The 56,571-nt window shown below is 71.0% G+C and carries 50 protein-coding genes, 1 tRNA gene and 1 pseudogene (1 of these 52 only partly in view); 30 read left to right on the forward strand and 22 right to left on the reverse strand.

The window, feature by feature from the left end:
• Positions 1–45: 45 nt before the first annotated feature.
• Together EAO72_RS18535 and EAO72_RS18540 are read left to right on the forward strand one after the other, a co-directional pair.
• Complete coding sequence (locus tag EAO72_RS18535; RefSeq protein WP_148018453.1) at positions 46–483, forward strand: roadblock/LC7 domain-containing protein; 438 nt, start codon at positions 46–48, stop codon at positions 481–483.
• A 23-nt stretch (positions 484–506) separates the two neighbouring features.
• Positions 507–929, forward strand: a complete 423-nt coding sequence (locus EAO72_RS18540; RefSeq protein ID WP_148018454.1) for a DUF742 domain-containing protein — start codon at positions 507–509, stop codon at positions 927–929.
• Between the two features lie 19 nt (positions 930–948).
• Here the strand turns inward: EAO72_RS18540 and EAO72_RS18545 are convergent, their stop codons facing one another.
• The gene (locus EAO72_RS18545; protein ID WP_148018455.1) at positions 949–1,458 is read right to left on the reverse strand and encodes a MarR family winged helix-turn-helix transcriptional regulator; all 510 of its coding nucleotides are present in this window, start codon (positions 1,456–1,458) and stop codon (positions 949–951) included.
• A gap of 79 nt (positions 1,459–1,537) precedes the next feature.
• Between EAO72_RS18545 and EAO72_RS18550 the strand changes: the two genes are divergently transcribed.
• On the forward strand, positions 1,538–3,652 hold the full coding sequence (locus EAO72_RS18550) for an MMPL family transporter (protein ID WP_187285124.1): 2,115 nt from the start codon (positions 1,538–1,540) through the stop codon (positions 3,650–3,652).
• Positions 3,653–3,731: 79 nt separating this feature from the next.
• Here EAO72_RS18550 and EAO72_RS18555 read toward each other — a convergent pair whose 3' ends face one another.
• Positions 3,732–4,307: a TerD family protein gene (locus tag EAO72_RS18555; RefSeq protein WP_148018456.1), complete on the reverse strand. Its 576-nt coding sequence runs from the start codon at positions 4,305–4,307 to the stop codon at positions 3,732–3,734.
• Positions 4,308–4,701: 394 nt separating this feature from the next.
• Between EAO72_RS18555 and EAO72_RS18560 the strand changes: the two genes are divergently transcribed.
• Positions 4,702–6,192, forward strand: coding sequence for an LCP family protein (locus EAO72_RS18560; RefSeq protein WP_187285125.1), 1,491 nt, complete (start codon positions 4,702–4,704; stop codon positions 6,190–6,192).
• Between the two features lie 90 nt (positions 6,193–6,282).
• Here the strand turns inward: EAO72_RS18560 and EAO72_RS42045 are convergent, their stop codons facing one another.
• Positions 6,283–7,335: an Lrp/AsnC family transcriptional regulator gene (locus EAO72_RS42045; protein ID WP_187285126.1), complete on the reverse strand. Its 1,053-nt coding sequence runs from the start codon at positions 7,333–7,335 to the stop codon at positions 6,283–6,285.
• A gap of 108 nt (positions 7,336–7,443) precedes the next feature.
• Between EAO72_RS42045 and EAO72_RS42050 the strand changes: the two genes are divergently transcribed.
• From EAO72_RS42050 to EAO72_RS18590, 6 genes are all read left to right on the forward strand, one after another.
• A complete protein-coding gene (locus EAO72_RS42050) occupies positions 7,444–9,369 on the forward strand; it encodes a hypothetical protein (protein ID WP_187285127.1) in 1,926 nt (641 codons plus the stop codon).
• A gap of 207 nt (positions 9,370–9,576) precedes the next feature.
• Positions 9,577–10,200, forward strand: coding sequence for a GTP-binding protein (locus tag EAO72_RS18570; RefSeq protein ID WP_148018457.1), 624 nt, complete (start codon positions 9,577–9,579; stop codon positions 10,198–10,200).
• Positions 10,201–10,319: 119 nt separating this feature from the next.
• Positions 10,320–10,733 (forward strand): roadblock/LC7 domain-containing protein, encoded by a 414-nt coding sequence (locus EAO72_RS18575; RefSeq protein WP_148018458.1) that lies wholly within the window; start codon positions 10,320–10,322, stop codon positions 10,731–10,733.
• 116 nt (positions 10,734–10,849) lie between these two features.
• Positions 10,850–12,010 (forward strand): DUF6397 family protein, encoded by a 1,161-nt coding sequence (locus tag EAO72_RS42540; RefSeq protein ID WP_222724114.1) that lies wholly within the window; start codon positions 10,850–10,852, stop codon positions 12,008–12,010.
• Positions 11,985–12,473: a GNAT family N-acetyltransferase gene (locus tag EAO72_RS18585; RefSeq protein WP_148018459.1), complete on the forward strand. Its 489-nt coding sequence runs from the start codon at positions 11,985–11,987 to the stop codon at positions 12,471–12,473. The genes EAO72_RS42540 and EAO72_RS18585 overlap by 26 nt, the downstream gene beginning before the upstream one ends.
• 246 nt (positions 12,474–12,719) lie before the next feature.
• Positions 12,720–13,343, forward strand: coding sequence for an LAETG motif-containing sortase-dependent surface protein (locus EAO72_RS18590; RefSeq protein ID WP_187285128.1), 624 nt, complete (start codon positions 12,720–12,722; stop codon positions 13,341–13,343).
• A gap of 224 nt (positions 13,344–13,567) precedes the next feature.
• Here EAO72_RS18590 and EAO72_RS18595 read toward each other — a convergent pair whose 3' ends face one another.
• On the reverse strand, positions 13,568–15,760 hold the full coding sequence (locus tag EAO72_RS18595) for a SpoIIE family protein phosphatase (RefSeq protein WP_148018460.1): 2,193 nt from the start codon (positions 15,758–15,760) through the stop codon (positions 13,568–13,570).
• A 225-nt stretch (positions 15,761–15,985) separates the two neighbouring features.
• Between EAO72_RS18595 and EAO72_RS18600 the strand changes: the two genes are divergently transcribed.
• Positions 15,986–17,059, forward strand: coding sequence for an enoyl-CoA hydratase/isomerase family protein (locus tag EAO72_RS18600; RefSeq protein ID WP_148018461.1), 1,074 nt, complete (start codon positions 15,986–15,988; stop codon positions 17,057–17,059).
• Between the two features lie 103 nt (positions 17,060–17,162).
• On the opposite strand, the gene EAO72_RS18605 is transcribed toward EAO72_RS18600, so the two are convergent.
• The 6 genes from EAO72_RS18605 to EAO72_RS18630 all read right to left on the reverse strand — a co-directional run bounded on the left by EAO72_RS18605 (position 17,163) and on the right by EAO72_RS18630 (position 24,542).
• Positions 17,163–18,692, reverse strand: coding sequence for a rhamnulokinase (locus tag EAO72_RS18605; protein ID WP_148018462.1), 1,530 nt, complete (start codon positions 18,690–18,692; stop codon positions 17,163–17,165).
• Between the two features lie 16 nt (positions 18,693–18,708).
• The gene (locus EAO72_RS18610) at positions 18,709–20,754 is read right to left on the reverse strand and encodes a bifunctional aldolase/short-chain dehydrogenase (RefSeq protein WP_148018463.1); all 2,046 of its coding nucleotides are present in this window, start codon (positions 20,752–20,754) and stop codon (positions 18,709–18,711) included.
• 63 nt (positions 20,755–20,817) lie between these two features.
• On the reverse strand, positions 20,818–21,984 hold the full coding sequence (gene rhaI, locus EAO72_RS18615; RefSeq protein WP_148018464.1) for an L-rhamnose isomerase: 1,167 nt from the start codon (positions 21,982–21,984) through the stop codon (positions 20,818–20,820).
• Positions 21,985–22,283: 299 nt separating this feature from the next.
• The gene (locus EAO72_RS18620; RefSeq protein ID WP_148018465.1) at positions 22,284–22,511 is read right to left on the reverse strand and encodes a hypothetical protein; all 228 of its coding nucleotides are present in this window, start codon (positions 22,509–22,511) and stop codon (positions 22,284–22,286) included.
• A 43-nt stretch (positions 22,512–22,554) separates the two neighbouring features.
• A complete protein-coding gene (locus EAO72_RS18625; protein ID WP_261991572.1) occupies positions 22,555–23,112 on the reverse strand; it encodes a hypothetical protein in 558 nt (185 codons plus the stop codon).
• Positions 23,113–23,171: 59 nt separating this feature from the next.
• Entirely contained in the window at positions 23,172–24,542 is a 1,371-nt protein-coding gene (locus tag EAO72_RS18630; protein ID WP_148021892.1) for an FAD-binding oxidoreductase, read from the reverse strand.
• A 173-nt stretch (positions 24,543–24,715) separates the two neighbouring features.
• Between EAO72_RS18630 and EAO72_RS18635 the strand changes: the two genes are divergently transcribed.
• Positions 24,716–25,579 carry a pentapeptide repeat-containing protein gene (locus tag EAO72_RS18635; protein WP_148018466.1) on the forward strand — a complete coding sequence of 288 codons (864 nt, stop codon included), beginning with the start codon at positions 24,716–24,718 and terminating at the stop codon, positions 25,577–25,579.
• Positions 25,580–25,594: 15 nt separating this feature from the next.
• Here EAO72_RS18635 and EAO72_RS18640 read toward each other — a convergent pair whose 3' ends face one another.
• Positions 25,595–26,119, reverse strand: coding sequence for an SRPBCC family protein (locus EAO72_RS18640; RefSeq protein WP_148018467.1), 525 nt, complete (start codon positions 26,117–26,119; stop codon positions 25,595–25,597).
• Positions 26,120–26,343: 224 nt separating this feature from the next.
• Here EAO72_RS18640 and EAO72_RS18645 point away from each other — a divergent pair, with 224 nt between their 5' ends.
• On the forward strand, positions 26,344–27,714 hold the full coding sequence (locus EAO72_RS18645) for a radical SAM protein (RefSeq protein WP_148018468.1): 1,371 nt from the start codon (positions 26,344–26,346) through the stop codon (positions 27,712–27,714).
• A 327-nt stretch (positions 27,715–28,041) separates the two neighbouring features.
• On the opposite strand, the gene EAO72_RS18650 is transcribed toward EAO72_RS18645, so the two are convergent.
• A complete protein-coding gene (locus EAO72_RS18650; protein ID WP_261991783.1) occupies positions 28,042–28,827 on the reverse strand; it encodes an NADPH-dependent F420 reductase in 786 nt (261 codons plus the stop codon).
• A 71-nt stretch (positions 28,828–28,898) separates the two neighbouring features.
• Between EAO72_RS18650 and EAO72_RS18655 the strand changes: the two genes are divergently transcribed.
• The 10 genes from EAO72_RS18655 (at position 28,899) to EAO72_RS18700 (ending at position 40,792) form a co-directional block, all read left to right on the forward strand.
• Positions 28,899–29,450, forward strand: coding sequence for a GH25 family lysozyme (locus tag EAO72_RS18655; RefSeq protein ID WP_148018470.1), 552 nt, complete (start codon positions 28,899–28,901; stop codon positions 29,448–29,450).
• Positions 29,451–29,539: 89 nt separating this feature from the next.
• Positions 29,540–30,010 carry a MarR family winged helix-turn-helix transcriptional regulator gene (locus EAO72_RS18660; RefSeq protein WP_410090435.1) on the forward strand — a complete coding sequence of 157 codons (471 nt, stop codon included), beginning with the start codon at positions 29,540–29,542 and terminating at the stop codon, positions 30,008–30,010.
• Positions 30,011–30,045: 35 nt separating this feature from the next.
• The gene (locus EAO72_RS18665; RefSeq protein WP_148018472.1) at positions 30,046–30,315 is read left to right on the forward strand and encodes a hypothetical protein; all 270 of its coding nucleotides are present in this window, start codon (positions 30,046–30,048) and stop codon (positions 30,313–30,315) included.
• A gap of 355 nt (positions 30,316–30,670) precedes the next feature.
• On the forward strand, positions 30,671–31,804 hold the full coding sequence (gene chvE / locus EAO72_RS18670; protein ID WP_148018473.1) for a multiple monosaccharide ABC transporter substrate-binding protein: 1,134 nt from the start codon (positions 30,671–30,673) through the stop codon (positions 31,802–31,804).
• The gene (gene mmsA / locus EAO72_RS18675; RefSeq protein WP_148018474.1) at positions 31,801–33,372 is read left to right on the forward strand and encodes a multiple monosaccharide ABC transporter ATP-binding protein; all 1,572 of its coding nucleotides are present in this window, start codon (positions 31,801–31,803) and stop codon (positions 33,370–33,372) included. Before chvE ends, mmsA begins: the two co-directional genes overlap by 4 nt.
• Before the next feature lie 5 nt (positions 33,373–33,377).
• Positions 33,378–34,613: a multiple monosaccharide ABC transporter permease gene (gene mmsB / locus EAO72_RS18680; protein WP_148018475.1), complete on the forward strand. Its 1,236-nt coding sequence runs from the start codon at positions 33,378–33,380 to the stop codon at positions 34,611–34,613.
• A 25-nt stretch (positions 34,614–34,638) separates the two neighbouring features.
• Complete coding sequence (locus EAO72_RS18685; RefSeq protein ID WP_148018476.1) at positions 34,639–35,808, forward strand: aldose epimerase family protein; 1,170 nt, start codon at positions 34,639–34,641, stop codon at positions 35,806–35,808.
• A gap of 110 nt (positions 35,809–35,918) precedes the next feature.
• Complete coding sequence (locus EAO72_RS18690) at positions 35,919–37,451, forward strand: carboxylesterase/lipase family protein (RefSeq protein WP_148018477.1); 1,533 nt, start codon at positions 35,919–35,921, stop codon at positions 37,449–37,451.
• A gap of 159 nt (positions 37,452–37,610) precedes the next feature.
• Entirely contained in the window at positions 37,611–38,777 is a 1,167-nt protein-coding gene (locus EAO72_RS18695) for a S1 family peptidase (protein ID WP_148018478.1), read from the forward strand.
• Positions 38,778–39,301: 524 nt separating this feature from the next.
• Entirely contained in the window at positions 39,302–40,792 is a 1,491-nt protein-coding gene (locus EAO72_RS18700) for a UDP-N-acetylmuramoyl-L-alanyl-D-glutamate--2,6-diaminopimelate ligase (protein ID WP_148018479.1), read from the forward strand.
• Positions 40,793–40,841: 49 nt separating this feature from the next.
• On the opposite strand, the gene EAO72_RS18705 is transcribed toward EAO72_RS18700, so the two are convergent.
• Positions 40,842–41,291, reverse strand: coding sequence for a GNAT family N-acetyltransferase (locus EAO72_RS18705; protein ID WP_148018480.1), 450 nt, complete (start codon positions 41,289–41,291; stop codon positions 40,842–40,844).
• 164 nt (positions 41,292–41,455) lie between these two features.
• On the opposite strand from EAO72_RS18705, the gene EAO72_RS18710 reads away from it, so the two are divergent.
• Complete coding sequence (locus tag EAO72_RS18710; RefSeq protein ID WP_148018481.1) at positions 41,456–41,740, forward strand: DUF2087 domain-containing protein; 285 nt, start codon at positions 41,456–41,458, stop codon at positions 41,738–41,740.
• A 44-nt stretch (positions 41,741–41,784) separates the two neighbouring features.
• Here EAO72_RS18710 and EAO72_RS18715 read toward each other — a convergent pair whose 3' ends face one another.
• The 3 genes from EAO72_RS18715 to EAO72_RS18725 all read right to left on the reverse strand — a co-directional run bounded on the left by EAO72_RS18715 (position 41,785) and on the right by EAO72_RS18725 (position 44,355).
• Positions 41,785–42,300: a DUF6630 family protein gene (locus tag EAO72_RS18715; protein WP_148018482.1), complete on the reverse strand. Its 516-nt coding sequence runs from the start codon at positions 42,298–42,300 to the stop codon at positions 41,785–41,787.
• Between the two features lie 163 nt (positions 42,301–42,463).
• Complete coding sequence (locus EAO72_RS18720; RefSeq protein WP_148018483.1) at positions 42,464–43,342, reverse strand: sigma-70 family RNA polymerase sigma factor; 879 nt, start codon at positions 43,340–43,342, stop codon at positions 42,464–42,466.
• 83 nt (positions 43,343–43,425) lie between these two features.
• Positions 43,426–44,355 carry an LLM class F420-dependent oxidoreductase gene (locus EAO72_RS18725; protein ID WP_148018484.1) on the reverse strand — a complete coding sequence of 310 codons (930 nt, stop codon included), beginning with the start codon at positions 44,353–44,355 and terminating at the stop codon, positions 43,426–43,428.
• A 177-nt stretch (positions 44,356–44,532) separates the two neighbouring features.
• Between EAO72_RS18725 and EAO72_RS18730 the strand changes: the two genes are divergently transcribed.
• A tRNA-Met gene (locus EAO72_RS18730) sits at positions 44,533–44,606 on the forward strand.
• Between the two features lie 46 nt (positions 44,607–44,652).
• On the opposite strand, the gene EAO72_RS18735 is transcribed toward EAO72_RS18730, so the two are convergent.
• The gene (locus tag EAO72_RS18735; protein WP_148018485.1) at positions 44,653–45,369 is read right to left on the reverse strand and encodes a class I SAM-dependent methyltransferase; all 717 of its coding nucleotides are present in this window, start codon (positions 45,367–45,369) and stop codon (positions 44,653–44,655) included.
• 86 nt (positions 45,370–45,455) lie between these two features.
• On the reverse strand, positions 45,456–46,298 hold the full coding sequence (locus EAO72_RS18740; RefSeq protein ID WP_148018486.1) for an aldo/keto reductase: 843 nt from the start codon (positions 46,296–46,298) through the stop codon (positions 45,456–45,458).
• A gap of 68 nt (positions 46,299–46,366) precedes the next feature.
• Between EAO72_RS18740 and EAO72_RS18745 the strand changes: the two genes are divergently transcribed.
• Positions 46,367–47,041: a helix-turn-helix domain-containing protein gene (locus EAO72_RS18745; protein WP_187285129.1), complete on the forward strand. Its 675-nt coding sequence runs from the start codon at positions 46,367–46,369 to the stop codon at positions 47,039–47,041.
• A 97-nt stretch (positions 47,042–47,138) separates the two neighbouring features.
• On the opposite strand, the gene EAO72_RS18750 is transcribed toward EAO72_RS18745, so the two are convergent.
• Together EAO72_RS18750 and EAO72_RS18755 are read right to left on the reverse strand one after the other, a co-directional pair.
• Positions 47,139–47,612: a carboxymuconolactone decarboxylase family protein gene (locus EAO72_RS18750; RefSeq protein WP_148018488.1), complete on the reverse strand. Its 474-nt coding sequence runs from the start codon at positions 47,610–47,612 to the stop codon at positions 47,139–47,141.
• Between the two features lie 96 nt (positions 47,613–47,708).
• A pseudogene (locus EAO72_RS18755) lies at positions 47,709–48,476 on the reverse strand (hypothetical protein); the annotation flags it as partial.
• Positions 48,477–48,731: 255 nt separating this feature from the next.
• Here EAO72_RS18755 and EAO72_RS18760 point away from each other — a divergent pair.
• Positions 48,732–49,973 (forward strand): alpha/beta fold hydrolase, encoded by a 1,242-nt coding sequence (locus tag EAO72_RS18760; protein ID WP_261991573.1) that lies wholly within the window; start codon positions 48,732–48,734, stop codon positions 49,971–49,973.
• Between the two features lie 30 nt (positions 49,974–50,003).
• On the opposite strand, the gene EAO72_RS18765 is transcribed toward EAO72_RS18760, so the two are convergent.
• Positions 50,004–50,576 (reverse strand): GNAT family N-acetyltransferase, encoded by a 573-nt coding sequence (locus tag EAO72_RS18765; protein WP_148018491.1) that lies wholly within the window; start codon positions 50,574–50,576, stop codon positions 50,004–50,006.
• 221 nt (positions 50,577–50,797) lie between these two features.
• Here EAO72_RS18765 and EAO72_RS18770 point away from each other — a divergent pair, with 221 nt between their 5' ends.
• The 3 genes from EAO72_RS18770 to EAO72_RS18780 all read left to right on the forward strand — a co-directional run bounded on the left by EAO72_RS18770 (position 50,798) and on the right by EAO72_RS18780 (position 54,248).
• Positions 50,798–51,238 (forward strand): GNAT family N-acetyltransferase, encoded by a 441-nt coding sequence (locus EAO72_RS18770; RefSeq protein WP_148018492.1) that lies wholly within the window; start codon positions 50,798–50,800, stop codon positions 51,236–51,238.
• A gap of 110 nt (positions 51,239–51,348) precedes the next feature.
• Positions 51,349–52,410, forward strand: a complete 1,062-nt coding sequence (locus EAO72_RS18775) for an ATP-binding protein (RefSeq protein ID WP_148018493.1) — start codon at positions 51,349–51,351, stop codon at positions 52,408–52,410.
• Positions 52,407–54,248 carry a vWA domain-containing protein gene (locus tag EAO72_RS18780; protein WP_148018494.1) on the forward strand — a complete coding sequence of 614 codons (1,842 nt, stop codon included), beginning with the start codon at positions 52,407–52,409 and terminating at the stop codon, positions 54,246–54,248. Before EAO72_RS18775 ends, EAO72_RS18780 begins: the two co-directional genes overlap by 4 nt.
• Before the next feature lie 77 nt (positions 54,249–54,325).
• On the opposite strand, the gene EAO72_RS18785 is transcribed toward EAO72_RS18780, so the two are convergent.
• Positions 54,326–56,571, reverse strand: the 3' portion of a protein-coding gene (locus EAO72_RS18785) for a pyruvate carboxylase (RefSeq protein WP_148018495.1). Its footprint extends 1,129 nt past the window's final position; 2,246 of the gene's 3,375 nt are visible here — the last part of the coding sequence; its start codon lies beyond the right edge, outside the window; its stop codon occupies positions 54,326–54,328.

The following is a 56,571-nucleotide window of genomic DNA, read 5'->3' on the forward strand; positions in this document are numbered from 1 at the left end:
GCCCGGACCCGGCTCGGTCCGCCCGCCCAGCGAAGGAGACCCCGCATGATCGCGAACGAGAGGACCGGGGTACCCCGCCGATCCGGTGAACTCGACTGGCTGCTGGACGATCTGGTGACCCGCGTCGGCGAGGTCCGGCACGCGGTCGTGCTTTCGGGGGACGGACTCGCCGTCGGGGCGTCGAGCGCGCTCAGCCGTGAGGACGCAGAGCACCTGGCAGCGGTCGCCTCCGGGTTCCACAGCCTCGCCAAGGGTGCGGGACGGCATTTCCGGGCGGGGGGCGTGCGCCAGACGATGGTCGAGATGGACGAGGGATTCCTCTTCGTCGCCGCCGCGGGGGAGGGGTCGTGCCTCGCCGTGCTGAGCACGGCGTTCGCCGATATCGGCCTGGTCGCCTACGAGATGGCCCGCCTCGTCAAACGGGTCGGTGAGCACCTGCGTACCCCGGCACGCTTCGCCGAGCATCCGTCGGCAGCCGGCTGAAGGGGGCGGGGAGCGCAGTGTCCATGACCGACGGAGGCCCACAGGCCCCCGACCCGTACGAACTGCCGGGCAGCCAGTGGTACGACGCCGACGCGGGACCCCTCGTCCGGCCTTACGCCATGACCGGCGGGCGGACCGAGCCGGGTCCGGGCGGCGCGCGCTTCGACCTGATCGCGCTCGTCACCCTGGACGACACCGTGACCGGGAGCTCCGAGGACGTGCTGCTCGGGCCGGAGCACCGGACGCTGCTGGCCCTCTGCCGGACCGAGACGCAGTCGGTCGCCGAACTCTCCGCCGACGCCGACCTGCCCGTCGGCGTGGTGCGCGTGCTGCTCGGCGACCTGCTCGAATCGGGCTACGTCACGGTCAGCCGCCCGGTACCACCCGCTCAGCTGCCCGATGAACGGATCCTCCGCGAGGTGATCAACGGCCTGCGCGCCCTCTGAGGGGCCGGCTGCCGCCCCGCTACGGCCCGCTCCCGCTTCCCCTCAGGTGCGTGAGCTCGTCGTTCATGGCTTCCAGGAAGCGGACGACGACCTGGAGTTCGGCTTCGTCGAACTGGCGCCGGGCCGCATCGGTGGCGGCCGCCAGCGGTCTGAAGAAGTCGCGGGCGACCAGTTTCGCCGCCGGCGCGTAGTGCAGACGTACCACCCGCCGGTCGCCGCCGTCGCGGACGCGGTGAACGTGCCCCGCACGCTCCAGCCGGTCGAGACACGCCGTCACCGCACCCGAGGTGAGATCGAGCTGCTCACGCAGTCTCCCCGGGGTCATGGCCGAGCCGTCCTCGCCGTGCTCGGCGTCGAGGATGGCGATGAGGGCCTGCACATCTGTGGGATGGAGGCCCTGGGCCTGGGCGAACTGATGGGTGACGCGGTTGAGCTCGCTCGTCATCCCGCGCAGCAGCACAGCGAACGACTGAAGCCCCGTGAAGCCGTCGCTCGTGCCTCTGTCCGGGCCTCCGTCTGCTGTACGCATACCCCCACCGTAATATCTCTCATTGATTGAGATAATGAATGGCCGAGAGATATCACGTGTATCGACCCATGGGGAAGCAATGAAGCCCGCACCGCGGCACCGCATCGTCCGATGGCTGGTGCCCGTAGCCCTGCTCGTCGTCTGGCTCGGCATCGGAGGAACGCTCGGCCCGTACGCCGGGAAGCTCGGCGAGGTCGCGACGAACGACCAGGCCGCCTTCCTGCCGCGCAGTGCCGAGTCGACCAAGGTGTCCGAGGCGCAGAAGGCGTTCCAGAAGTCCGGGACCGTACCCGCGATCGTCGTGTGGACCGGCCGGACGGGCCGGATCCCGGGCGGTGCGCAGGAAGACGCCACGCGCGCACTCGCCTCCCTGGCCGGGGAGCCCGGTGTGGTCGGCACGCCATCGGGCGCACAGCCGTCCGAGGACGGCCAGGCGCTCTCCGGCGTCGTGCAACTGCGCTCGGACCTCGGTGACGCGCTGCCGGACACCCTGGACCGCGTACGCGCCGCGGCCGGCTCCGTGCCCGGCACCCGGGCGGAGATCGCCGGGCCCGCGGCCAGCCAGGCCGACCTCAAGGACGCGTTCGCGGGAATCGACGGCCTGCTCCTGGGCGTGGCACTGGCCGCTGTGCTGGTGATCCTGCTGCTGGTCTACCGCAGCGTGCTGCTGCCGTTCCTGATCATCTTCAGCGCCGTACTCGCCCTGGGTCTCGCCTGCGCCGTCGTGTACGCCCTCGCGGACCACGGCGTCGTCCGTGTGGACGGCCAGGTCCAGGGCATCCTGTCCATCCTGGTGATCGGGGCGGCCACCGACTACGCCCTGCTCCTGACCGCACGCTTCCGGGAGGAACTCTCCCGGCACGGCGACCGGACGGCCGCCGCGCTCGCCGCGCTCCGGCGGTCCTTCGGAGCGATCACCGCCAGCGCCGCCACGGTGGCACTGGGTCTGCTCGCGCTGCTGCTCAGTGATCTGACGAACAACCGGGCCCTGGGGCCGGTGGGCGCCATCGGCATCGTCTGCGCGGTGCTGAGCACGCTGACGTTCCTTCCCGCGGTACTGGTCCTGTGCGGCCGGGCCGCCTACTGGCCGGCCAGGCCCCGTCCCGCCGGCCAGGAGCCGGGCGGGCACGGCATCTGGCGCCGGATCGCCGGCCGCGTCGACCGGTCCCCGCGCAAGGTGTGGGTCTCCACCACCCTGGTCCTCGTCGCCTGCGCGGCGTTCGCACCCACGCTCACGTCGAAGGGCGTGCCTCTGGACGAGATCTTCGTGAACGACGCCCCGTCCGTCTCGGCACAGGCCACGCTGGGCAAGCACTTCCCCGGAGGCTCCGGAAACCCCGCGGTGATCGTCGCGGCAGCCGGCCGGGCCGACAAGGTGACCGCCGCCGCTGCCGGCACCCCCGGCGTCGCCTCCGCGGCACCCGTCACCGAGTCCGGACGCCCGGGCGACGGGCCGCCCCTCGTGGTCGACGGCCGGGTACGCATCGACGCGACCCTGGACGACGCGGCCGACAGCGACGCGGCGAAGGCGACGGTCCAGCGTCTGCGTGACGCCGTGCACGGCGTCCCGGGAGCCGACGCGGTCGTCGGCGGCTACACGGCGCAGCAGTACGACACCCAGCAGACGGCCGAGCGCGACCGCGGCGTCATCGTGCCGGTGGTCCTCGTGATCATTCTGCTGATCCTGATGGGGCTGCTGCGGTCGGTGCTGGTCCCCGTTCTGCTGGTGGCCACCGTAGGGCTCAACTTCCTCGCGACCCTCGGGGTCTCCTCGCTGGTCTTCGAGCACGTCCTGGGTTTCAGCGGCACCGACGCGTCCGTGCCGCTGTACGGGTTCGTGTTCCTGGTGGCCCTCGGCGTCGACTACAACATCTTCCTGATGTCACGGGTCCGGGAGGAGGCCCTGGAGCACGGGGCCCGGCAGGGAGTGCTGCGAGGCCTGGTGAGCACGGGCGGGGTGATCACCTCCGCCGGAGTGGTGCTGGCCGCCACCTTCGCGGCGCTCATCGTCATTCCGCTGGCGTTCCTCGCCCAGATCGCGTTCATCGTGGCCTTCGGAGTGCTGCTGGACACCCTGGTGGTGCGTTCGCTGCTGGCCCCGGCGCTGGTCGTGGACATCGGTCCCAAGGCCTGGTGGCCGAGCAGGATCAGCCGGATCCCGGCCGGACCGGGGCAGGGGAGCGAGGAAGGGTGACGTGACCGGGCCCGGTGCCCGACCCGGATGTCCGGGTCGGGCACCGGGCCCGGTCGCACGGGTTTCGCCGTGCGGGCGGTCAGACGTTGACGCCGTAGTCCGTCGCGATGCCGGCCAGCCCGGAGGCGTAACCCTGGCCGACCGCACGGAACTTCCACTCCGCACCGTGCCGGTACAGCTCACCGAACACCATCGCCGTCTCGGTCGAGGCGTCCTCGCTCAGGTCGTAGCGGGCGAGCTCCACCCCGTTGGCGCGGTTCACCACCCGGATGAAGGCGTTGCGCACCTGGCCGAAACTCTGCCCCCGGCTCTGGGCGTCATGGATGGAGACCGGAAAGACTATCTTGGCGACATTCGCCGGGACGCCGGCCAGGTCCACGTTGATGGACTCGTCGTCGCCCTCGCCCTCACCCGTGAGGTTGTCACCGGTGTGCTGGACGGAACCGTCCGGGCTGTTGAGGTTGTTGTAGAAGACGAAGTGCTGGTCCGACAGGACCTTGCCGGCGTCCGAGCACAGCAGCGCGCTGGCGTCGAGGTCGTGATCGGCGCCCGTCGTCGTCCGCACGTCCCAGCCCAGGCCCACCGTCACCGCGGTCAGGCCGGGCGCCTCCTTCGACAGGGAGACGTTGCCGCCCTTGGCCAGGGTCACACCCATGAACTTCCTCCAATGATCCGGTGATCCGTTGATCAGTGTTCCGTCGGCCGCCACCGAAGAGGACGACGGCCCTTCCCCTATGGTTCCCTGGACGCGCGGGCCGTGAAGCGGCGGGGTGGTCCCGCAGGCACAGCGGACCCGCGGCGGCGCGCCCTGTCCTCACGACCGTGGACCCACTCTTCAGGATCGGCGGGGATTTGCCCAGGGCACAGGCGGTACCGGGCGTCTTCCGGTCAATGTTTCCGGCAACCGGTCGTGGACAGGGGATCGGACCGAGGATGGACGGGGCCGGTGATCCACGAGGCCACCGCAACCTGCCGAACAGCGCAACCGTGCAACCGTGCGAGGCCGATGCCGGTCCTTACGTACGGCAGCCGGACGAACGGGGTGATCGATGACAGGCAGTCACAAGGGGGCCGTGGGCCGGGGAGGCCGGCTGCGGCGGACGGCGGTGATCGGGCTGTCCTTCCTCGTCCTGCTGGTCGCCGGAGCCGGCTGGGGCTATCTCAAACTGACCGGCAGCATCGACACGTTCAGTTCCGACGGCATCTCCGGCGACCGGCCGCCCGACACGTCCGCGGGACAGAACGTCCTCGTCATCGGATCCGACACGCGAGCGGGCGACAACAGCGGACTGGGCGGCGGCACGGGCGACGTCGGCCGCTCCGACACCGCGTTCCTGCTGCACGTCTACGCCGACCACAAGCACGCCGTCGCCGTCTCCATCCCCCGCGACTCACTGGTCGACATCCCGTCCTGCAAGAAGCCCGGCGGCGCGTGGACGGCCCCGCAGCAGCACGTCATGTTCAACGCGGCCTTCTCGGTGGGGGAGACCGCCGAGGGCAATCCGGCCTGCACCCAGAACACCGTCGAGCACCTCACCGGTCTGCGCGTCGACCACACCGTCGTCGTCGACTTCGCCGGATTCTCCGCACTGACGTCGGCCGTCGGCGGCGTGCCCGTCTGCCTTCCGCAGGACATCTACCAGCGGGATCTGAACCCCAAGCGCCCCACCCGGGGCGAGCGGGTCTTCGCCAAGGGCCCCCAAGAGGTCTCGGGACAGCGCGCGCTCGACTACGTACGGATCCGGCACGGCATCGGTGACGGCTCCGATATAGGCAGGATCCAGCGACAGCAGGCGTTCGTGGGCTCCCTCATCAAGCAGGTCAAGTCCCGCGGCCTGAACCCGGCCACCTTGCTGCCCCTGGCGAACGCGGCGACCGATGCGATGACCGTCGACCCGGGCCTCGGCTCGGCCGACAAACTGCTGAGGTTCGCCCTGTCGATGAAGAACATCGACCTGCGCAACACCAAGTTCCTCACGGTTCCCTGGCGCTACGAGGGGGCCCGCGTCGCCATCGTGGAAGCGGAGGCCGACGCGCTGTGGGCGACGCTCAAGGCCGACCGTACGATCGACGGCCAGGACGCGGCGGGCACGAGCCGTGACAAGGGGCCGGCGCCCGCACCGGCCACCGCCTCCGCCACGCCCGTCTCCGGCACGGGCATCGACGTGGCCGTCTACAACGGCACCACGGTGACCGGACTCGCGGCCCGGGCGGCCGAGTTCCTGCGTACGCACGGCTTCACCGTCACCGGCACCGCCACGGCGAACTCCCAGGACCAGGAGCGGACCGTCGTCACCTACGGGCCCGGCGAGAAGCCCGGGGCCGAGACCACGGCCCGGTTCCTCGGCGGAGCCCGGGTCGAGGAGTCCGGTGAGGCAGGCATCCAGGTGATCGTCGGCCGTGACTACGCCGACGACCCCTCGCCGGCCCTGGCGTCACCGGCACCCGCGTCACCCGCCCCCGGCTCCTTGCCGTCCGACGTCACGGACAGATCCCGTTCCGCCGCGGACGACGTGTGCAGCGACCTCTCGTACGGCTGAGACCGCGGGCGCGCCCGGCGCGTGGGCGACCGGGCGCGCGGCTCGAAGACGCCCGGCCACGTCTCCTGCTCACCACCCCCGCCGCGGTCGTCATGAGCGTGCCGGCAGCGGAACCGGGCGCGTCCAGATGTCCGGTGGGACCGTGCCGATCCGGCGGCCGTCGGAGCCCAGCACCTGGGCGGCGAACTTATGGCACCGCAGGACGACGATCGCGTCCGCGATCCTGAGCCCCGGCACCCGCCGCGTCAGGGTGGCCGCACAGGCCGGCAGGTCATCGAGCGAGCGCAGCGTGAGGGCGATGACGAGGTTGTGCGGACCGGTGACCGACATGAACTCGACCGTCTCCCGCAGGTGGACGATGGGCTGAGCCGTCGCGAGGTCTGGCGTCGGAGAGTCCGCCCACATCACGACCGAGACGGGCCAGCCCGAGTAGAGCGGCGCCGGCCGGCAGGTGTGGGTGAGGGTCCCACTGCTCTCCAGCCGGATGAGCCGGCGTCGCGTCGCGGACTCGCTCCGGCCCTGCCGCCGGGCCAGCTCGGCCACGGAGAGCCGCGAATCACCCGCCATGGCCAGGACCAGCCGCCGGTCCTCCGGCCTGAGGGAGGGGGCCGCGCTCGCGCCCGGTTCACGCGGGCGGCCGGGCAGGTCGATCAGACGATGGGCCTGTGTGGGCGTCAGCCGGTCCAGCCGCCACCGGGCCCCGGTGCGATGGACCGCGGTGACGAGATGGGTCCGGGTTCCCGTCACGCCGGGAAGGCGCAGTAACCGGGTGGAGATGTGCTCGTCGAGCATCGACAGATCCGGGAAGGCGACGAACAGGAGCAGGGCGCGGGCCCCGGTCACCTCGAACACCGACAGCACATGCGGATCCTCGGTGAGCAGGGCGGACCGCATCTCGTTCCGCTCGCCGGTGCAGAGGACCTCGATCCAGGCCATGCAGGGAGGCGTCTCTCCCGTGTGGAGTGCCAGCGCCCCGCACCAGCCCGTTCCTGCGGCGGTGATCCTGGCCCAGCGCTGCGCCAGTGTGTCCGGACGGCTCCCCAGAACCGGAGCCAGCCGGCTCCAGCCCGCGCGGGGCGCGATCTGAAGCGCATGGATCACCGTGCGGTCGGCTTCGCTGAGGGTGTGTTCGCTGCGTGACACGTTTCTTCCTGGCGGATTCACCGGTTGGCGGCGGAGACGGACGAGGTGCATCGGACTATGCCATGAGCATGTGTGGGCATGATCATCGGGATGTGGAGGACTGGGCGGATGGCAGGAAGAGACCAGGAAATACGCAGCCTCAGTGGGCTCCTGACGGGAGAACGGCTGGTCACCGTGCACGGCCCGCCGGGCATCGGCAAGTCGTGGCTGGCCCGCCGCGCGGCCGAAACGGAACTCCTGACGGGCCGACAGGTGATCTGGCTGTCGCCGACGTCGGCACCGGCGGGTGCGGCCCCCGAGAAGGCCGCCCGCCGGCTGCGAGGCCAGGACCTTCATGACGCGCTCGTGGTGGTGGACGACTGCGAACACCTCGGACCCCACGCCAGGTCGCAGATCGCGGGCCTGCTCAACGAGTTCCCCGGCGTCTCGCTCCTGGTCACCGCCCGGCGCCGGCTGTGTCTGGCGGGCGAAGCGGCCCTCCTGCTCGGCCCCTTGGACGGGTCCGAAGCGATGCGGGTGTTCACCGCCGCGGCCACTGCCGCGGGATGCCCGCTCCCGGACATCCGGGCAGACGGCGGTGCGGAGGTGTCCGCCCTGCGGGCCCGGGTTTCGGAACTGTGCGACCTGCTCGACGCGGTTCCGGGCGCGGTACGGCATGCGGCCGGCCGGCTGGGCGACGAGACCCTGGACGCCGTACTCGACGATCCGCTCGGCCCACCTGCCCGGCCCGGCCCCCTGGCCGACGCCGAGCGCACCTATCTGACGTGCGACGCGGCGGAACAACTGCTCTGGGAACGGCTCTCCGTGTTCGAGGGCCCCTTCGGCCTGGCCGCCGTGCAGGCCGTCTGTGTTTCCGGGGCGCTGCCCGTCGCGGAGGTGCTGGCCTCCCTCGACCGGCTGGCCCTGTGCGTGCTGCTGACGGACGCCGAGGGCCGCTACCGGATGCCTGCCGCGGCCCGGCGGACGGGGGCTGCCCGGCTCGACGCGCGCGGCGACCGGTGGGCCGTCGTGCTGCACCACCGGCGCCACTACGCCGCGGTGGCCGAGGAAGCGGCCCTCCTGTGGCGGATGGGGCGGCACCGTGAGGCGGACGAACTCGTGCTCTCGGCCCGTCCGGACCTGTACGCCGCCATGAACCCCGCCACCGCTCCGCTGTCGCCCGCCGCGGAGGCGGAGACCGCTTCGGGCATCGCCGTCTCGCTGTGGTTCCACTGGGTCGCCGATGACCGGGTCACTGAAGGGCGGCGGTACCTGGAGCGGGCGCTCGACGCCACGCTCGGCGCGCGCCCCGCGAGGTCGCTGTGGCTGCTCGCCCAGCTCATGGTGTGCGACGGCGATCTGGAGGCGGCGGACCCGGTGCTCGCCGAGGCCTGGCCGCTCGCCGTCCGGGACGGCGACAGCACCTGCGTCGGGCAGCTCGCCCAGATCAGGGGCATCGCGCGCCTGTGGAAGGGAGAGGCGGAAGAGGCGGCCACGGAATTCGCCGAGGCCCTGGAACACCTGCCGCGCGCGCCGGAGTTCGGTCCCGGCAAGGGAGTGACGGTCGCCCTGCTCGCACTGGCCCTGGTCCAGGCCGAACCCGAGGCGGCCATGGACGTCATCGCGACGTCGGGGGAGTGGACCCCGACCGCCCCCGATCCCCTGGCCGACGCGTGGACCCGGTTCGTCCTGGCGGAGATCAGCCGGTGGGAGGGTGACCCGCTCCGCGCCCGGCGCTACGCGGCGCAGGCCGCCCGTCTGATGCTCGATCTCCGTGACCGCCGGTCCGCATCGGTGGCGGGCGAACTCGTCGCCGACATCGAACTCGGCCTCGGTAACCATCGCGCCGCGGCGCGGCTGCTGGGCGCTTCGGCCCGGTCGGGACCGGACGCGCCGGCGGACGGTCCGGTTCCTGCCGCGGTGGCGCAGCGTCACTCCCGGCGATGGAAGAAGCTGCGCTCCCTCCTGGGCGAGGAGCAGCTCCGCAGCGAGCAGGAACACGGAGCCGGGGAAGGGCTGCGCGTGGTTATCGGCCAAGAACAATCGGATGGCTGACAATCGCACCGGAATTCGTGCGGTTCCGGGCATCGGGTGGCCCGAAACAGTCACATCCTCAAAATAGTGATCGCACCCCACGGACTGGGTGCCGGTTTGCCATGCTGTCGCCGTACGCCTGCCGAAGATGCACTGAATCCGAGACCTTGTGACGACCCTGACCTGCGCATTCGACGTCCTGGGGCTCACTGGTGAGAGAAGTGGTCCATGCCGACCGAGCACGCCGACAGCCCCCGGGACGAGTCCGCCGAAGCCGCTCCGAACGACGCCCTGGCCCTGAAGATCCTCGTCGCCGGCGGGTTCGGGGTCGGCAAGACGACGCTCGTCGGCGCAGTGAGCGAGATCCGGCCCCTCCGCACGGAGGAACTCCTCAGCGAGGCCGGACAGTCGGTGGACGACACCGATGGCGTCGCCCAGAAGACCACCACCACCGTCGCCATGGACTTCGGACGTATCACCATCAGGTCCGGGCTCTCCCTGTACCTGTTCGGAACCCCGGGCCAGGACAGGTTCTGGTTCCTCTGGGACGAACTCTCCCAAGGCGCCCTGGGCGCGGTGGTTCTGGCGGACACCCGGCGGCTGGAGGACTGCTTCCCGGCGGTCGACTACTTCGAGCACCGCAAAATTCCCTTCGTCGTCGCCGTCAACTGCTTCGCGGGGGCTCGCTCGTACGGCGAACGGGATGTGTCGCGCGCCCTCGATCTCGACCCCGGAACACCGGTGGTGCTCTGCGACGCCAGAGACCGGGATTCGGGCAAGGAAGTCCTGATCCGGATGGTCGAGTACGCGGGCCGGATGCACACCGCACGGCTTCTGGACTCGGTCGGCTGAGCTGTCTTGGCCTGATTCCGTCCCGGTGATGCGCAGCGGGGCGCTTGCCCGTACGTGACCGGTGCGTAAGGCTTGCGCACAAGCGGGGCACGGGGAACGTATGAACGGGGAGGAACAGAATGGCGCTGGACAGGGGACTCGACTGGCTGCTTGACGATCTCACCAGCCGGGTGGAGCACATACGGCATGCCCTGGTGCTGTCGAACGACGGTCTGGTCACGGGAGCGAGCACGGGGCTGGCGCGTGAGGACGCGGAGCATCTGGCCGCCGTGTCGTCCGGACTGCACAGTCTTGCCCGCGGATCGGGCCGGCACTTCCGTGCCGGAAAGGCCCGGCAGACCATGGTGGAGTTCGACGAGGCGCTGCTCTTCGTGACGGCTGCCGGAGACGGCAGCTGCCTGTGTGTGCTGAGTGAGGCGGAGGCCGATGTGGGGCAGGTGGCGTACGAGATGACGCTGCTGGTCAACCGGGTCGGGGAGCACCTCGGTGTGGCCGCACGGCAGGACGGGAGCGCCGGGGTCAACAGGGTCTGAGGGTGCGGTCGGTGCCGCCGCCCTGTCCAGAGGTTATCCACAGGCCGGGCGGCGGTTGCCGTTTCCGTACTACCGTGGTCACGGAGAGTATTCGGGACTCACGGGGGAGAAGCGTCATGCCGATGACGGAAGCGGTGCGGGAAGACGGCGTTCACATGATCACCGTCAGCAGGGCCGCGGCGGAACTGGAGCTGAGGCGCGGAGAGTTCGCGCTGGCCGTCCATCTGGGCATCGTCCGGGTGGAGGCTCGGCAGCCCGGAGGGCGGGCCGGCGTCCGCCGGGAGGAGATCGACCGGTTCACGTCGCAGGACGGATTCCCCGGGATGCTGCAGGAGCGGGTGCGGACCGTGGGGACCGCGGACGGGGCCCGGCTGCTCGGGATCAGTCCGGTCCGCTTCAGCCGGCTGGCGCGTGCGGGCTGTGTCACGCCGGTCGCGTTCTACCTCAATCGCTACCGAGCGGTGGTGTGGCTCTATCTCGCGCAGGAGCTGGGCGGGCTGGCCGCGCGGTCGCCCGAACTCATGGTGGGCAACAGCCCGCCGTGGATGCGCAGTCGACTGGACGCGGGAACGGACTGCCGGGCGCGCAACTGGCGCTCCCGTCGGACCGAGCGGCTGCTGGCCCTTACCGAGGACCCCTGGGCCCGTGCCGCCGTCGTCGGGGAAGGGCTGGACCCGATCCAACTGGCCGAGGTCGTGGACGATCCGTACGAGCGTGCCTATCTCGGCCGGGTCCGGCCCGTACCGGTGTTCGGCCAGGGCGGATCGGCCGCCGGGCGCGAGGCCATGGCACGGCTGATGCTCGCCGATGAACCGGACGAGATCCTCTGGCGGCGGGTCACCCTCGGGATGGAGCTGGACAGCGCACGCGAACTGCGCGCGGCCCCGCGACCGGGGGAAAGGCGGTGTTCCGAAGTGGCGGGCGATGCAGGAGCCTCGGGCGAACCCGAGGTGCCGGTGACCTCGGCCGGTCCGGCGCGTCCGCCGGGGGCGGAGGAGGCATCGGCTGAACGGCCGGAGCCCGGTGCGCTGGGGGACGGCACACGGGATGACGGTGAACGGGGAGCCGCCGAACGGGATGACGGTGAACGGGGAGCCGGTGAATGGGAGGCCGGCGAAGGTGGCGGCGTCGCGGGGCTGCTGGCCCGGATGCGGCTGCGCCGGACACCTCCGCGCCGGAGCCCGCGCCGGACAGCGGGCAGCCGGGGTAAGTCGTTCGCCGGCGGCTCCCGGACCAGACATTCTTTGCACCATGCTGATCAGGGAAGCAACCGCTGAGGACTGGCCCGCCATCTGGCCCTTCTTCCACGAAATCGTCGCCGCGGGCGAGACGTTCACCTACCCTCTCGATCTCGCGGAGGCCGAGGCCCTTGACTGGTGGCTCCTGAAACCCCCGAACCGCACGGTGGTCGCGGTCGACGAGGACGGCGGCGTCCTGGGCACGGCCAAGATGAACAACAACCAGATGGGCAACGGCTCACACGTGGCCAGCGCCAGTTACATGGTCGACCCCCGGCGCTCCGGACAGGGTGTGGGGCGGGCCCTGTGCGTGTACACGATCGACTGGGCTCGCGCGGCCGGGTTCCGCGCCATGCAGTTCAACGCGGTCGTGGAAGGCAACGCCGCCGCGGTCGGGCTCTACCGCTCCCTCGGTTTCGAGGTCCTGGGAACCCTGCCGGAGGGGTTCGACCACCCGAAGAAGGGGTTCGTGGGACTTCACATCATGTACCGGCCGCTCTGACGGTCCGCGGGTGATCGTGCCCGCGGACTACCCCACGGGCACGCTCCGGCGTCGGACGTTCACTTCGCGCCACGGCAGCGATGAAGCCCTGTTGGTGGCCGTGTCCGGGTTGCCCCAACCGGAGGCGATGTGGGGTCAGTTGTGAAGCCGAATGGTCTGTGGGGCGGGTGCACACAGAGGGGACGGGGGCAGTACTGTGCGCCCCACCGCCATTCGGGCGATGAAACATTTGCGGAGGAAGAATCCATGACCATACCCAGGAGATCGTGGCGTGCTGCGGGAACCCTCGCCGCCGCCGCGATTGTCGGTCTGACCGGTGCGGTTCTCACCGCCGGTCCGGCCGCAGCTCACACCCCCACCTGGGACGTGACCTGTACCGAAGTGAGCCTGCACCTGACCGCGTACAACGGTGACGTCACCAACCAGGTGACCGTCACCGTCGACGGAAAGGACCTCCTGCCGACGGAGACCTTCGGCAAGGGGCTCGACAAGACGATCGCGCTGCCCGAGCACGACAAGGCGCTGACGGTCCGTCTGGTCGTCAAGGCCGGTGACGGCGACAAGTACTCGCGTGACGAGTCCAAGCAGGCACCGGTGTGCGAGGAGACGCAGGAGCCCACGCCGACGCCGTCCGAGACGAAGCCGTCCGAGACGCCCACCACGGCGACTCCCACGCCGACCGACACTCCCAGCGAGACCGCCTCGTCGTCCGCGCCTGCCGCGGCCGCGCCGAGCCCCAGCTCGCCGGATCTGGCCGAGACCGGCTCGTCGTCCGCGACGCCGATCATCGGTGGCGCGGCTGTCGCCGTGCTGCTGGCCGGTGGCGGCATCATGTGGTCCGTGCGCAAGCGCCGCACCGCGCAGCACTGACGTACGCCGGGACCCGGGCGCGTTGACTGTGCCCGGAACACCGGCCGAGGGGCGCGCCCTGTCCTGTGGGACGAGGCGCGCCCCTCAATGCCGTCCTCTCGATGTGTCCCTCGATGCCGCCCCTCGATGTCGTCCCCCCCCAACGCTGCGCCTTCGAGGTTGCGGCCTCCAGGCTGCCCCCCAAACCTCTGCCCTCCGTACGGTCCCCCGATATGTGGTTGCCGTCAGCTCTGCGCACCCAGGGAGCCGGGACGGTCCGAGCCGCCTTTGCCGAGGCGGTCCACGGGCCCCGTGGGCTCCCTGCGGACCGGTGCGGACACGGGTGGCGCGGCCGGCCCGATCTCGCACCAGACCGCCTTGCCCTCGCCACGGGGCTCGATGCCCCAGCGGGTGGCGACGGCGTCGAGGAGCAGCAGTCCCCGCCCCGAAGTCGCGGTCTCGCCGGGTGTGCGGCGCCGGGGCCAGGCACTGGAGCGGTCCTGTACCGACAGCCGGACGCGCCGTACCGGTTCGGGCAGCACCTCGAGGGTGAGGACGGCCCCGCCCTCCGTGTGCAGAAGCACATTCACCAGCAGTTCGCCGGTCACCAGCTCGGCGTCGTCCGCGAGTTCGGACATGTTCCAGTCGGTCAGGGCCTGACGCACGATCGTCCGGGCGTCGGAGAGCCCCTCCGGATCGGCCTGGTGGATGTACTGATGCAGCCGCGGTGCCCGTGGGGACCCCGGGTCGGGGCTGCGTCGCAGCACCAGCAGGGCGACGTCGTCGCCCGAGCCCCAGCGCTCCCACAGCCGGTCCGACAGATGGTCGGCCAGCGCTTCTGCGCCTGCCGGCCCGGCACTGACCTCGTTGATGAGCGTGCGCACCCCCGCATCGATGTCGGCGCCCGGCTCCTCCACGAGACCGTCGGTGTACAGGACCAGCGTCTCGCCCGGGACCAGGTCCAGCCGGGTCTCCGGAAACTCCTCGTCGCCGAAGTCGGTCGCGATGCCCAGCGGGACGCCGCCGCGCACCTGCGGGGTGCCGACCCGGCCGTCCGTGTGCCGGATCAGCGGGCCGAAGTGGCCGGCCCTTACCACCCGCACCGTTCCTGTCGCGAGGTCGACCTGGGCGTATGTGCAGGTGGCGAAGCGGTCCGTGTCCAGCTCGGCGAGGAACCGGGAGGCCCGGGCCAGCACCGTCGACGGCGGATGCCCCTCGGCGGCGTACGCACGCAGCGCGATGCGCAGCTGGCCCATGATCGCCGCCGCGTGTGTGTCGTGGCCCTGCACATCGCCGACCACGATGCCGAAGCGGTCCTTGGGCAGGGCGATCACGTCGTACCAGTCGCCGCCCACCTGACGGCCGCTCCACGCGGCGTGGTAGCGGACGGCGATCTCTCCGCCCTCGATGTCCTGGATGCGGCGGGGCAGCATCGCGGACTGGAGCCCGGTGGCGAACTCGCGTTCCTCGTCGAAGAGCGTGGCCCGTTGGAGGGACTGGGCGACGATCGCGGCGAGCCCCAGGCAGAGGTTGCGCTCGTCGGCGGTGAAGGCGGTGCGTTCGCGGTAGAAGAGCGCCAGCCCGCCGAGGGTCTTGGCCTGGGCGACGAGCGGCAGATAGGCCGCCGCCTGGAACTTGAGCTGTCCCACGAACGGCTCCAGCACCGGATAGCGCCGGGTGAGTGCGTCGAGCGAGCTCACGAAGCGTGGCCGCTCGCTCAGGACGGTGTCGGCCAGCGGAAACTTCGGGTCGAGCCGGCCGGAGCCCAGCTCGTCGACGACCTCCAGTGATTCGCCGCTCAGGGCGATGACGTTGAGCGTGGTGTTGTCCAGCAGGCCGAGGGCGAGCCCGTCGGCGCCGAGCCGTGCCAGCCCGCCCGGCCCGGTCAGCGCGGCGGTGACGTCGTCGACGGTCACCGCTCGCGACAATGCGCTGGTCGTTCGTTCAACTATGTCTGTCTGTCGCTGACGGCGCTTTTCCAGATCCAGTACGAAGGCCGAATGGGTGACTTCCGCGGTCGCGTCCCGCACCAGGCCGATCACCCGGTGCGCCATCCCGTCGGTGCCGCGCAGGATGCGCGCCTGGACATGGGTCCACTGATCGCCGCCGTCATCCAGCGGAACGCGGAAGTGCACGCTGTACGAGGTGCTCCCGCCCTTGACGGCCTCGTCGATCGCCACATCCAGACGGATCCGTTCAGCCGGGTCCAGGCGTTCCATCAGGGACTCGGGCCGGGCGTCGAAAACGGCCGGATCCAGGCCGAAGACCAGCAGACCGGCCTCGTCGATGTCCAGTGTCCGGGCGTCGAGGTCCCACTCGAAACTGCCGGTGCGGTTCATGGCAAGCCGCTCCACCGTCGCCGTCTCGCTGCTGTGGGTCTTCTCGACCAACAGGCGGGGCGGGACGGGGATGAACGGGGGCCGGTCGTGATCGGTCATTCGTGCTCCGAAGATCGTCCGGCGGGGCTGCCGTACGGCGTGACTCAATTGTCAGGCGGGTCAGGCACGGCTGCCACAGCGCGGAAGCGTCTGACGGCGCTCCGCGCGCGTCCCGGAGGCGGCCCACCCCTCCTGCCGAGCGCCCGGGGCCGCCGCGCACAATGGCAGCGGAAGATCGTCCGTGACCGGCGGACGTACGGCACTGGGGCTGACCGGAGCGCACGCATGAACCACGAGGATCCCGTCCTGCTGCACACCGAGGGACGCGTCCGCCACATCACGCTGAACCGGCCCCGGGCGCTGAACGCGCTGAACCACGCCATGGTGCTGCGCATGGGCGAGGCGCTGGACGCGGCGGAGCAGGACCCCTCGGTCATCGCGGTGCTGCTCACCGGCGCGGGTGAGCGCGGTCTGTGCGCGGGCGGAGACATCCGGTCCATCCGCGACGACGCCCTGGCCGGCGGCCGGACGTCCCTGGTTTTCTGGCGCGACGAGTACCGGCTCAACGCCCGCATCGCCCGGTTCCCCAAACCGTACGTCGCCCTCATGGACGGCATCGTCATGGGCGGCGGGGTCGGCGTCTCCGCCCACGGCTCACTCCGCATCGTCACGGAACGCTCCCGGATCGCCATGCCCGAGACCGGCATCGGATTCGTACCCGACGTCGGCGGCACCTACCTGCTCGGCGCGGCCCCCGGAGAGATCGGCCTGCACCTGGCGCTCACCGGCGACGCGGTCGGAGCGGCCGACGCGCTCCTGTGCGGCCTCGCCGATCACTTCGTACCGTCGGGAGACCTGCCCGCCCTGCTCACCGCACTCGACGCATGCGCCACGCCGGAAGCCGTGGTCGCCGCGGCCGAGCGGTACGCCGGCGACGCCCCGGCCGGCGAGCTGTCGGCCCACCGCGAGTGGATCGACGCGTGCTACGCGGCGGACACGGTCGAGGAGATCGTCGGACGTCTCGACGGATGCGGGGTGCCCGCCGCGAAGCAGGCCGCGGCGACGATCCTGGCCAAATCGCCCACGGCACTGAAGGTGACGCTCTCGGCCGTCCGGCGAGCGCGCCGTCTGGACAGCCTGGAAGAGGCCCTCGACCAGGAGTACCGCGTCTCGTCCACCGCCTTTACCGGGCCCGATCTCGTCGAGGGCGTGCGCGCCCAGATCATCGACAAGGACCGCAACCCCCGGTGGAGCCCGGCGGAGCTCGCCGGCGTCACCGACGAGCACGTGGCCCGCCACTTCGCGCCGCTGGGCAACGGTGAGCTCGGCCTCGGACCCGCGACAGGGACGACCGGCTGAGGCGGCCGGCCCTGCACGCGCGCCCACGGCGGTACGGCCGGCTGAGCCGGGCGGCACGCCCGCCGGACCTCATCGGTGCGGCGGGCGGACGTCACCGCCCGGGTCAGACCGCACCGACCTCCGCCCCGGCGTCCGCACGCCCGTGCCACGGGCCGAGCCGGGCCTCGGCGCGGTCCCAGTCGTGACGGTCACCCCGCGGCGCGTAATGCCGCAGCTCCTGGGTGCCGGCGACCAGCCGCCGCATTCCGGGGAGGTCGTCCACGAGACCGCGGGTGCGGGCCTGGACCAGGACGTTGCCGAGCGCCGTCGCTTCCGCGGGTCCCGCCGTCACCGGCAGTCCGCTCGCGTCGGCCGTCCACTGGCACAGCAGCTCGTTGCGGGAGCCGCCGCCCACCAGGTGGATCCGTACCGGATCGCGCCCCGCGAGCTCGGCGGCCCTGCGCAGGGTCCTGCGATGCGCGAGCGCCAGACTCTCCAGCACACAGCGCACGTAACCGCCGGGCGTCCGCGGCGGCGTCTGCCCGGTACGCAGCAGATACGCGTCGATCCGGGCAGGCATGTCGCCCGGTGCGAGGAACGACGCGTCGTCCGGGTCGATCACCGCGGCGAACGGCCGCGACCCGGCCGCGTCGGCCAGCAGACCGGCCAGACCGAGGGGCGCGCCCGCACGCTCCCACACCTTGCGGCACTCCTCGAGCAGCCACATGCCCATGATGTTGCGGAGGTAGCGGACCGTGCCGTCCACCCCGCGCTCATTGGTGAAGTTGGCCGCCCGGGACTCCTCGGAGAGCACCGGAGCGTCCAGTTCCAGTCCGGCCAGCGACCAGGTGCCGCACGAGATGTACGCGAAGTCCGCCTCCGTGGCCGGGACCGCCGCGACCGCCGACGCCGTGTCGTGCGAGGCGACCGTCGTCACCGGGGTGCCGCCGGGCAGCCCGGTGTACTCGGCGACGTGCGGCAGCAGCGTCCCCGCCGGAGTGCCCGGTTCACGCAGCGGAGGGAACAGCGCACGCTCCAGCCCCAGCCGCCCGATCAGCGCGTCGGACCAGTCGCCGCTCCGCGCGTCGAACAGGCCGGTCGTCGACGCGTTCGTGCTCTCCGCGCCGACCGATCCGGTCAGCCAGTGCACCAGCAGATCGGGCATCAGCAGCAGCGTCCGGGCGGCCCCCCACTGGGCGGTCGTCCGGTGGGCGAGCAGCTGGAAGACCGTGTTGAACGGCAGGTGCTGCAGTCCGCCGACCGCGTACAGCTCCCGCACACCGCAGCCGTCCGGCAGCCGCTCCGCAGCCCCGTTGTTGCGCGTGTCACGGTAGTGGAACGGCAGCCCCAGCAGCGCTCCGTCGCCATCCAGCAGCCCGTAGTCCACCGCCCAGGTGTCGACTCCGACGGAGGCGACAGGACCCGTGCGCCCGGCTGCCCGCAGCCCGTCCAGCATCCCCTGGTACAGGGCCAGTACGTCCCAGCGCAGACCGTCCGGCAGCCGCACCGGCGTGTTGGCGAACCGGTGCGCCTCGGCCAGTTCGAGCCTCCCGGGCCCGACCCGGCCGGTGATCACCCGGCCACTGGTCGCGCCGAGGTCCACAGCCGCGAAGACGGCTTCGCCGGCCGCGGCGTCGATGGGGTTCACAGCCATGGAGATCGTGTCCAGGTCATCGCAGGAAGGCGGCAGCCACACCGGCATCCACCGGAATGTGCAGCCCGGTGGTGTGCGTGAGGTCGCCGGCGGTCAGCGCGAACACGGCGTTGGCGACGTGCTCGGGCAGCACCTCGCGCTTGAGCAGGGTCCGCTGCGCGTAGAACTCGCCGAGCTTCTCCTCCTCGATGCCGTACGTCGCCGCGCGCTGGGCGCCCCAGCCCGCGGCGAAGATCCCCGAACCCCGCACCACACCGTCCGGGTTGATGCCGTTGACGCGGATCCCGTGCTCGCCGAGCTCGGCCGCCAGCAGCCGCACCTGATGGGCCTGGTCGGCCTTGGTGGCGGAGTACGCGATGTTGTTGGGGCCGGCGAACACGGCGTTCTTGGAAGCGATGTAGATGATGTCGCCGCCGAGCTTCTGCGCCTGCATGACCCGGGCGGCCTCGCGCGCGACGAGGAACGAGCCGCGCGCCATGATGTCGTGCTGCAGGTCCCAGTCGCGCGCCGTCGTCTCCAGCAGCGGCTTGGAGATGGAGATCCCCGCGTTGTTCACGACCAGGTCCACACCGCCGAAGGCCAGCACGGCGGCCCGGAACGCCTCCGCGATCTGCTCCTCGCTCGTGACGTCGACCGTGACGGCCACGGCCCGGTCCGGGCCGCCCAGGTCCTGCGCGACCGCGGCCGCGTTCTCGGCGTTCAGGTCCGCCACGACCACACAGGCGCCCTCGGCCACCAGCCGGTGCGCGATGGCGCGCCCGATCCCCGAACCGGCCCCGGTCACCAGCGCGACCCGGGTGGCCAGCGGCTTCGCCTTCGGCATCCGGCGCAGCTTGGCCTCCTCCAGCTCCCAGTACTCGATCCGGAATTTCTCGGACTCCTCGATCGGCGCGTAAGTGGAGACGGCCTCCGCGCCGCGCATCACGTTGATGGCGTTGAGGTAGAACTCCCCGGCGACGCGGGCGGTCTGCTTGTCCTTGCCGAACGAGAACATCCCGACGCCGGGCACCAGCACGATCGCGGGATCCGCGCCGCGCATGGCGGGGGAGCCGGGGACGGCGTGCCTCTCGTAGTACGCCCGGTACGCCTCGCGGTACTCCCCGTGCAGCGCCTTCAGCCGTTCCACCGCCTCGGCGACCGGAACGTCCGCGGGAAGGTCGAGCACCAGCGGGCTGACCTTCGTACGGAGGAAGTGGTCCGGGCACGAGGTGCCGAGGGCGGCGAGCCGCGGATGTTCGGCGCGGGACAGGAAGTCCAGCACCGGCGCGGCGTCCGTGAAGTGACCGACCTGGGGCCGGTCGGTGGACGCCAGGCCGCGGATCACCGGCGCGAGCGCCGCCGCCCGCTCCCGGCGCTCGTCCACGGGCAGGGCGTCCCGTCCGGGGAGCACGGCTCCGAACGGCTCGGGCCGGCCGCGCTCCTCGAGGAAGGTCTCGGCCGTACGGATCATCCACAGGGCATTGCGCTCGCACGCTTCCGACGTCTCGCCCCAGGCGGTGATCCCGTGACCGCCCAGGACGACGCCGACGGCCTGCGGGTTGGCCTCCTTCACGGCCGCGATGTCCAGCCCGAGCTGGAACCCCGGGCGGCGCCAGCCCACCCAGGCGACCTTGTCGCCGAAACACTCGGCGGTCAGTTTCTCCCCGTCGGCCGCGCAGGCCAGGGCGATCCCCGAGTCCGGGTGCAGATGGTCGACGTGCGCCGCTTCGACCAGTGCGTGCATGGCGGTGTCGATCGACGGCGCGGCGCCCCCCTTGCCGTGCAGGCAGTAGTCGAACGCGGCCACCATCTCGTCCTCGCGCTCCACGCCCGGGTACACCTCCTTGAGGGCGCGGACCCGGTCCAGGCGCAGCACGGCGAGCCCTTCCTCCTTCAGGGTGCCGAGATCGCCACCGGAGCCCTTGACCCAGAGGAGTTCGGTCTCGCCTCCGGTGACCGGGTCGGAGCCGGCCGCCTTCACCGAGGTGTTGCCGCCTGCGTAGTTGGTGTTGCGGGGGTCGGAGCCGATCCGGCGCGCGCGCTCCAGGAGCGCGGCGACTTCGGCGTGCGTCGGGGACGTCATGAGCATTCCTTCGGGACGGGAGGTGCGGGTCGACGGTCAGCGGCGTAGCGGTGCAGCAAGGGCTCAGGCGCCCCAGCCGGCCTGGGTGCCGCCCACCCGGGCGGTGGCGATGCGCTCCTGGTTGCCGGAGGCGAGGTAGGCGGCGAAGGGGTCCCCGGCCAGGCCCTGTTCCTCGCGGACCTCGGCCAGCAGCGGCCGTACGTCGGTGTTGTAGGCGTCCATCAGTACGGCGTTCGAGGCGAGCACGTCGCCCGACGTCTGTGCGGCGACGAGCGCGTCCATGTCGACGAGCAGGGCCTTGGCCGTCGCCTCCTGCACATTGGCGACCGACCGGATGACCGCGGGGATCTTCGCCTCGATGTTGTGGCACTGGTCGAGCATGAAATTGACGTTGGTCTCGGAGCGCAGACCACCGTTCTTCACGACCTCGTGCATGATCCGGAAGAGCTGGAACGGGTCGGCCGCCCCGACCATCAGGTCGTCGTCCGCGTAGAAGCGGGAGTTGAAGTCGAAGGCGCCGAGCCGTCCTTCTCGCAGGAGCAGGGCCACGATGAACTCGATGTTCGTGCCCGGGGCATGGTGGCCCGTGTCCACGACCACCTGCGCCTTCGGGCCGAGCTTGAGGCAGTGCGCGTACGCCGTGCCCCAGTCGGGTACGTCCGTCGTGTAGAAGGCGGGCTCGAAGAGCTTGTACTCCAGCAGCATCCGCTGGTCGTCGCCGAGCCGCTCGTAGACCTCGGCCAGCGCCTCGGCCAGCCGGTCCTGACGGGCAACGATGTCATCCTGCCCCGGGTAGTTCGTGCCGTCGGAGAACCACAGTTTGAGATCGGGGGACCCTGTCTCGTCCATGACGTCGACGCACTCCAGCAGATGCCCGGTCGCCTTGCGGCGCACCGCCGCGTCCGGGTGGGTGACCGAGCCCAGCTTGAAGTCGTCGTCCTGGAAGACGTTGGAGTTGATCGCGCCGATCCGCAGCCCGAGGCCCTCGGCGTGACGGGTCAGCGCGGCGTAGTCGGCCACCTTGTCCCACGGGATGTGCAGCGACACCTTCGGCGCGACGCCCGTGAACGCGTGGACCTGCGCCGCGTCCTCCATCTTCTCGAACGGGTCCCGCGGCACCCCCGGCTGCGCGAACACCTTGAACCGGGTCCCGGAATTGCCGTAACCCCACGACGGGGTCTCGATCACCTGGGACTTCAGGGCTGCCTTGACGGCCGACACATCAGACATGAACACCTCGTAAGCAGAGTCACCCGACGAGCGTGATCGCCGGAACGTGTGAATCGTTTCATCCGAACGTACGCTAGGTAGGACGCCGCTCACTAGTCAAGCGACCAGGCGGTCTTCGTCTGAGCTTGAACGGGGTTGAATCAATTCACCACGGATCGGGGCGACCCGGCCGAAGACGGGCCCGGCGGAACAGGGGCCCCGGCCGGCCAGGGGCCCCGCCCGAAAACGGGCCCGGCCCGCCCTGGTGATCAGGGCGGGCCGGCCGGTGGGGCGTGCGGCCGCGCCGTGAAAGCCTCAGGTCAGTGCCCGCTGCCCGACAAGCTGGGCTGGAGCGAGCGGACGAGGTCGAAGAACCGTGACTCGTTTCCCGAAAGACCGGCGCGGCGCAGCGCGCCGTCCGCCTCGGCGATCGGTGAGGCGAGCAACGGCATGTACAGCGGGGCGTCGTCCGGATCGGAGAGCGCCGCCCGTGTCGCTTCCAGTAAACGGACGTACGCCTGCGCCGCGGCGAGTTCGTCATTGCGCATCTCAGCATCTCCAGGTCAGAGGTGTCGGACCCACCAGCATCCCTCATGGGTCTGACAACGACCCTCGCCGAGCGCTGAGGCGGACCTGCCGCCGGGTGTCCGGCCACCGCGGCCTGTCCGGCCGAGCCGCACCCGTCGGTGGTTCGACCTCCAGGAACCGGCGGCTGCGCGGTCCGCGGTAGAGCAGGGCTATCCAACCCAACTCCCGCAGCACCGCGGCACACCGGGTCAGCTCGCTCTCCTCCTCGTGCGCCGCGCCGCTGCCCGCAGGGCCGAGCCACTCCACCCGTGCGGTGCCCGGTGACGGCCCCGCGGCCACCCGGTACCCCGTCGCCGTGCGCCGGCCCGAGGTGTCAACGGCCGACGCGGCCAGCCCTGCTGCCTCCAGGGCCAGAGCAACAGCCCGTACCGTCCGGTGCAGTTCCCAGGCAGCCGGAACCGTCTCCGGGGAGGCGGTTGCGGTGTTCGTCAGGCGCCGGATCTGGAGCATCCCGGCGAACGCCGTCCGCACCGAGGCGGCTCGTCGGTCGGCCGGGCCCGGAGGCAAAGGGCCCTCGCCGGTGGCCGGTTCGAAACCGGTCTCTTCCTCGCCGGCGCTCATCCGGATTCCCTTCGCCGTGTGCTGCGGAGCCAGTGTGCGCCGGCCCACTGACAACCGGGTCAGACGCTCCCGAGCACCTTGCCCGGGTTGAGGATGCCGTGCGGATCGAGTGCTGCCTTGACCGCGTGGTGCATGCCGAGCACGGCCGGGCCCAGTTCCTTGTTCATGCCGCGCATCTTCAGCAGCCCCACCCCGTGTTCACCGGTCACCGTGCCGCCGAGCGCGATCGCATCGTCCAGGATGTCCTCGAAGGCGTTCTGGGCGCGCCCCCGCGCGGCCTCGTCCCCGGGCGGCGTGATGATCAGCGGATGGAGGTTGCCGTCACCCGCGTGTGCGATGTTGGCGATGAGAACGTCGTGCCGGGCGGCCGTCCGTTCGATTCTGGCCAGCATCTCCGGCACGGCGGTCCGGGGCACGCAGACGTCCTCGGTCAGCACCGGACCGAGCCGCTCCAGTGCCGGATAGGCCAGCCGCCTGGCCTGGAACAGGGCGTCCGCCTCCTGCTGGTCCGTGGAGACCGCGGCCCAGGTCGCCCCGGCGCGTTCGAAGCAGTCGCGGACCAGTTCGGCCTCGGCGTCACCCTCGGCGCCGGGCGTGTCGACACGGCCGAGCAGCACCACGTCGGCGTCCGCGGACAGGCCCATCTTCTTCCACGCGTCGACCGCGGCCAGGCAGTGGCGGTCGACGAGTTCGAGCGCGGAGGGGATGACGCCGGACGCGGTCACGGCACTCACGGCCTCACCCGCGGCGACGACGGACGAGAAGTACCCGGCCACCGTCCGTTCCTGGAGCCTCGCGGGCCGCAGACGCACCGTGATCTCCGTGATCACCCCGAGCGTGCCCTCCGACCCCACCATCAGCCCGGCCAGGTCGTATCCCGCCACACCCTTCGCGGTCCGGCGGCCCAGCGAGACGACTTCGCCGAGTCCGTTGACGACCTCGAGTCCCAGCACGTAGTCGCGCGTCACGCCGTACTTGACGCAGCACATGCCACCGGCGTTGGTCGCGACGTTCCCGCCGATGGTGGACCAGGGGGAACTCGCCGGATCCGGCGGGTACCACAGCCCGTGCTCCGCGCTCGCCGCGCGCAGATCGTCGTTGACCACACCGGGCTGGACGACGGCCAGTCGCTCCGCACGGTCGATGGCGACGATGCGGTTCATGTCCTCGAAGGACAGGACGATCGCGCCGTCGACGGCGTTCGCGCCCCCGGACAGACCGGTACCCGCGCCGCGCGGGACCAGTGGGATGCGGTGGGTGACACAGTGGCGCACCACGTCCCGCACCTCTTCGGTGCTCTGCGGACGTACCACGGCCAGGGGAGTTCCGTACGGTGCCCACTCGGCCTCGTCGTGCTGGTACCGGGTCAGACCCGCGGGATCGGTCAGGACCCGCCGGGCCGGAATGCTGTCGACCGGTGCGTTCGCCACGGTGGTGGCCACCTCCCAAAAGATGTATTGGCCATCATTATGGTCGCGGTGCCTCCGGACGGTGCGGGCGGCCCCGGGGCCGCAGCCCGTCGCGGGCCCCTCGTGGTGGGGTTGGCAGCGGAACTCGGTAGGCTCGGCCGCTCACGAACCGCGCACCGAAGGACTCACGTACCGTGCCCGAGAACGACAGCGCCCCCGGCACCGATGGGGCGGACGGCAACGACGGCGGTGACCGTGCCGCGCTGCGCGCCGACTGCGGCAACTGCTTCGGGCTGTGCTGCGTCGCGCTGACCCTCACCCGCTCCGCGGACTTCGCCGTCAACAAGGACGCGGGCCAACCCTGCCGCAACCTTCAGGAGGACTTCCGCTGCGGCATCCATACCCGCCTGCGGACCGAGGGCTTCGCCGGCTGCACGGTGTACGACTGCTTCGGCGCGGGCCAGAAGGTGTCGGGCGAGACCTTCGGCGGGCGGGACTGGCGCACGGCTCCGGAGAGCGCCCAGCAGATGTTCCAGGTCTTCCCGGTCGTACGGCAGCTCCACGAACTCCTCTGGTATCTCACGGAGGCGGTGTCCCTCGCGCCGGCCCGCTCCCTGCGCGCAGAGGTCCGGCGCAGCCTGGACGAGACCGAACGCCTCACCCGCCTCGACGCGAACGCCCTCGCGGAGCTGGACGTGGCCACGCACCGTGGCGGTGTCGCCGCCCTGCTCGCCCGCACCAGCGAACTCGTGCGCGCCACCGCCCCCCGGAAGAAGAAGCGCAGCCACCGGGGCGCCGACCTGATCGCCGCCCGCCTGGGAGGGGCGGATCTGCGGGGTGCCGATCTGCGCGGCGCCTACCTCATCGCCGCGGACCTCGCCGGCGCCGACCTGCGGCTGGCCGATCTGATCGGCGCGGACTTCCGGGACGCCGACCTGTCCGGCGCCGACCTGACCGGGGCGCTCTTCCTCACCCAGTCCCAGCTCAACGCGGCCAAGGGGAACGGTGCCACCAGGCTGCCCTCCTCGCTCAGCCGCCCCACCCACTGGAACAAGTGACGGCACGCCGGCTCGTCACACCTGAGGAGCCTCGTCGGCCGACGAGGTCTCCAGTGCCGCCTTGAGACGCTGGAGCGTGGTGCTGATGTTGCGGCGCTGGAACTCGGCGAACGTGTGCCCCCGGGTGGCTGCCCGGTCGAAGGCGTTGGCCACGAAGTCCGGCCAGGCGCGGCGGTCGTCCGTCCAGATCTCGGTGACCCGGGTGCCGCCGTCCACGGCCTCGAAGCGGTACTCCCAGGTGGCGATCGCCCCCGGCAGCCGGGGCCGCTTCGCACCGATGGCATGGACGCGGAAGGCGAACCGTTCGCCCGGGTCGGCCGCCGTCACCGTGCACCTGGTCGTCCAGCGCAAGGCCCCGCGCTTGTTCCGGCCCTCGAAGACCATCCCGACGTACGCGCCCCGACGCTGTCCGAGCACCGTCGCGCCCCGGTTCTCCGGACTCCAGCGCCCCATCTCCGTGGGGTCGCTCAAGTGGTCGTACACGAGCGAGGGTTCGGCGAGAACCACGATGCTGTCCGACACGGACATGGTGCGGGGCATGAGCACTTCCGTTCCGCGGCCGACTGCGGCAACCCCGGGGCGTCGGAACGGCCGCACGGCCGACGGGCTCCCGGGCCCCACACCCTACTCACCGGTCACATAGGGGCGGGCGCCGGGTTCAGGCCGTTTCGGCGGCCGGAAGCGCGAACGCTTCGCGTCCCTGGTTCGTTGGACAGGACGGCGTACGCGCGACACCCTCCACGACCGGACCCAGGAGCCCGCACATGACCGGCCGAACCGACCCCGGCAGTACCGACACGAGCCGCACCCGCCTGATCGAGCGGCTGATGGAGCAGTTCCCGCACGTGCCGCGGGAGGCCGTCATCAAGGAGGACCTGCTGCGCGGCGGTGTGGCCTTCGACGAGTCCGCGCTCAGTGACAACGAGGGCGGTGACGTCAAGCCGAAGTCGTACTTCATCTTCTCGTTCGACCACGGCACCCTGCCCGAGCTCGGCGCGGCGGCGCTGCGCCGTCCGCCCGAGGAGATCGTGCTCACCGGCGGCCCGTACGAACTGCGGCGCACGGTGGTCTCCGTGCGCGTCAATCCGGCGTCTCCGTACCGCGTGGCGTCCGACGCCGACGGAGTGCTCGGGCTGTACCTCGACGGCCGGCGGATCTCCGACGTGGGCCTGCCTCCCATGCCGGACTACTACCGTCACACCCTCGGCAACGGCAAGTCGGTCATGGAGGTCGCGCCGACCATCCAATGGGGCTACCTGGTCTACCTGACGGTCTTCCGCGTCTGTCAGTACTTCGGCGCGAAGGAGGAGTGCCAGTACTGCGACATCAACCACAACTGGCGTCAGCACAAGGCGGCGGGCCGCCCCTACACCGGGGTGAAGCCCGTCGAGGAGGTCCTGGAGGCACTGGCCATCATCGACCGGTACGACACGGCGAAGACCTCGACCGCCTACACCCTCACCGGCGGCGCCATCACGTCCCACATCGGCGGACGGGACGAGGCCGACTTCTACGGCCAGTACGCCAAGGCCATCGAGGAACGGTTCCCCGGCCGCTGGATCGGCAAGGTCGTCGCCCAGGCTCTGCCCAAGGCAGACGTCCAGCGCTTCCATGACTACGGCGTGCAGATCTACCACCCCAACTACGAGGTGTGGGACCGCAGGCTGTTCGAGCTCTACTGCCCCGGCAAGGAGCGCTACGTCGGACGCGACGAGTGGCACCGCCGCATCCTGGACTCCGCCGATGTCTTCGGTGCGCGCAACGTCATCCCCAACTTCGTCGCGGGCGTGGAGATGGCCGAGCCGTTCGGCTTCACCACGGTGAAGGAGGCGATCGACTCCACGACCGAGGGCCTGCGGTTCTTCATGTCGCACGGCATCACCCCGCGCTTCACCACCTGGTGCCCCGAACCGACGACACCGCTCGGCAAAACGAACCCGGACGGCGCGCCGCTGGAGTACCACATCCGGTTGCTGGAGGCCTATCGCTCGACGATGGAGGAGTACGGACTCAGCTCACCTCCCGGCTACGGGCCGCCCGGTCCCGGACGCGCGGTGTTCTCCGTCAGCTCCTTCATGGACAGCCTGCCGGCCCGGCAGGAAGACGACCGGACCGGGGCCGGCGCGAGCTCCTAGAGGACGCTTCCGCCTCTGCTTCCGGCGTGGTGTCCGATGACGTCGGAGGCAGAGGCGGAACCCCGACGATGCCCACACACCACAGGGGCCCCGGAGGGCCGAGCGTCCGGGCAGGGCGACAGCATGCCGAGGCGGCCGTAGCCTCCGGCTCGGGCATCTCCTCGGCGTTGTCGTCGCCGGTCCCCGGCGGGGGCTCGATCCGTCCGGGCGTGTGCTGACGACCCACCAGTCCGCCCATTCCCCCGGGCGGGTGCGTGGCGCGTACTCACCCCCGCCGGGGTTGGGCCGCGCGTCCCGTACCCCCGGCGCACACCGGCCGGACGGACCTCAGGCCCGCCACTCGGCGGTCCGCTCGGCCGACGCCGAGGCCAGGGCCTTCTCGATCGCTGCGACATCACCCCGGTCGCCGTACACCGGCGTCCCCGGCTGCTGGCGCCACGACTCGTCGATCCCGCCCGCGTCCACCGTGTCGAAGCCCAGTTCGTCGATCAGGTCACGGACGGTCCGCTTCGCCGCGGCGTCGTCTCCGGCCACCGGCAGCGCCTGGCGGCCCGCACTGCCGCTGGGACGGCCGTTGGCGAGGATGTCCTGTGCGTAGGTCCCGTTGAAGGCCTTGATGACGGGATGGCCGATCTGCTCCTCCGTCCACCGGCTCTCCGGCAGGCCGTCCTCGATCGCCGCGATCCGCCCGTCGCGCTCGCGCGGGTAGTAGTTCCCCGTGTCGATGACCGCGACGCCCTCAGCGGCTCCGTCGAGGAAACCCGAAGGCAGGGCCGGGACGGCCTTGAGCGGAACGGTGACGACCACGACCTGGGCGCCCTTCGCCGCCTCGGCGGCGGTGACGGCGGTGGCCCCGGTCTCCGCGACCAGCGCGCTGAGCGTTTCCGGGCCGCGCGAGTTGGCGACGGACACGTCGTGGCCGAGGGCGGTGAGGCGCCGGGTGAGGTTGCCGCCGATATTCCCTGCGCCGATGATGCCGATCTTCATGGATCCGACCTTCCGCTGGTGCGTGCGTGCGTGACGTGAAACGGGTCTCGCCGGTTCACCAACCGCTGTCGGGCCGGAGCTATTCCACGCGCCGTCGCACTGATTCTCCCGGCTGGTCGGACGGATGGGAGCCGCATGGTGCGGGCACGTATCAGGGAAGGAAGTGGAATGACCGGACCCTGCGTGAGGCGGTACCCATGCTGCACGGTGTTGACGTCAGTGCCTATCAGCCGTCCTTCGAAACGGACGGGCTGGACTTTGTCTTCATCAAGGCCACCGAGGGCCGTTCGTACATAAATCCGCGTCTGGCGGCCCAGGCCGAGCGAGCCCGGGACGCGGAATGCGTGGTCGGGTTCTACCACTTCCTGTGGCCGGGGAATATCACGGCCCAGGCGGAATACTTCCTGAGCAAGGCACCGGAAAAGGCGGGCGAGCTGCTGGCCGTGGACTGGGAGCAGAACGGCGAGGGCACCCACGCGAGCAACGCGGAGAAGGACCGCTTCATCCGCGAGGTCAAACGGCGGCGTCCGCACCACAAGGTCCTGCTCTACTGCAACCGCTACTTCTGGCTGAATCACGACACGACGTCGTACGCCGGGGACGGTCTCTGGATCGCCGACTACGTCACCGCCGGAAAGCCGCGTATCAAGGCGTCCTGGCGCATCCACCAGTACACCGACGAGCCGCTCGACAAGGACGTTGCCGCCTTCTCCTCCCGGGCGGCCATGCGCACCTGGGCGCGGGGGTAGCGACAGAACGGGGGAGAGGGCGTCGCGATCGCCGCGTCAGACACCTCGTAGGTGCATACCCAAGATGGGTATGCACCTACGATATGCGGGTGAACGAGAACGAGACGCCGCCCAGTCTCCTGGGACTCACGACCTACCTCATGTCTTGGACGGGCAAGACCGCGCGGAGCCGCCTCGCCGAGCGGCTGGCGGACCGCGGTCTGCGGCTGAGGCACATGGCCGTGCTGGCCGCGCTGGTTGATCTCGGACCTCATGTGCAACGGGAACTGGCGGTGCGGCTGGCGATCGACCGCAGCGACATCGTGAAGATCATCGATGAGCTGGACGCGGCCGGGCTGGTGGAACGGGCGCGCGACATGACCGACCGGCGGCGCGTGACCGTCACCGTCAGCCCGGCCGGCCGTGCGCTGTACGACCGCCTTCAGGCCGACGCGACGGCCGTGCAGGACGACGTTCTGGCGCCGTTGAACGCGCGCGAACGCGCCCGGCTGGCGGCCCTGTTGTCGCGTGTCCACGGGCATCTCCAGAGCGGCACCGGGACACCTCGGCCAAGTCGCTGACCCATTCCGCGCCCCGGGTGCGGCAGACTTCCTCGGTGACCACTGCCGCGGCTCAGCCGCCTCGTGACCGTGCACTCGGGCGCGGAATCGCCACTCTCATTCCGCAGGCCGCGACCGCGACGCCGGCCGAGCAGGCGGCCGCCGTGCTCACGGCCATGCAGAGCGTTCCGGTACGGGTGGGCGTACTCCAGGCCGCCGTCGTGCTGCTGGAGGAACGGGTGCGCGCCACGGACGACGAGGCGGAGCGCGCCGCGGCGGCGACCACCGTGGCGATGCTCCGCAGCGCCATCGGCCAGGCCTGCTGACTGCCGCTGCCCCCGTGCCGAGCCGCCTCGTGTGCGGAACGTGGAGGTCCTGGCCGCGCGGCCGAAACCGCCTGCTCCTGGTGGGAGTTGTGGCGACGGCGCTTGCGTGACCCATTGACAGTCTCCCCGCTCCCTCACTACCGTCACGCCAACATTTCGAACGCGTGACGAGATTTCGAACGACGGTCAGCTCAACTGTCCTGCGCCGACTGCCTTGCACCCCGGGGCATGCCCCGGGCGGCGGGATTTCGAGTACCTCGTCGTCGCGTGCGCCGAACCACGTCCGAAATACCGAACCATCGATGAGGGTGAAGCGACCCGCCCAGCCGCTCCCCTCGCACCCGGAGGACCGACCATGCGCACCTCACGTACCGCGTCCGCCCCGCGCGTCGCCCGGACCGCAACGGTCCTCACCGCCCTGGCCCTTTCCCTGACGCTCGCCGCCTGCGGACAGAGCAGCGAGGGCGGCAGCAAGGACAAGAAGTCGGGCGGCAAGGGCTCGACCATCGGAATCGCGATGCCGACCAAGTCCTCGGAACGCTGGATAGCCGACGGCAGGAACATGGCCGCCGAGTTCAAGAAGCTCGGCTACAAGACCGATCTGCAGTACGGCGAGGACGACGTCGACCAGCAGGTCTCCCAGGTCGAGAACATGATCACCAAGGGCGTGGACGTCCTCGTGGTCGCCGCCATCGACGGCCGTGCCCTCAGCGATGTGCTGCACCAGGCCGGGGAGCAGGGCATCAGGGTCATCTCGTACGACCGGCTCATCCTCGGCAGCCCCGACGTCGACTACTACGCCTCCTTCGACAACGAGAAGGTCGGCGAGCTCCAGGCCGGCTACATCCTGGACAAGCTCGGGCTGAAGTCCGGTACCGAGAAGGGGCCGTTCAACATCGAACTGTTCGCCGGATCCCCCGACGACAACAACACGCGCTACTTCTTCCAGGGCGCCTGGAAGGCGCTCAAGCCGTACATCGACAAGAAGCAGCTCGTCGTCCGCAGCAAGCAGACGAAACTGGACCAGATCACCACGCTCCGCTGGGACGGCGGAACCGCCCAGAAGCGCATGGACGACCTCCTCACCAGTGCCTACTCCTCCGACCGGGTCGACGCGGTGCTCTCCCCGTACGACGGCATCTCGATCGGCATCATCTCGGCGCTGAAGTCGGACGGATACGGCACCGGCTCCAAGCCCTACCCCGTCGTCACCGGCCAGGACGCCGAGGTGGCCTCGGTGAAGTCGATCATCGCCGGGCAGCAGACACAGACCGTCTACAAGGACACCCGGGCCCTCGCCAAGCAGGCCGTCCAGATGGCCGACGCCGTACTGAACGACAAGAAGCCCGAGGTCAACGACACCACGACGTACGACAACGAGAAGAAGGTCGTCCCGTCGTTCCTGCTCGACCCGGTGAGCGTCGACAAGACCAACTACAGCGCCGAACTGGTCGATTCCGGCTACATCAAGGAGAGCGACCTCCGATGAAGACCCCGACGGCCGGCCCCCCGGCCGCCGCCGTACCCGTCCTGGAGATGCGGTCCATCGTCAAGACGTTCCCCGGTGTCAAAGCGCTCTCCGACGTCTCCCTGACCGTCGCCCAGGGCGAGGTCCACGCCATCTGCGGGGAGAACGGCGCCGGGAAGTCGACCCTGATGAAGGTCCTCAGCGGAGTCCACCCGCACGGCAGCTACGACGGCGAGATCCGGTTCAGGGGCGAGAGCTGCGCCTTCAAGGACATCCGGGCCAGCGAGGCGCGCGGCATCGTGATCATCCACCAGGAACTCGCCCTGGTGCCGTACCTCTCCATCGCCGAGAACATCTTCCTCGGCAACGAACACGCCACACGCGGCTTCATCAGCTGGAACGAGACCCTGCGCCACGCGGCCGTCCTGCTCGACCGGGTCGGCCTGCGCGAGCACCCGCAGACCAGGGTCGCGGACATCGGCGTCGGCAAGCAGCAACTCGTCGAGATCGCCAAAGCGCTCTCCAAGAAGGTCGAACTGCTGATCCTCGACGAGCCGACCGCCGCCCTCAACGACGAGGACAGCGCCAAACTCCTCACGCTCATCAAGGAGCTGAAGGGCCAGGGCATCTCGTCGATCATCATCTCGCACAAGCTCGGAGAGATCACCGAGGTCGCCGACTCCGTCACCGTCCTGCGCGACGGCCGGACGGTGGAAACCCTCGACGTGCGCTCAGGATCCACCACCGAGGACCGCATCATCCGCGGCATGGTCGGCCGTGACCTCGACCACCGCTTCCCCGAACGCACCCCGTACGAAGGCGACCCCGGAGCACACCCCGCGCTGGAGGTCCGCGACTGGACCGTCCACCACCCGATCGACCAGCACCGCAAAGTGGTCGACCACGTCTCCGTCCTGGCCCGCCGCGGCGAGATCGTCGGCATCGCCGGGCTCATGGGCGCCGGCCGCACCGAACTCGCCATGAGCGTCTTCGGCCGCAGCTACGGCCGCAACATCAGCGGCACGGTCCTCAAGGACGGCAAGGAGATCCGTACCCGTACCGTCTCCGAAGCGGTCCGCCACAAGATCGCGTACGTCACCGAGGACCGCAAGCAGTACGGCCTCAACCTCATCGACACCATCGGCCGCAACATCAGCCTCGGCGCCCTGGACAAGGTCTCGCGGCGCGGGATCGTCGACGAGCACGAGGAGACCCGCGTCGCCGAGTCGTACCGCACCTCCATGAACATCAAGACGCCCACGGTCTTCGAACAGGCGGGCCGCCTCTCCGGCGGCAACCAGCAGAAGGTCGTCCTGGGCAAATGGATCTTCGCGGGTCCCGACGTCCTCATCCTGGACGAACCGACCCGGGGGATCGATGTCGGCGCGAAGTACGAGATCTACTCCGTCATCGACCGGCTGGCCGCCCAGGGCAAGGCCGTGGTGCTCATCTCCTCCGAACTGCCCGAGCTCCTCGGCATGTGCGACCGCATCTACACCATGGCCGCCGGCCGGCTGACCGGCGAAGTCCCGCGCGCGCAGGCCACCCAGGAGGTCCTCATGCGCCATATGACCAGCGACAAGAGGTAGCAGGAATGCCCCAGGCCACCACCGACACCCCGCAGCGCACCGGCAAGGAATCCCCGGCCGCGCCCCCGGCGACCGGCACCCTCCTCCTGGACGCGGCCCGCCGCAACATGCGCCAGTACGGGATGCTCATCGCCCTCGGGCTGATCGTCGTCCTCTTCGAGATATGGACCGACGGAGTCCTGCTCAAGCCGAACAACGTCACCAACCTCGTCCTCCAGAACAGCTACATCCTGGTTCTCGCCATCGGCATGATGATCGTCATCATCGCCGGGCACATCGACCTGTCCGTCGGATCACTGGCCGCGTTCGTCTCCGCGGCCGCCGCGGTCATGATGGTCGAGCACGATGTTCCCTGGGTCCTGGCCCTCGTGCTCTCCCTGATCGTCGGAGCGGTCGCGGGCGCCTGGCAGGGCTTCTGGATCGCGTACGTCGGCATCCCGTCGTTCATCGTCACCCTGGCCGGAATGCTGCTGTTCCGCGGCGGCACACAGATCCTCCTGGGCAGCCGCTCGCTCGGCCCGTTCCCCGAGGGCTTCCAGAAGATCTCCACCGGCTACCTCCCCGAGATCGGTCCCGAGACCAACTACCACAACCTGACCCTCCTCATGGGCTGTGCGCTCCTGGCCTTCGCCCTCCTCCAGGAAGTCCGCGACCGGCGCCGTCAGCAGCGCTACGAACTGGACGTGCTGCCCCGCAACATCTTCCTCGCCAAGTGCGTGGCCCTGGCCGCGGCCGTACTCGCCTTCACCATGACCCTGGCCAGCTACCGCGGAGTCCCCGTAGTCCTCCTCCTGCTCGCCGTTCTCCTCATCGGCTTCGGCTACGTCATGCGCAACGCCATCGTCGGCCGTCATGTGTACGCGCTCGGCGGCAACCGCGCCGCCGCGAAGCTCTCCGGCGTCAAGGACCAGCGCGTCACGTTCCTCGTCTTCGTGAACATGGGCGTGCTCGCCGCGCTCGCCGGCATCGTCTACGCCGCACGCCTCAACGCCGGCGTACCCCAGGCGGGAACCAACTTCGAACTGGAGGCCATCGCCGCGGCCTTCATCGGCGGAGCCTCCATGAGCGGCGGCGTCGGCACGGTCTTCGGCGCCATCATCGGCGGACTCGTCCTCGGCGTCCTCAACAACGGCATGTCGCTCGTGGGGATCGGCACCGACTACCAGCAGGTCATCAAGGGGCTGGTGCTGCTCGCCGCCGTCGGCTTCGACGTCTACAACAAACGCAAGGTCGGCTCGTAACTCCCTCCCCGTCAAGGATTCACCCATGCCCAGCACCACCCGACGCACCGTGCTGACGGCCGCGGCCGCCGCAGGCATCACCGCTGCCGGCGCGGGCGCCGCCCACGCATCCGACGGCCGTCGCAGCCCATTCGGACAGGCCCCCGTGAAGGAGCTATTCGGCCGGCTCGCCGACGGCACGGCGGTCCACCGCTGGACCCTGAGCAACGGCGGGACAACGCTGAAGGCCCTTTCCTACGGCGGCATCATCCAGTCCCTGGAGACCGCCGACCGCCACGGCAGGACCACCGGTATCGCCCTCGGCTTCGACAACCTCGACGACTACGTCGCCAAGTCGCCCTACTTCGGCGGACTCATCGGCCGCTACGGAAACCGCATCGCCGACGGGCGGTTCACCCTGGACGGCGCCACCTACCAGCTCCCCGTCAACGACGGCCCCAACAGCCTGCACGGCGGTGACCGGGGCTTCGACAAGCGGATGTGGACCGTCGAGCCCTTCACCCGAGGCGCGGACACGGGGCTGGTCCTCACCCGGACCAGCCCGGACGGCGAGGCCGGATACCCCGGCAACCTGGCCGTCCGCGTCACCTACACCCTCACCCCGCGCGGCGCCTGGCGCATCGACTACGAGGCCACGACCGACCGGGCCACCGTCGTCAACCTCACCAGCCACACGTACTTCAACCTGGCGGGGGAGGGAAGCGGCACGATCGACGGGCATCAGCTGGAACTGGCCGCCACCCGCTACACCCCGGTGGGCTCCACGCTCATCCCGACCGGCGAACTCGCTCCCGTAGCCCGCACCCCCTTCGACTTCCGCCGTGCCAGAAGCATCGGCCCCCAGGCCCGCACCCCGCACGAGCAGACCGTGATCGCCCAGGGCATCGACCACAACTACGTACTGGACAAGGGGCTCACGTCCCGGCCCGAGTACGCGCTCACCGTCACCCACCCCGAATCCGGCCGGGTCATGAAGATGTACACCACCGAACCCGGCATGCAGCTCTACACCGGGAACTTCCTCGACGGCACCCTCACCGGCACCTCCGGCCGCCTCTACCGGCAGGGCGACGCCTTCTGCCTGGAGGCCCAGCACTTCCCCGACGCACCCAACCAGCCGTCCTTCCCCTCCACGGTGCTGCGCCCCGGCCGGACCTACCGTTCGACGACCCTGCACGCCTTCTCCACCCGTTGACGCACCCGTGTGCGGCGACGGGCAATCCGTTCGCACCGCAGTCGGCCGCTCTGCCATTCTGATCTTCCTGCCGTCCGGCCGGGCGGCGAGCGAAGGATGGCAGAGCAGCCTTGACCACTGTTTTCGACACGGTGAGCGGCCGAGTACGCGGTCGTGCCCCGGACCGGGGCATCGTCGCCGTACTCGGCGTTCCGTACGCCGAACCGCCTTTCGGCGCCGCCCGGTTCAGGGAACCCCGCCCACGGCACGCATGGGCGGGCGTCCGCGACTGCGTGGAGTACGGCGCGGTCTCGCCGCAGTCGGCGGAGCTGCCGGGCGCACCGCGCTGGTCGCCCGGTGACGAGGACATCCTCAGCCTCAACGTCTGGACCCCCGAGCGGGGGAGCGGGGCCGAGACGCGCCCCCTGCCGGTGCTGGTCTGGATCCATGGAGGGGCTTACACCTTCGGGTCGAGCGCCCAGCCGGACTTCGACGGCGCGGCGCTCGCCCGCGCCGGCCTCGTGGTGGTCACCCTCAACTACCGGGTCGGGTTCGAGGGCTTCGGCCACGTGCCGGCCGACGACGAGGACGGCTGCCCGCCGAACCGCGGACTGCTCGACCAGATCGCCGCACTGGAGTGGGTGCGCGACAACATCGCCTCCTTCGGCGGGGCGCCGGACCACGTCACCGTGGCCGGTCAGTCCGCCGGTGCGACATCGGTGGCCTGCCTGATGGCCATGGACGGGGCGCGGGGGCTGTTCCGGAGGGCGATCGCGCACAGTGCGGTGGGCCCGGTCTTCGCCCCGGAACTCGCCGAGCACGTCACGCGGAAGGTGGCCGCCGAGGCGGGGGTCCCCGCGACGCACACGGGCCTGGCGGCCGCGTCCCCGCACGCCCTGGTGAGGGCGTCCGACGCGGTGGCGGACGGATACCGGCAGGACCCGCACTCCGGACACATCTCCTGGGACCCCGTCATCTTCGGCCCGGTCGCCGACGGGCGTCTCCTGCGTGCCGACCCGCTGGGGGCCCTGGCGGACGGGGTGGCCTCCGGCGTGGATCTTCTCGTCTGCCACACCACCCAGGAGTACTGGCTGTTCGACGCCGTCGGCAGCAGCGCCGAGGTCACGACCATGACGGAACTGAGCCGCTTCGCCGAGGACTTCGGGATCCCGGACCCCGTGCTGGAGGGCTACCGCCGCATCATGCCCGAGGCGTCGGTGTACGAGACCTACCTCGCGGTGGCCGGGGACCTGATGTACGGCGAGTACAGCAACCGGCTCGCCGACGCGCACGTGCGGGGCGGTGGGCGCACCTTCCTGTCGCGCTTCGCCCGGCAGCGGGGTGGTGCCGGGCCGGGGGTGTACGCCTGGCACTGTGCGGACGTTCCCTTCGCCTTCGGGAACATCGCCGACGCGAGCGCCCATTTCCTGATCGGTGGTCCGCCCACGCCCGAGGACCACCGCCTCTCGGCCCGGATGGTCGCGGCCTGGGCGGCATTCGCGGCCGCCGGTGATCCGGGGTGGCAGCCGCTCGGCGACGCGTCGCGGGCCGCGATCAGGATCTGGGGAGCGGCGGACGCTGCCGTGGGGTCCGGCTCCTGGCGGGACGGCGAGGCTCTGCGTGAGCTGTGGAGCCCGTTCACCTACCGCCCGGCGCGGCCCTGACACGGGCCCGCCGGATCGGCCGCGTCATTGGCATGGACCTGCTAACGGTGCTCGGCTACAGTCCGGATCGGCACACTCTGAGAGCGCTCTCAAGCGGGCGTCCCCCGGACGCCTGCTGTTCCTCCCCCACGTCGCCGGAACAACAGAAGGGCCAACACCATGAGACGCACCACGGCCTTACGCACCGCCCTGTCCGCCGTGCTCCTCCTCGGAGCCTGGGCGGGAGCGGGCTTCCCGTCCGCCCAGGCCGCCGACACCCCCACCACCAGCGACCGCAGCGCCACCGACACACGGCAGGCGTCCGCCGGCCTGCTCGCCGCCATGCAGAAGGACCTCGGCCTGACGGAAAGTCAGGCCAAGGCGCGGCTCTCCGCGGAGAAGTCGGCGACCGCGATCCAGCCCGCCGCACAACGCGCCGCCGGAGCGGCGTACGGCGGTTCCTGGTTCGACCCGGCCACGGGCGGCCTCACCGTCGCCGTCACCAGCCAGAAGAAGGCAGCCGCCGTACGGGCGACGGGCGCCGCCGTCCGCCTGGTCACGCACACCGCGCGCAGTCTCGACGCCGCCAAGGCGAAGATCGACCGTCTCCAGGCACCCGCCGGTGTCAGCAGCTGGCACGTCGACCCCGAGGCCAACAAGGTCGTCGTCGACGTCGTCTCCTCGGCGCGTTCCGACAACGATGTCCGACAGTTCGTCGAGCGGGCCCGGGACGCCGGTCCCGTAGCCGTCGAGCACACCGCCGAGGCCCCGCGGACGTTCTCCGCCGGGACCGTCGGCGGAGACCCGTACTACACGGGCAACGTCCGGTGCTCCATCGGTTTCTCCGTGTACGGCGGCTTCGTCACCGCCGGACACTGCGGACAGGCGGGCGCCTCCGTCAGAGGCTGGGACGGGTCAGGGATCGGCAGCTTCCAGGGGTCCTCCTTCCCGGACAACGACTACGCCTGGGTCAGTGTGGGCAACGGCTGGTGGACCGTCCCCGTGGTGCTCGGCTGGGGAACGGTCTCGGACCAACTGGTACGCGGCTCCGCCGTGGCACCGGTCGGGGCCTCGGTCTGCCGTTCCGGATCCACCTCGCACTGGCACTGCGGAAGCGTTCTCGCCACCAACGAGACGGTGAACTACAGCCAGGGCGCGGTCCACCAGATGACCAAGACCAGCGTGTGCGCCGAACCCGGCGACTCCGGCGGATCCTTCATCAGCGGGGACCAGGCACAGGGAGTCACCTCGGGCGGCTGGGGCAACTGCAGCTCCGGCGGCGAGACCTGGCACCAGCCGGTCAACGAGATCCTGAACCGCTACGGGCTGACCCTGCACACGGCCTGACACCGGACGACCGGTCCCGAGGGGCCTGTCGCACGGGAGCACACCGCTCCCCTGTGGCAGGCCCTCGGCATGCGCACGAGCGCCCCGCCTGACCGACCGCGATCAGACGGCCCCCAGCCGGCGGAGTCACCGGCCCGACGACCTCACACGGAGCTCTCCCGTCCCTGGCTGCGACGACGACCGGGATCCGGCACCGCCCACGGGACGTACACTCCCCATATGGGTCACATGGATGCGGTGAGGGAGTGCCTGCGACAGGCGTCCCAACTGCTGGGCCCCGCCGCTCCCCGGGCGCGCTGCCGCGCCCTGCACGGCCACGGCTGACCAGGACCCCACCGCCGCCGGCCGCCCCGCGACGCACTTTCCCGTCCCGGCCGCGCACCCCCGCTCCGCCAGTGGAGCCGCCCCACCCCTTCGCTGCGCAGACCGCAGCACCCCGCACCATGCGCAGCTCCCGCGGCGCGCCGTCGGCAACCCCGAGACGGCGGCCGACGGGCCGAGCCGCATTCTCGAGAGGACCCCGCATGAACCTGAGGGAGTTGCTGGCCGGTCACGATCACGAGGTCCTCCTCGGTGATCCGGAGACCCCGATCGCCGCCGGAGCCTGCTTCGACGCCCATCGCGTCACGCCCGGCTCGCTCTACATCGCCGTTCCCGGGCATCTGGAGGGCGGCCCCGAGGCCGTCGGCCAGGCGCTGGCGCGGGGAGCCGTCGCCGTGCTCCTGGACAGCGGGGCGCCGAAGATCCTGGCCGCGGTGCACGCCGCGGGCACCGGGGCGTGCGTCGTGCGGGTGGCGGACACCCGGACCGCGGCGGCCGTCGTGACCTCCCGGTACTTCGGAGAACCCGGCCGTGCCATGAACATGGTGGCCGTCACCGGCACCAACGGGAAGACCTCCGTCTCGTACATGGTCGAGTCCCTGCTGAGGATCGCGGAGGGTGCGAAGGTCGGAGTCATCGGAACGGCGGGCAGCCGCATCGGCGACGCGCTCATCCCGATGCCCCGCTCGGTCCTGTCCACGCCGGAATCACCGGACTTCCAGTACCTCCTCGGCCGGATGCGCGACGAGGAGGTCTCCACCGTGGTCCTGGAGGCCACGTCGATGGGCCTGCTGCACCACAGGGTCGACCACGCCTTCCTGGACGTGGGCATCTTCACCAACCTCACCCAGGACCACCTGGACGACCACGGCACCATGGAGCACTACCGCGACGCCAAACTCCGTCTCTTCCAGGGGTTGTGCCGCAGTGCCGTGGTCAACGTGGACGACCCGGTGGGGGCCGCCATCGTGCCGACGATGCCGGGCAGGGTCACCACGTACGGGATCGACGCGCCGGCCGACTTCCGTGCCACCGACCTGAGCATGGACGCCTTCGGCACCCGCTTCACCCTGCACCACGAGGGCAGCAAGTACCCGGCGGCGATCCCGGTGCCGGGGCGCTTCTCGGTCTCCAACGCACTCGCCTCCGTGGCGGCCTGCCACCTGCTGGGACACGACCTCGCCGGGCTGGTGGCGGCGCTCGACCGGATGCCGCCGGTTCCCGGGCGGCTCGAACGGTTCGAGACACCGCGCGGCACGGCCGTGATCGTGGACTACGCCCACTCACCGGACTCCCTGGACAAGGTGCTGAGCGCCGTACGGGACTTCGCCACGGGCCGGGTCATCACCGTGTTCGGCTGCGGGGGAGACCGGGACGTCACGAAGCGGGCACGCATGGGCGAGATCGCCGGGGCCCGCTCCGACCTCTGCGTCCTGACCTCCGACAACCCGAGGAACGAGGATCCCGAGGCGATCATGGACCAGATCACCCCCGGCCTCATGGCCACGGGAACGAGTTTCGAACGCCACGCGGACCGGCGCGCGGCGATCGCCTTCGCCCTGTCGGCGGCCGGGCCCGACGACATCGTGCTGGTGGCGGGGAAGGGCAGCGAGCCCTTCCAGATCGTCGGCGAACAGCTCATCCCCTTCAGCGACATGGCGACGGTGCGCGAACTCGCCGCCCTCCAGGACTGACAGCAGGCGCTCCGCGGCCCCCCGCGGAGCGCCGCCTTCCGCCGCGGGGTCAGACCAGCCGAAGATCGATGAACGGCACGCTGTCACCGGGCAGTACGTAGCGCTCGGTCTCGACGAATCCGCGGCCGAGCGCGAAGCTCAGCCCTTCCGGGTTGGACTCCAGCACGCAGGTCTCGATCACCTCGGCGCCGAGCGCGCGTGCGTCCGCCAGACCGCGCTCGTACAACTGTCCGCCGAATCCCCTGCCGCGGTGGTCCGGAAGTATGCGCGCGATCACGGTGGCCACCGAAGCGCCGTCGGCGGGCGGGCGCACGGTCGAGCAGCCGATCGGTACCTCGTCGAGATACGCGACGGTGAGCCGGTTGCGTCCGGCACGCTCGCGCACCTCGGCGAGCGACAGCACGGCCGTGGGGATGATCGTGTTGTGGACGTACTGCCAGTGCCCGAGCACGGTGTCGCCGTCCGCCTGCTCGATCTGCTCGATGCGAAGTTGAGTCATCGCAGCAGGAAACCGTGGGGGTTCCCGCACGTCAACTCGGTACCCCCGCAGGCCTCGGGCCGCGCGGCAGCAGGTGCCGTAGCTCCGTCCCGCGCGCCGGAGCGGACCGGGGCCACCGAGAAATCTGTTGCCGCGCGCCGGATCCGGCTGAGAGGCTCCGGGGCATGTCCGACCAATCAAGCTCCAGCCATGGTGTGGCCGCCCTCTTCTCCCAAGGGCGACTGACAACGATCCCGCGCAAGACGGCACGTCGCGAGCAGCTCCTGGAACACCTCGCGCACACGCTGTTCCGGCCCGACCGTACCTACACCGAACGCGAAGTCAACGACGCCCTCCTCACCGTCCACGAGGACTGCGCCGCGCTCCGCCGCTATCTGGTCATCGGCGGCAAGCTGGCCCGGACCAAGGACGGCGTCACCTACCGTCTCCTGACCCGCACGGTGGCCTGACAGCCCGACCGGTCCCGCCCGCAGCCCCGTCGGGCCGCCCACCATCAGACTCCCAGCGCCCACGCGGTGAAACCCGCCCGCCGCGCAAGCGCGGTCAGCTCCTCCACCCGTGCGGCGCGCAGACACACCACGGGGTAGCAGTCGGACTCGATGTCCAGGACGGCCAGCGCCGCACCGACATCCGCGTAGTGCCGCCCACAGCTCCGCAGGAACTCATCGGTGGGCAGGAGCATGTCGTCCTCCACGACCAGTACCCAGGGGTCCACGGACGGGCGCGAGTCGAGCCCTCTCAACTGGGAGCGGACCTCCCGGGGGTCCTCCTTCCAGTCCAGCTCCGCGAGCAGCCGGTGGTCGGCCAGGGCATCGACGAGCGCTATCCACGCGAGGCCGGGCACCGGCTCGTCGATGCCGCGGTCCGCCAGCCGGCCGGCGCGCTCGCGCAGGTAGGCGTCGGGGTGGTCGAAAGCGTGCAGCACCTGTTCGCCCACGCTCTGATGGTCGGGCGCGAGCAGCGCCGCCGCGGCGGCCGGCGACGTACGGGCATCGTCGGGTCCGGACATGGTGAGCGCTCCTTCGGCAGCCGTGCGACCGCCTCCGACAGTGGGATCGGGACACTGGGTTCGGCCCCTGGGAAAACCCTGCCACAGGGGTACGACAACGGGCCGGGGAGCCGGGGTCCGGGCCGACGGTGACGACGCGTCGGCTACCGGACCCCGGTCCGGGTCAGTCGTCCAGGACGCCGATGTCGAGACGGGCGATCCGGTCCGGGTCCGCGACGACGTCGATCACGGTGATGAGACCGTCCACCAGGGTGAAGCCGAGTACCAGGCGCAGCCGTCCGTGCGGCGCCATCGCCAGCGCGGCCCTTCCGTCGACGAGCGCGACCCCGGTGAACAGCGCACGGCCGGTGGCGGCCATCGCGCCCTTCGCCACGGTGTGGGCGCCTCGGACCACGACGGGCTCGGGGGTGGGAATGACGGACGGGTCGGCGTGCAGCACGACATCGGGGTGGAGCAGCGCCACCAGTGCCTCGAAGTCCCCGGCACGGGAGGCGGACAGGAACGCCTCGACGACCTGCCGACGCCGGGACGGCTCGGGGTCCGCCGACACCGTGCCGCCCTTCACCCGGCGGCGGGCACGGCTTGCCAGCTGCCGGGCGGTGTCGGGGGAACGGTCGAGCAGCGGGCCGATCTCGGCGAACGGCACCGCGAACATGTCGTGCAGCACGAAGGCGAGCCGTTCCGCCGGAGCCAGCCTGTCCAGCACCACCAGGAGTGCGAGCCCGACGGAGTCGGCGAGGAGCGCCTCCTGTTCCGGATCCTGCCCCTCACCGCTTTCCGGTGCCCGGTCATACCGGTCAAGCGGCTCCTCATGGCGCGTACGCCGGCTGCGGAGCATGTTCAGACAGACCCGGCCCACCACCGTGGTCAGCCAGCCGGTCAGGTTCCGCACCTCACTGACATCGGCCTGGGAGGCCCTCAGCCAGGACTCCTGCACCGCGTCGTCGGCTTCACTCGCCGAACCCAGCATGCGGTACGCGACCGCCTTGAGGTGGCGCCTGTCCTCCTCGAACCGTTCGGCCAGCGCGATGCGGTCGTCCATGGGGCACGTTCCTCCGTCGGTCTCCACTGAAGCTGCCCACGAGAAACTACTGGGGCGCCCGAGCCGCCGCGCGCCCGCCCCGGTCAGACCCCGGCCGCCCGTGCTGTCTCGTACACCTCGGTTGCCACGTCGACGAGTTCGGAGGCGTCACGGAGCGAGGTCTGGAGGTCGAGCAGGATCTCCGGAACACCCGTCGCGGCATGCGCGGYGAGRTCCTCGACGATCTGGGCGGCGTTGCCGTGGAACGGCTGCCGGTCCACTCCGGGCACAGGCGTGGCGCTGTACCGCGCGTTGGCACGGAGGCAGACCCCGACCGGGCTGCGGCGCCCACGTTCGGCGGCGACGTCCCGCACCCGCTGCCACTGCTCGGCGAGCTGCGAGGCCCCGGTGGCGACGGGCATCCAGCCGTCCGCCCGGTCGACCAGACGGCGCGTGGCCCGAGGGCCGGAGGCCGGCAGATAGACGGGGAGGGGACGCGCGGGCTTGGGCCCCACCTCGGACGGTGCGATCGTGGTCAGATTGCCCTGGTACGAGACGGGGGCCGGACCCCAGACGGCTGCGCACACGTCCAGCAGTTCGTCGAGGACCTCACCGCGCTTCTCGAAAGGCGCCACGGAAGCCGCCGCGTACTCGTCCAGGGACCACCCGGTGCCGAGCCCCGCGATCACCCGGCCGCCGCTTGCGGCGTCGAGCGTCGCCAGCGAACGGGCGAGCTGGAAGGGCACGTGCAACGGGGCGACGAGAACACTGGTGCCGAGCCGGGCCCGCTCGGTGGCCGCCGCGGCCAGCGTGAGTGTGATCAGCGGATCGGCGACGCTGCGGTAATGGTCGGGCCAGGCCAGCCCCGGTACGCCGTACAGGCCCTGAACCGCGGGCTCGGGAAAGAGGAGGCGCTCGAACACCCACAGGCTCTCGTACCCGACGGCCTCCGCGGCGCGTGCCACAGCGGTGACGTCGCGGCCGAAGTCGTACTGCTTCGTCTGCGGCAGACCGAGACCGAGCGCGACCGGCATACGCGTACTCCCTCTTCGTAGTGTGCTGAGGCAACTACCGTACGACACATGACCTTTGTGCGACCGGCCGGTTGTCAGGCGAGAGACCGCTTCCGTGGCGACGACCGGATGCTCCGGCCCCGGCGAAGGAGTGGTCGGGGAAACCGGCGCGATGGCATAGGCTGGGGATCACAACGACGCGGGGTGGAGCAGCTCGGTAGCTCGCTGGGCTCATAACCCAGAGGTCGCAGGTTCAAATCCTGTCCCCGCTACTGCTGAGGCAGGGCCCGGAACCAATGGTTCCGGGCCCTGCCTCTTTCAGTGGTCCGCCGCGGTGTAGTACGAGGCGACAGCGGGTTGCCCGGTGTAGTTCGGGCCCGCCGCCGGATCGGCGCCGGCGTAGCGGAAAGGCAATCGGACAAGGCGGGGGCCGCGGAGCGTGAGCCGGTGGTGGCGCGCGTCGTAGGTGAATCCGGCAGTACGCAGAGCGGCCAGCACCGGGCGCGAGGCCGGGCTGCCGTCGGGCCGGCGAACCGAGTCCGGGTCGAAATGGGCGGCCAGCAGCCCGTCGGGAGCCAGCCAGGAGGCGGCACGCGTGAGCATGCGCAACTGGTCACCGAGGTAGTGCAGCCCGTGGACACAGGTGATCAGGTCGTACGCCCGCGGAGCCTCCCAGTCCGTGACGGAAGCCGTGATGAGCTCGACGCCCGGCGGCGGGGGAGCGGGATCGAGCGGGCCGACGAGGTCGACCCCCGTCAGTACGGCGGTTGCGGGCAGCCGGGCCGCGGCAGCCCGCAGGGCACGGCCTTCCCCGCTGCACAGGTCGAGCCAGGACGGTGACGCGGAGCGGGCCGAAAGATGGGCGATCGGGTCGAACCCGAGCTCCCGGGCGTAGCTGTTGACGCCGTGGAGGCCACGCTCGCGGTTCATCGTGTTGTTGGCGACCACCGTGCACGACTGGAGGGCCTCGTCGGGGAGAAGGCGGAGGGCCGCCTTCTCCCCGGCTGCTCGGGGAGGTGTGGCGGCGGGAGGCATGGGGCCATGGTCCCCCTGCCGTCGGAAGAGCGGGGCGTTTCACCTCCAGCAGGGCGCACCGCACGCCGAAACCGGGCTCCTCACGGTCAGCCCCGAAGCTCCCGCAGGTCTTCCCCACCGAGCACGAGGTCGTCCGCCGCGAGGTTCTCCTCCAGGTGGTCCAGGGAACCGGTGCCAGGAATCGCCAGCACCGACGGCGACACGGCCAGCAGCGAGGCGATCCGTACCTGAGCGGCAGTCGCGCCGAGCCCGGCCGCGACCCCGGTGAGCCGCTCGGTGTCGAGCGGGCTGCGGCCACCGCCGAGCGGGAAGTACGGCACGTACGCGATACCCGACGCCTCACATTCCGCCAGCAGCTCCAGGTCATCGCTGTGCTGGTTCTGCACCGCCGCGACGGGCGCGATCGTCCGGGCCTCGGCGAACTGGACGGCGTCGACATTGCTGACGCCCAGGTGCCGGATCAGCCCCTCCTCCCGCAGCCCGGCCAGTACCGCGAACCGTTCCGCGATCGATTCGCCGCCCGGCCCCGTCATGCCGCCCACCCGCAGATAGACCAGGTCGAGCCGGTCGAGGCCGAGGGCGCGCAGATCCGCCTCGACCAGCGAGCGCAGCTGCCCGGGCGTCGCCTGTCCGCTCGGCACACCGTCGGGTCCGGGCAGGGGCCCGACCTTCGTCGCGATCACCGGGCCGTCCCGGTAAGGAGCCAGAGCCGTACGGATCAGCTCGTTGGCCCGGACCGTGCCCCTCCCGTAGAAGCCCGCCGTGTCGATGTGGTTCACGCCCAGCTCCACTGCGCGCCGCAGCACCGCGATGCCGGTGCGCGGGTCGCGTGCGGGGCCGTCGAAGGTGCCCATCGCCAGGCGCATGGCGCCGAATCCGAGGCGCCGGATGGTCAGGTCTCCGCCGAGGGAGAAGGTCTTGATCGTCATGGGATCCATGGTGTGCGCCATGGGTGAGGCAGGGCGAGCCCATGGCAGCTTGCTGCCAGACTGGCGGAGTGCGGAATGAACAGATGTTCTCGGTTCAGGGTGACGCGGAGCTGATCGCGCGTGCCGGTCACCTCTTCGAGTCCGCGCGCACCGAATTCCTCTGCGCGGCACGGGACCTCGACACCTGGTCGCAGCCGGCGGCCCGGGCGGCGATCCGTAACCGCATGCGGGCCACGGATTCTCCGGGGCTGACCTCCCGCAAACTGCTCAGCCCGATGGCGCTCGCAGACGAGGCGACGCGCGCGCACGTACGACTGGTGCAGAGTCAGGGCGCCCTCGTCCGGATCAGCGGCTCGCCGCTGCCGCACGAGACGATCATCATCGACCGGCGGGTGACGATCCTCGCGGGCCGGGATACGCCCACCGGCCGCGACTACACCGTGACGACTTCCACCGCCGTGGTCGACGGCGTGCACGCGCTGTTCTCCGCCCTCTGGGACAACTCCATGGAGCTCGACGCCTACTTGAGGCGGGACATCCCCCATCTCGACGCCGACGGCCGCACGATCATCGACGCGCTGGGCTCGGGGCTCACCGACGCATCGGCGGCCAGACGGCTCGGCGTCTCGCTGCGCACCTATCGGCGACGCGTGGCGGAGCTCATGGCGACGCTCGACGCCGGCTCACGCTTCCAGGCCGGCCTCAGAGCGGGCGAGCTGCGGCTGCCCCGCCGGACGGAGTGACCGGCCGTGCCCGCGGACGGGCGCGGACCAGCGGGCGCCTTGGGGCCACCCGCTGACACGGGCAGCCCCGAGGCGGTCTCGTCCCGAAGGCTCGGGACTATCCGAACTGGCCGGGCTGGTAGTCGCCCGCGGGCTGCCGGACGATGAGGTTCAGCCGGTTGAAGGTGTTGATGAACGCGATGGTCGCCACGAGTGCGACGAGCTGGTCCTCGTCGAAGTGCTTGGCGGCGTTCGCCCAGGCCTCGTCCGTGACGCCTCCGGCCGCGTCCGCGATGCGGGTGCCCTGCTCCGCCAGCTCCAGCGCGGCGCGTTCGGCGTCGGTGAACACCGTCGCCTCCCGCCAGGCGGCCACGAGGTGCAGGCGGGTCGCCGTCTCGCCGGCCGCTGTGGCGTCCTTGGTGTGCATGTCGGTGCAGACACCGCAGCCGTTGATCTGACTTGCGCGGAGCTTCACCAGCTCCGCCGTAGCGGCCGGCAGTGTCGAGTCCGCGAAGGCCCTGCCCGCGGCGACCAGGTGCTTCAAGGACTTGGCTGCCAGCGGGTTGGCGAACAGGTTCAGACGCGCTTCCATGGTGAACTCCTTGAGGTGACGACGGGTACACCTCTGTGACGGGCCGGCTCGGGAGAATGTGACAGGGCCGCTCGTGACGTATGTCTCCTCACCGGTTCACGGGCGGGGCACCAGGCCCCCCATCACGGCGGACGGCAGCGACGGGTTCGTGGCCGCGGCTTCCGCCACCTGCGGGTCGGGGCCCGCGAGCAGTGCGACGACGACGTGCCCCGGCAGTGCAGGATGCGCGGCGGCCGCCTCCCGCGCCTTGTCGTCCGACAGGCAGACGAGGAGAGCCGACGCGGGTGCGTGCGGGTGCCGGGCGATGGTGCGCAGTGCCCTGCGCACCGGTGGATCGTGCCGGGCCAGGCTTTCCAGCAGACCCGGTGTCGCATCCGGGTTGGCCGCCACTCCAGCCGCGATCCGGGTCCCGTGACGGCGGGTCATGTCCCGCAGCTGTACGTCGGAGAGGCCGGAGTGCGGAGCGATGGCCTTGACCATCTTCGCGTCGGGATCGGCAGCGAGCGCGTCGCGGATCCCCGTAGGAAGATCGCGGCGCAGGGCCAGGAGCATCCGTGCGGCGGGGACCGGTGACGCGGCCAGTTCGTCCACTTCGGCGGGGGAGGCGGAGGCGATGCGTGGCAGCAGGGTGGCGCCGATCCGGGTGGTGCGGGACAGGCCGATGAGTACGTCGAGAGGCACGTTCGGGTTCTGGGCGAGGCCGCGCCGCCAGCTGTCGTCGTGATCGCCCGCCAGGGTACGCATCACCGGGTCGTCGATCGCGGCGTTCTCGGCCAGCTCCGCCCGTACCCCCGGGACCGGATCCTCCGCAAGCCGTCGGGTCACCTCCGGCGGCAGGTCGGCGCGGGCCGCGAGGGCCCAGCGGGACCGTCATCCTGCCCGGACCGAGCACCCGGATCCTGGGGGTTTTCGGCTCTGCGGTCGCGACGCAGGCGCAACACGCGAGCAAGGGGGGAAAGCACCAAGGGCTGCCCGGGGGCCCGCACCAGTGCGCCCACGCGCGTGACGCGCGAGGGTGAAGTGCCGGTCTTCGAAACGTACTTGGAGGAACCTGTGGCCCACTCGCCCACCACTTCAGCGCTCGGCGTGGCCCGTCATCGAGTACGGCTGAGGGCGCACGTGGCAGCAGTCTGCTGCGGTGTGCTGCTGAGCGGTCCGGTCGCCGCCGGCGCCACCACGCCGGCCGTCGCCGCTGCCTCAGAACAGCGAACCCCTCGCCAGGAGTCCGGCCGCGGGACGTTGGTCTCCGCCGAGAAGCTGTACACGCTCGCGAGCCCGCACGCCGCGGCGGCCGAACTGCGCACTGCCGGGTTCGGGGACGACACGGTCCGTCACGGAGTGGTCGCCTACCGGCTGATCTACCGGACGGTCGACGCGAAAGGGCAACCCACCACGGCCAGCGGGCTGTTCGCGGTGCCGCTCGGCACGGAACGCCACCTGCAGCCGGTCTCCTTCGCGCACGGCACCGGCTCCCACAAGGACGACTCCCCGTCCATGCGGCGAGCCGTGTTCCACTCGGCGCCCGTGATCGCGCACGCGGCTGCCGGTGTGGCGGCGGTCGCGCCCGACTACCTGGGGCTCGGCAAGGGCCCCGGTCTCCACCCGTGGATGGACATCGGTTCCGAGACCACCGCCTCGCTGGACATGCTGCGGGCCGCCCGCGCCTTCGCGCCCCGCACCGGACACGTACTGGATCGCGAGGTCCTCGTCACCGGATTCTCGCAGGGGGCGTCGGCCGCCCTGGGGCTGGGCAGGGCTCTGGAGGCGGGCGAGGACCGCTGGTTCGGGCTGGGCGCGCTGGCCCCGGTCAGCGGGGCGTACGACTTCGGCGGAGCGGAGCTGCCCGCACTGGTCGCGGGCACGCTGGATGAGAAGTCCAGTGTGGTGTACGCGGCGTACACGCTGGTGGCGTTCAACCGGCTGCACCGCATCTACGACCGGCCCGCCGAGGTCTTCCGGGGCACCTACGCGCACACCGTCGAGGAACTCTTCGACGGGGCCCACACAGGACAGGAACTGATGCAGGGGATCCCGGACTCCCTGGACGAACTGCTGACGGAGCACGGGCGCGCCCTGCTCACGCACCCGACCGGAGCGCTGGCGGCGGCCCTGCGCACGACCGACGCCGTGTGCACCGACTGGAAGCCCCGCGCTCCGGTCCGGCTCTACATGGCGACGGGGGACGAGCAGGCCACCACGGAGAACACGGAGCACTGCCGGGCCGCTCTGGCCCGCAGGGGGCTGCGCGTACCGGTCGTCGATCTCGGGGAGGCCGACTACAAGGGGTCGCGTCATCTGGGGTCCAACGTCGCCGCCACGACGGCCATCGTGAGGTGGTTCGGCGAGCTGCGCCGGCGGTGAGCCAGGCTTCGTACCGGCCGGGGAGTGCCGTCAGCGCAGGCCGAGGCGCATCAGGACCCGGGGATGCCCCGCCAGCACGGACGTGGTGTCGGCGGCATGCGTGAACCCGGCGCGCTCGAAGTTCTTCCGGATCCCCGCGTAGGCCATCGTCAGGTCGATTCTGTCGTCACCGTTGTCGATCGGGTAGGCCTCGATCGCCGGCGCGCCGTTGGCGCGGGCGAACTCGACGGCGCCGGCGATGAGGGCGTGCGAGATGCCCTGCTTCCGGTGGCCGGGGCGTACGCGGATGCACCACAGTGACCAGACGGGCAGGTCGTCGACGTGCGGAATCCTGCGGCTGCGTGCGAACGAGGTCTCGGAGCGCGGAGCCACGGCGGCCCAGCCGACCGGCTCGTCGCCGTCATGGGCGAGCACGCCGGGCGGGGGCTTCTGCCGGCACAACTCGGCGACGTGCGCACCGCGCGCCGGACCGCGCAGTTCGTTGTTGAGTGTGGACGGGATCCGGTAGCTCAGGCACCAGCACACGTTGGCGCCCGACGACTTCGGGCCGAGGAGTGCACGGACATCCTCGAAGTCCGATGCCGGGCGAACGTCAAGGGTCATGGCTCCACAGTGACATGCGGGCCGGACCGGCGGGCGGGCCCCACGCCCGGAGCCTCTCGTTCGGATCATGCCGGGCTCGCGGGGACCGGTGCGCGTGCCTGCCGCGTTGTCGTCGGTCGCCCATGCTCGGCAGTGACTCCCTTTTTTGCCTTGCAGCCGCACGCACCGGACCCCGCCCCCTGATCCGGCCTGATCCAAACGAAAGACCTTAGGCTGGGCCCATGAAGATCACCGTGCGGCCGGCGGCCGAGCTCGACCTGCCGGTGCTGCTGGCCCTCTACGGCGAATTGAACCAGGACGATGCCCCGCTGCCCCCGGCGGCCGCGCACGACGTGTGGGAACAGATCTCGCGGCAGCGCGGTCGCACCGTCCTGGTGGCAGACGCCGCCGGCACCCTTGCCGGCACGGCGGACTGCCTGGTCATGCCGAACCTCACCCGTGGCGGCCGGGGCATCCTGTTCGTGGAGAACGTCGTGGTGGCGGGCACAGCTCAGCGGCGCGGCGTCGGCCGCCTGCTGATGGACGCGGCCGTCCACCTCGCCGCGGCGGAAGGCTGCTACAAGGTGCAGCTGCTGGCCGCGGACGACGCTTACGTCCACACCTTCTACGAAGCGTGCGGCTTCAAGGCCGCGGCCCAGGGCTTTCGCCGCTACATTCCCTGAGACCGCACCGGACGACGTGGGACGGCGCGGCGAAATTCGGCTGCGCGCGTCATCCTGCCTCCGCATACTGAGCGGGCTTCGACTCCCGAACCCCTGAGGAACTCACCAGCGTGCAGGCCGCCGTTACCGTTACTCCCGCCCAGATACCCGAACTGCTGCTGGGGCTCGCGACCGTGCGGCCCGTGTTCCTCTGGGGAGCGCCCGGTATCGGGAAGTCGTCGCTTGTACGGAAGTTCGCCGAATCGCTGGGATTGGAGTGCGTCAGCCTCCTCGGGACGCAGCTCGCACCCGAGGACCTGATCGGCGTGCCGCAGATCCGCGACGGGCGCTCCGTGTTCTGCCCGCCGGAGGCCATCGCCCGCGACGAGCCCTACTGCCTCTTCCTCGACGAGCTCAACGCCGCCACCCCCGACGTCCAGAAGGCGTTCTACTCACTGATCCTGGACCGGCGGATCGGGTCGTACGAGCTGCCGGCCGGTTCGATCGTCATCGGCGCGGGCAACCGTGCCACGGACAACGCGCTGGCCAGGCCCATCGCGTCCGCGCTGGTCAACCGCCTCACCCACGTCCATCTGCGGGCCTCCTCGGCGGACTGGCTGGTGTGGGCGGGGGAGAACGGGGTCCATCCGTGGGTGACGGACTACCTGGTCGACCGCCCCGACCACCTCTGGTCCCAGCCGCCCAAGAGCGAGGAGGCCTTCTCCACGCCCCGGTCCTGGCACATGCTCTCCGACGCGCTGCACTCCTTCGGGCCGGACATCGACGAGGAGACGCTGAAGGTCATCGTGCACGGCACGCTCACCCCCGCCCACGCCGTGTCGTTCTGCGGGTACGCCAAGATCGTGCGCCACTCCTTCGGGATCGAGGCGATCCTGAAGGGCGACGCCTCCTGGCCCGCCCGGATCGAGGACCGTGACCTGTTGTACTACCTGGCCGAGGCGTTCCGCGGACGGCTCGTGAAGGAGCTGCCCCGGCGCAAGGAACACGTCTCGGCATCAATGCGGCAGACCGCCTACCGGGCCAAGTCGCTGCTCGTGCACCTCGCCGAGATCTCCGTCGAGGTCGCGCAGACCGTCATCGCGGACGACACCGACGGTCAGCCGGTGCTGCCTGCCTGGTTCCTCGTCGAAGCCGCACGCGACATGCCCCGGCTGGTCGAGGCCAGACGATGAAGACCACCACCGGCCACCGGGCCCACAGCAAGGGCCGGAAAGCAGGCAAGGGCGGCACGTCCGACCCGGCCACCGAGGCCTTCGCCGCCGGGCTCGCCCTGGCCAGACGCAACCCGGCCTTCGCCGCCGTCGAGGCGTCCGTGTGCAGACAGCCCGACTGCGTCCTGACCCCGGCCGCCGGACTGGCCGTCGTCACCTCCAACGGCACCGTCCACGTCCACCCCACGAAGCGGGCCGATCCGGCCGAGTGGGCCTGGGTCCTTGCCCACTGCCTGCTCCATCTGGGCTTCGGCCATGTGCCGGCCGCCGCCCACGGCCCGCGCGAGCAGCCCGACCGGTTCGACCTCGCGGCCCGCTGCGTGGTCGTCAACCGCTTCCTGCTCACCCATCCGACCGGCCGTCCTCCCGTCGACCTGCCGGATTCCTACCCCGGCGGCGACGAGGAGCAGCTTGCCGCCCGCTGGCGCCGCGACGGCATCCCCGCCCTGTACGAGGACTGCGGTACCGCGGGCGGGCAGGCCGACCAGGTACTCACCACCTGGCGGACGTGGAACAACTCCGCCGTCCCCGACTGGGAGACCTCCTTCGCGCGCGCCCTCACCCGCAGCGTCTCCGCCGCCATGGACGTGGCGGGCGGGCGCCGCGACAGCGTCGGCGGCGTACGCGCACCACAGCCGCCCTGGGACCGGGCTCTGAACTGGTTCGTCTCCTCCTACCCGCTGCTCGGGGGCCTCGCCGCCGGTCTCACCGTCGTGGCCGACGCCGAACTCGCCCGGTCGCAGAGCATCTCCATCGCCGCCGTGAGCTCCGTGGCGGGCGAGATCTACATCAACCCGCTGCGGGCGCTGAGCGACGAGCAGTGGCGGTTCGTCCTCGCCCACGAGATGCTCCACGCCGCCCTGCGCCACGGCGAACGCCGCGGTGGCCGCGATCCGTTCCTGTTCAACGTCGCGGCGGACTACGTCGTCAACGACTGGCTCGTCCAGATGCGCGTCGGCGACATGCCCGATGGGCTGCTGTACGACCCCGGCCTGCGCGGGCTGTCCGCCGAGGAGGTGTACGACCGCATCGCGACCGACCTGCGCCGGCAGCGCCGCCTGGCCACCCTGCGGGGCAGGGGCGCGGGCGACATCCTCGGCGAACCGCTGCCGCACGCCGAGGCCCGCGCGTACACCGACCTGGACGAGTTCTACCGCCGCGGGCTGGTCCAGGGCTTCGATCTGCACCAGTACGGGAAGCGCGGGCTTCTGCCCTCCGGACTCGTCGAGGAGATCCGGGCGCTGGCCCACCCGCCCGTGCCGTGGGACGTGGGACTCGCCCGCTGGTTCGACGCGTATGTCCCGCGGCCCGAGCCCGTACGGTCGTACGCGCGCCCGGCACGGAGGCAGGCGTCGACCCCCGGCATCCCGCGCGCGGGCCGGTACTTCCCCGCGCAGGAGACGGCGCGCTGCACCTTCGGCGTCGTCCTGGACACCTCCGGTTCGATGGACAACGGCCTCCTGGGCAAGGCGCTGGGCGCCATCGCCTCGTACGCGGAGGCACGCGACGTACCCGCGGCGCGTGTGGTCTTCTGCGACGCGGCGGCGTACGACGCCGGTTACCTGCCGCCGGCCGGGATCGCCGGCCGGGTGCGGGTCCGCGGCCGTGGCGGGACCGAACTCCAGCCGGGCATAGACCTGTTGCAGCGGGCCGACGACTTCCCGCCGACGGCCCCGGTGCTCGTCATCACCGACGGGTGGTGCGACACCCTGAGGATCCGGCGCGAGCACGCCTTCCTGATCCCGCAGGGTGCCGCGTTGCCGTTCACGCCGCGCGGTCCGGTGTTCCGGCTGAGCTGAGACCGCGCGGCGGGCCCGTCCGCGTACATCTGGACACAGGACACACGGACACAGGACGTGCGGACGGGTCCGGAACGTCAGCCGACCTCGATGAGCAGATCACCGGCCTCGACCTGCTGCACCCTGCCGATCGCCAGGCGGCGCACCACACCCGCTGCCTGTGCGGTGATCGAGGCCTCCATCTTCATCGCCTCGATGGTGGCGACCGTCTGGCCGGCCGATACCGAAGCGCCCTCTTCGACCTGCAGCGTCACGACCCCGGCGAACGGGGCGGCGACGTGGCCCTCGTTGCCGCGGTCCGCCTTCTCCGCCGCCTTCACATCGGTCGCGACGGACCTGTCCCGTACCGACACCGGCCGCAACTGCCCGTTGAGGGTGGCCAGTACGCTCCGGTAACCGCGCTCGTCCGCCTCGGAGATGGCTTCCAGCTCGATCAGCAGCGTGACACCGGGGTCGAGCGTGACGGTGTGCTCGGTCTCCGTCTCCAGGCCGTACAGGAAGTCCTGCGTCGGCAGCACGGAGGTGTCGCCGTACGCCTCGCGGTGCGCGTTGAACTCCTTGGTCGGGCCCGGGAACAGCAGCCTGTTCAGCGTCGCGCGCGGTGACTCGCGCAGCGCCTCGAGGTCCTCGCCCGAGAGGTGCGGCGTCTGCGTCTTCGCCGGACGGCCCTGCAGCGCGCGGGTACGGAAGGGCTCCGGCCAGCCACCGGGCGGGTCGCCCAGCTCACCCCGCAGGAATCCGATCACGGAGTCCGGCACGTCGAACTTGCCGGGGTCCGACTCGAAGTCCGACGCCTCGACGCCCGCCCCCACCAGATGCAGCGCCAGGTCGCCGACGACCTTCGACGACGGCGTCACCTTCACCAGCCGGCCGAGCATGCGGTCGGCCGCGGCGTAGCAGTCCTCGATGAGCTCGAATCGGTCGCCCAGCCCGAGGGCGATGGCCTGCTGACGCAGGTTGGACAACTGCCCGCCGGGGATCTCGTGGTGGTAGATCCGGCCGGTCGGCGAGGCAAGCCCGGACTCGAACGGGGCGTACACCTTCCGGGTCGCCTCCCAGTAGGGCTCCAGGTCACCGACCGCCTGGAGGGAGAGGCCCGTCGCGCGCTCGGTGTGGTCCGTGGCGGCCACCAGCGCCGACAGGGGCGGCTGGCTCGTCGTCCCGGCCATGGAGGCGACCGCGGCGTCCACCGCGTCCACACCGGCGTCGATCGCGGCGATCAGCGTGCCCAGCTGCCCACCGGCGGTGTCGTGGGTGTGGAGGTGGACCGGCAGGTCGAAACGTTCGCGCAGCGCCGTCACCAGGGTGCGGGCCGCGGGCGGACGCAGCAGCCCGGCCATGTCCTTGATGGCGAGCACATGGGCACCCGCCGCCACGATCTGCTCGGCGAGACGCAGGTAGTAGTCCAGCGTGTACAGGGTCTCGCCCGGGTCCGAGAGGTCCGCGGTGTAGCAGAGCGCGACCTCGGCGACCGAGGTACCGGTGGCGCGGACGGCGTCGATCGCCGGACGCATCTGGGACACGTCGTTGAGAGCGTCGAAGATGCGGAAGATGTCCATCCCGGTGGTCGCGGCCTCGGCGACGAACGCCTCGGTGACCTCGGTGGGGTAGGGCGTGTAGCCCACCGTGTTGCGCCCGCGCAGCAGCATCTGCGTACAGATGTTCGGCACGGCCTCCCGGAGCTTGGCCAGCCGCTCCCACGGGTCCTCGGCGAGGAAACGCAGCGCCACGTCGTAGGTGGCCCCGCCCCAGCACTCGATGCTCAGCAGCTGGGGCACGGTCTGCGCGACGTGCGGGGCGACGGCGAGCAGGTCACGGGTACGGACCCGGGTGGCGAGCAGCGACTGGTGGGCGTCCCGGAATGTGGTGTCGGTGACGGCGACGGCCGACTGGGCACGCAGCTCCGCGGCGAAGGCCTCGGGACCGATGGCGGCGAGGCGCTGCCGGGACCCGGCCGGCGGTGTGCCGGGCGGCAGGGCGGGCAGCTTGTTGGCGGGCTCGATGACCGAGGGCCGGGGGCCGTACGGCCGGTTGACGGTGGTCTCGGCGAGGTAGCCGAGCATGCGGCTGCCCCGGTCCGCCGACGGCCGGGCCCGGATCAGCTCCGGATGCTCCTCGATGAAGCTGGTCGTGATGCGGCCGGCCCGGAAGTCGGGCTGATCCAGTACGGCCCCCAGGAACGGCAGGTTCGTCGCCACTCCGCGGATCCGGAACTCCGCGATGGCCCGGCGCGCACGCCGGGCCGCGTTGGTGAAGTCGTGCCCGTGGCAGGTCAGTTTGACCAGCATCGAGTCGAAGTGCGCCGACACCTCGGCCCCGGTGT

This window comes from Streptomyces sp. OR43 (assembly GCF_008042275.1).
In the GTDB taxonomy this organism is placed as follows: Bacteria; Actinomycetota; Actinomycetes; order Streptomycetales; family Streptomycetaceae; genus Streptomyces.

Bases quoted from the DNA above. Each gene is read 5' to 3' on its own strand.
- EAO72_RS18575 (WP_148018458.1), top strand. From the start codon at position 10,320: ATGGCGCTGGACAGGGGACTCGACTGGCTGCTTGACGATCTCACCAGC.
- EAO72_RS18620 (WP_148018465.1), bottom strand. From the start codon at position 22,511: ATGCGCAATGACGAACTCGCCGCGGCGCAGGCGTACGTCCGTTTACTG.
- mmsA (WP_148018474.1), top strand. From the start codon at position 31,801: ATGAAGACCCCGACGGCCGGCCCCCCGGCCGCCGCCGTACCCGTCCTG.
- EAO72_RS18710 (WP_148018481.1), top strand. From the start codon at position 41,456: ATGTCCGACCAATCAAGCTCCAGCCATGGTGTGGCCGCCCTCTTCTCC.
- EAO72_RS18625 (WP_261991572.1), bottom strand. From the start codon at position 23,112: ATGAGCGCCGGCGAGGAAGAGACCGGTTTCGAACCGGCCACCGGCGAG.
- chvE (WP_148018473.1), top strand. From the start codon at position 30,671: ATGCGCACCTCACGTACCGCGTCCGCCCCGCGCGTCGCCCGGACCGCA.
- EAO72_RS18740 (WP_148018486.1), bottom strand. From the start codon at position 46,298: ATGACGATCAAGACCTTCTCCCTCGGCGGAGACCTGACCATCCGGCGC.
- EAO72_RS18700 (WP_148018479.1), top strand. From the start codon at position 39,302: ATGAACCTGAGGGAGTTGCTGGCCGGTCACGATCACGAGGTCCTCCTC.
- EAO72_RS18705 (WP_148018480.1), bottom strand. From the start codon at position 41,291: ATGACTCAACTTCGCATCGAGCAGATCGAGCAGGCGGACGGCGACACC.
- EAO72_RS18535 (WP_148018453.1), top strand. From the start codon at position 46: ATGATCGCGAACGAGAGGACCGGGGTACCCCGCCGATCCGGTGAACTC.
- EAO72_RS42540 (WP_222724114.1), top strand. From the start codon at position 10,850: ATGCCGATGACGGAAGCGGTGCGGGAAGACGGCGTTCACATGATCACC.
- EAO72_RS18655 (WP_148018470.1), top strand. From the start codon at position 28,899: ATGCTGCACGGTGTTGACGTCAGTGCCTATCAGCCGTCCTTCGAAACG.
- EAO72_RS18570 (WP_148018457.1), top strand. From the start codon at position 9,577: ATGCCGACCGAGCACGCCGACAGCCCCCGGGACGAGTCCGCCGAAGCC.
- EAO72_RS18590 (WP_187285128.1), top strand. From the start codon at position 12,720: ATGACCATACCCAGGAGATCGTGGCGTGCTGCGGGAACCCTCGCCGCC.
- EAO72_RS42050 (WP_187285127.1), top strand. From the start codon at position 7,444: ATGGCAGGAAGAGACCAGGAAATACGCAGCCTCAGTGGGCTCCTGACG.
- EAO72_RS18640 (WP_148018467.1), bottom strand. From the start codon at position 26,119: ATGCCCCGCACCATGTCCGTGTCGGACAGCATCGTGGTTCTCGCCGAA.
- EAO72_RS18780 (WP_148018494.1), top strand. From the start codon at position 52,407: ATGAAGACCACCACCGGCCACCGGGCCCACAGCAAGGGCCGGAAAGCA.
- EAO72_RS18560 (WP_187285125.1), top strand. From the start codon at position 4,702: ATGACAGGCAGTCACAAGGGGGCCGTGGGCCGGGGAGGCCGGCTGCGG.
- EAO72_RS18540 (WP_148018454.1), top strand. From the start codon at position 507: ATGACCGACGGAGGCCCACAGGCCCCCGACCCGTACGAACTGCCGGGC.
- EAO72_RS18550 (WP_187285124.1), top strand. From the start codon at position 1,538: ATGAAGCCCGCACCGCGGCACCGCATCGTCCGATGGCTGGTGCCCGTA.
- EAO72_RS18715 (WP_148018482.1), bottom strand. From the start codon at position 42,300: ATGTCCGGACCCGACGATGCCCGTACGTCGCCGGCCGCCGCGGCGGCG.
- EAO72_RS18765 (WP_148018491.1), bottom strand. From the start codon at position 50,576: ATGACCCTTGACGTTCGCCCGGCATCGGACTTCGAGGATGTCCGTGCA.
- EAO72_RS18720 (WP_148018483.1), bottom strand. From the start codon at position 43,342: ATGGACGACCGCATCGCGCTGGCCGAACGGTTCGAGGAGGACAGGCGC.
- EAO72_RS18685 (WP_148018476.1), top strand. From the start codon at position 34,639: ATGCCCAGCACCACCCGACGCACCGTGCTGACGGCCGCGGCCGCCGCA.
- EAO72_RS18595 (WP_148018460.1), bottom strand. From the start codon at position 15,760: ATGACCGATCACGACCGGCCCCCGTTCATCCCCGTCCCGCCCCGCCTG.
- EAO72_RS18585 (WP_148018459.1), top strand. From the start codon at position 11,985: ATGCTGATCAGGGAAGCAACCGCTGAGGACTGGCCCGCCATCTGGCCC.
- EAO72_RS18645 (WP_148018468.1), top strand. From the start codon at position 26,344: ATGACCGGCCGAACCGACCCCGGCAGTACCGACACGAGCCGCACCCGC.
- EAO72_RS18605 (WP_148018462.1), bottom strand. From the start codon at position 18,692: ATGGCTGTGAACCCCATCGACGCCGCGGCCGGCGAAGCCGTCTTCGCG.
- EAO72_RS18600 (WP_148018461.1), top strand. From the start codon at position 15,986: ATGAACCACGAGGATCCCGTCCTGCTGCACACCGAGGGACGCGTCCGC.
- EAO72_RS18610 (WP_148018463.1), bottom strand. From the start codon at position 20,754: ATGACGTCCCCGACGCACGCCGAAGTCGCCGCGCTCCTGGAGCGCGCG.
- EAO72_RS18695 (WP_148018478.1), top strand. From the start codon at position 37,611: ATGAGACGCACCACGGCCTTACGCACCGCCCTGTCCGCCGTGCTCCTC.
- EAO72_RS18555 (WP_148018456.1), bottom strand. From the start codon at position 4,307: ATGGGTGTGACCCTGGCCAAGGGCGGCAACGTCTCCCTGTCGAAGGAG.
- rhaI (WP_148018464.1), bottom strand. From the start codon at position 21,984: ATGTCTGATGTGTCGGCCGTCAAGGCAGCCCTGAAGTCCCAGGTGATC.
- EAO72_RS18545 (WP_148018455.1), bottom strand. From the start codon at position 1,458: ATGCGTACAGCAGACGGAGGCCCGGACAGAGGCACGAGCGACGGCTTC.
- EAO72_RS18735 (WP_148018485.1), bottom strand. From the start codon at position 45,369: ATGCCTCCCGCCGCCACACCTCCCCGAGCAGCCGGGGAGAAGGCGGCC.
- mmsB (WP_148018475.1), top strand. From the start codon at position 33,378: ATGCCCCAGGCCACCACCGACACCCCGCAGCGCACCGGCAAGGAATCC.
- EAO72_RS18770 (WP_148018492.1), top strand. From the start codon at position 50,798: ATGAAGATCACCGTGCGGCCGGCGGCCGAGCTCGACCTGCCGGTGCTG.
- EAO72_RS18750 (WP_148018488.1), bottom strand. From the start codon at position 47,612: ATGGAAGCGCGTCTGAACCTGTTCGCCAACCCGCTGGCAGCCAAGTCC.